This is a genomic window from Massilia horti, from assembly GCF_004614195.1.
In the GTDB taxonomy this organism is placed as follows: domain Bacteria; phylum Pseudomonadota; class Gammaproteobacteria; order Burkholderiales; family Burkholderiaceae_D; genus Telluria; species Telluria horti.
The window spans coordinates 1-56531 of record NZ_SPUM01000020.1; the positions used below are offsets into that span (position 1 = coordinate 1).

The 56531-nt window shown below is 64.7% G+C and carries 44 protein-coding genes and 1 pseudogene; 15 read left to right on the forward strand and 30 right to left on the reverse strand.

Annotated features, from left to right (window positions below; all coding sequences use genetic code 11):
• Positions 1 to 227: 227 nt before the first annotated feature.
• Both E4O92_RS02965 and E4O92_RS02970 read left to right on the forward strand, forming a co-directional pair.
• Positions 228 to 683: an SET domain-containing protein gene (locus tag E4O92_RS02965; protein WP_229482985.1), complete on the forward strand. Its 456-nt coding sequence runs from the start codon at positions 228 to 230 to the stop codon at positions 681 to 683.
• A gap of 162 nt (positions 684 to 845) precedes the next feature.
• The gene (locus E4O92_RS02970; protein ID WP_135188266.1) at positions 846 to 1286 is read left to right on the forward strand and encodes a DUF4019 domain-containing protein; all 441 of its coding nucleotides are present in this window, start codon (positions 846 to 848) and stop codon (positions 1284 to 1286) included.
• 54 nt (positions 1287 to 1340) lie between these two features.
• Here the strand turns inward: E4O92_RS02970 and E4O92_RS02975 are convergent, their stop codons facing one another.
• From E4O92_RS02975 to E4O92_RS03010, 8 genes are all read right to left on the reverse strand, one after another.
• Positions 1341 to 1652 carry a hypothetical protein gene (locus E4O92_RS02975; protein ID WP_135188267.1) on the reverse strand — a complete coding sequence of 104 codons (312 nt, stop codon included), beginning with the start codon at positions 1650 to 1652 and terminating at the stop codon, positions 1341 to 1343.
• 85 nt (positions 1653 to 1737) lie between these two features.
• Positions 1738 to 2901, reverse strand: a complete 1164-nt coding sequence (locus E4O92_RS02980) for a DNA topoisomerase IB (RefSeq protein ID WP_135188268.1) — start codon at positions 2899 to 2901, stop codon at positions 1738 to 1740.
• 248 nt (positions 2902 to 3149) lie between these two features.
• The gene (locus E4O92_RS02985; RefSeq protein ID WP_135188269.1) at positions 3150 to 4781 is read right to left on the reverse strand and encodes a Na+/H+ antiporter; all 1632 of its coding nucleotides are present in this window, start codon (positions 4779 to 4781) and stop codon (positions 3150 to 3152) included.
• A 200-nt stretch (positions 4782 to 4981) separates the two neighbouring features.
• Positions 4982 to 7291 carry a putative bifunctional diguanylate cyclase/phosphodiesterase gene (locus E4O92_RS02990; RefSeq protein WP_135188270.1) on the reverse strand — a complete coding sequence of 770 codons (2310 nt, stop codon included), beginning with the start codon at positions 7289 to 7291 and terminating at the stop codon, positions 4982 to 4984.
• A 2-nt stretch (positions 7292 to 7293) separates the two neighbouring features.
• The gene (locus tag E4O92_RS02995) at positions 7294 to 7929 is read right to left on the reverse strand and encodes a methylamine utilization protein (protein ID WP_135188271.1); all 636 of its coding nucleotides are present in this window, start codon (positions 7927 to 7929) and stop codon (positions 7294 to 7296) included.
• On the reverse strand, positions 7926 to 8381 hold the full coding sequence (locus E4O92_RS03000; RefSeq protein WP_135188272.1) for a nuclear transport factor 2 family protein: 456 nt from the start codon (positions 8379 to 8381) through the stop codon (positions 7926 to 7928). The genes E4O92_RS02995 and E4O92_RS03000 overlap by 4 nt, the downstream gene beginning before the upstream one ends.
• Before the next feature lie 216 nt (positions 8382 to 8597).
• On the reverse strand, positions 8598 to 10832 hold the full coding sequence (locus E4O92_RS03005) for a hybrid sensor histidine kinase/response regulator (protein WP_135188273.1): 2235 nt from the start codon (positions 10830 to 10832) through the stop codon (positions 8598 to 8600).
• On the reverse strand, positions 10829 to 11989 hold the full coding sequence (locus E4O92_RS03010; protein WP_135188274.1) for a pyridoxal phosphate-dependent aminotransferase: 1161 nt from the start codon (positions 11987 to 11989) through the stop codon (positions 10829 to 10831). The genes E4O92_RS03005 and E4O92_RS03010 overlap by 4 nt, the downstream gene beginning before the upstream one ends.
• Positions 11990 to 12176: 187 nt before the next feature.
• On the opposite strand from E4O92_RS03010, the gene E4O92_RS03015 reads away from it, so the two are divergent.
• The 5 genes from E4O92_RS03015 to E4O92_RS03035 are packed head-to-tail and all read left to right on the forward strand — an operon-like array spanning position 12177 to position 17485.
• A complete protein-coding gene (locus E4O92_RS03015) occupies positions 12177 to 14564 on the forward strand; it encodes a bifunctional salicylyl-CoA 5-hydroxylase/oxidoreductase (RefSeq protein ID WP_135188275.1) in 2388 nt (795 codons plus the stop codon).
• A gap of 24 nt (positions 14565 to 14588) precedes the next feature.
• Positions 14589 to 15443 carry an enoyl-CoA hydratase family protein gene (locus E4O92_RS03020; RefSeq protein WP_135188276.1) on the forward strand — a complete coding sequence of 285 codons (855 nt, stop codon included), beginning with the start codon at positions 14589 to 14591 and terminating at the stop codon, positions 15441 to 15443.
• 3 nt (positions 15444 to 15446) lie between these two features.
• A complete protein-coding gene (locus tag E4O92_RS03025; protein WP_135188277.1) occupies positions 15447 to 16625 on the forward strand; it encodes an acyl-CoA dehydrogenase family protein in 1179 nt (392 codons plus the stop codon).
• A 20-nt stretch (positions 16626 to 16645) separates the two neighbouring features.
• Positions 16646 to 17038, forward strand: coding sequence for a RidA family protein (locus tag E4O92_RS03030; RefSeq protein WP_135188278.1), 393 nt, complete (start codon positions 16646 to 16648; stop codon positions 17036 to 17038).
• A 57-nt stretch (positions 17039 to 17095) separates the two neighbouring features.
• On the forward strand, positions 17096 to 17485 hold the full coding sequence (locus E4O92_RS03035) for a hypothetical protein (RefSeq protein WP_135188279.1): 390 nt from the start codon (positions 17096 to 17098) through the stop codon (positions 17483 to 17485).
• A gap of 204 nt (positions 17486 to 17689) precedes the next feature.
• Here the strand turns inward: E4O92_RS03035 and E4O92_RS03040 are convergent, their stop codons facing one another.
• The 11 genes and pseudogenes from E4O92_RS03040 to E4O92_RS03090 form a co-directional block, all read right to left on the reverse strand.
• Positions 17690 to 19936, reverse strand: a complete 2247-nt coding sequence (locus tag E4O92_RS03040; RefSeq protein ID WP_135188280.1) for a xanthine dehydrogenase family protein molybdopterin-binding subunit — start codon at positions 19934 to 19936, stop codon at positions 17690 to 17692.
• Positions 19933 to 20445: pseudogene (locus E4O92_RS03045) on the reverse strand ((2Fe-2S)-binding protein); the annotation flags it as partial. The gene E4O92_RS03040 and the pseudogene E4O92_RS03045, both read right to left, overlap by 4 nt.
• 760 nt (positions 20446 to 21205) lie before the next feature.
• Entirely contained in the window at positions 21206 to 22546 is a 1341-nt protein-coding gene (locus tag E4O92_RS03050) for an erythromycin esterase family protein (RefSeq protein WP_135188282.1), read from the reverse strand.
• A 21-nt stretch (positions 22547 to 22567) separates the two neighbouring features.
• Positions 22568 to 23674: an SRPBCC family protein gene (locus E4O92_RS03055; protein ID WP_135188283.1), complete on the reverse strand. Its 1107-nt coding sequence runs from the start codon at positions 23672 to 23674 to the stop codon at positions 22568 to 22570.
• The gene (locus tag E4O92_RS03060; protein ID WP_135188284.1) at positions 23640 to 24377 is read right to left on the reverse strand and encodes a phosphoribosyltransferase; all 738 of its coding nucleotides are present in this window, start codon (positions 24375 to 24377) and stop codon (positions 23640 to 23642) included. Before E4O92_RS03060 ends, E4O92_RS03055 begins: the two co-directional genes overlap by 35 nt.
• 387 nt (positions 24378 to 24764) lie before the next feature.
• On the reverse strand, positions 24765 to 27164 hold the full coding sequence (lon, locus tag E4O92_RS03065; protein WP_135188285.1) for an endopeptidase La: 2400 nt from the start codon (positions 27162 to 27164) through the stop codon (positions 24765 to 24767).
• Positions 27161 to 27574 (reverse strand): Hsp20/alpha crystallin family protein, encoded by a 414-nt coding sequence (locus E4O92_RS03070; RefSeq protein ID WP_135188286.1) that lies wholly within the window; start codon positions 27572 to 27574, stop codon positions 27161 to 27163. Before E4O92_RS03070 ends, lon begins: the two co-directional genes overlap by 4 nt.
• Before the next feature lie 214 nt (positions 27575 to 27788).
• Positions 27789 to 28634, reverse strand: coding sequence for an S-formylglutathione hydrolase (fghA, locus tag E4O92_RS03075; RefSeq protein WP_135188287.1), 846 nt, complete (start codon positions 28632 to 28634; stop codon positions 27789 to 27791).
• A gap of 70 nt (positions 28635 to 28704) precedes the next feature.
• Positions 28705 to 29286 (reverse strand): chromate transporter, encoded by a 582-nt coding sequence (locus tag E4O92_RS03080; protein ID WP_135188288.1) that lies wholly within the window; start codon positions 29284 to 29286, stop codon positions 28705 to 28707.
• Complete coding sequence (locus E4O92_RS03085) at positions 29283 to 29897, reverse strand: chromate transporter (RefSeq protein WP_206076802.1); 615 nt, start codon at positions 29895 to 29897, stop codon at positions 29283 to 29285. The genes E4O92_RS03080 and E4O92_RS03085 overlap by 4 nt, the downstream gene beginning before the upstream one ends.
• 39 nt (positions 29898 to 29936) lie before the next feature.
• The gene (locus E4O92_RS03090; protein ID WP_135188289.1) at positions 29937 to 30116 is read right to left on the reverse strand and encodes a hypothetical protein; all 180 of its coding nucleotides are present in this window, start codon (positions 30114 to 30116) and stop codon (positions 29937 to 29939) included.
• 197 nt (positions 30117 to 30313) lie between these two features.
• Between E4O92_RS03090 and E4O92_RS03095 the strand changes: the two genes are divergently transcribed.
• Together E4O92_RS03095 and E4O92_RS03100 are read left to right on the forward strand one after the other, a co-directional pair.
• Complete coding sequence (locus E4O92_RS03095) at positions 30314 to 30535, forward strand: hypothetical protein (RefSeq protein WP_135188290.1); 222 nt, start codon at positions 30314 to 30316, stop codon at positions 30533 to 30535.
• 446 nt (positions 30536 to 30981) lie between these two features.
• Positions 30982 to 33057 (forward strand): ATP-dependent helicase, encoded by a 2076-nt coding sequence (locus E4O92_RS03100; RefSeq protein ID WP_135188291.1) that lies wholly within the window; start codon positions 30982 to 30984, stop codon positions 33055 to 33057.
• Positions 33058 to 33612: 555 nt separating this feature from the next.
• On the opposite strand, the gene E4O92_RS03105 is transcribed toward E4O92_RS03100, so the two are convergent.
• The 5 genes from E4O92_RS03105 to E4O92_RS03120 all read right to left on the reverse strand — a co-directional run bounded on the left by E4O92_RS03105 (position 33613) and on the right by E4O92_RS03120 (position 37126).
• Entirely contained in the window at positions 33613 to 34113 is a 501-nt protein-coding gene (locus E4O92_RS03105; protein WP_135188292.1) for a T6SS effector amidase Tae4 family protein, read from the reverse strand.
• Positions 34114 to 34122: 9 nt separating this feature from the next.
• Positions 34123 to 34482 carry a Rap1a/Tai family immunity protein gene (locus E4O92_RS25415; RefSeq protein WP_370659989.1) on the reverse strand — a complete coding sequence of 120 codons (360 nt, stop codon included), beginning with the start codon at positions 34480 to 34482 and terminating at the stop codon, positions 34123 to 34125.
• A 2-nt stretch (positions 34483 to 34484) separates the two neighbouring features.
• Entirely contained in the window at positions 34485 to 34976 is a 492-nt protein-coding gene (locus tag E4O92_RS03110; protein WP_135188293.1) for an Hcp family type VI secretion system effector, read from the reverse strand.
• Between the two features lie 491 nt (positions 34977 to 35467).
• Complete coding sequence (locus tag E4O92_RS03115) at positions 35468 to 36424, reverse strand: hypothetical protein (protein ID WP_135188294.1); 957 nt, start codon at positions 36422 to 36424, stop codon at positions 35468 to 35470.
• Between the two features lie 81 nt (positions 36425 to 36505).
• Positions 36506 to 37126 (reverse strand): phosphohydrolase, encoded by a 621-nt coding sequence (locus tag E4O92_RS03120; protein ID WP_135188305.1) that lies wholly within the window; start codon positions 37124 to 37126, stop codon positions 36506 to 36508.
• Between the two features lie 205 nt (positions 37127 to 37331).
• On the opposite strand from E4O92_RS03120, the gene E4O92_RS03125 reads away from it, so the two are divergent.
• Positions 37332 to 39404: an NAD(P)-binding protein gene (locus E4O92_RS03125; RefSeq protein ID WP_135188295.1), complete on the forward strand. Its 2073-nt coding sequence runs from the start codon at positions 37332 to 37334 to the stop codon at positions 39402 to 39404.
• Positions 39405 to 39407: 3 nt separating this feature from the next.
• Positions 39408 to 40943, forward strand: coding sequence for a glycerol-3-phosphate dehydrogenase (gene glpD / locus E4O92_RS03130; protein ID WP_135188296.1), 1536 nt, complete (start codon positions 39408 to 39410; stop codon positions 40941 to 40943).
• On the opposite strand, the gene E4O92_RS03135 is transcribed toward glpD, so the two are convergent.
• Both E4O92_RS03135 and E4O92_RS03140 read right to left on the reverse strand, forming a co-directional pair.
• Positions 40845 to 41615, reverse strand: a complete 771-nt coding sequence (locus E4O92_RS03135; RefSeq protein WP_135188297.1) for a YceI family protein — start codon at positions 41613 to 41615, stop codon at positions 40845 to 40847. The two genes, glpD and E4O92_RS03135, sit on opposite strands and share 99 nt — an antisense overlap.
• A 24-nt stretch (positions 41616 to 41639) precedes the next feature.
• Positions 41640 to 44294 (reverse strand): M1 family metallopeptidase, encoded by a 2655-nt coding sequence (locus E4O92_RS03140; RefSeq protein ID WP_135188298.1) that lies wholly within the window; start codon positions 44292 to 44294, stop codon positions 41640 to 41642.
• A 169-nt stretch (positions 44295 to 44463) separates the two neighbouring features.
• On the opposite strand from E4O92_RS03140, the gene E4O92_RS03145 reads away from it, so the two are divergent.
• A complete protein-coding gene (locus tag E4O92_RS03145; protein ID WP_135188299.1) occupies positions 44464 to 45165 on the forward strand; it encodes a glutathione S-transferase family protein in 702 nt (233 codons plus the stop codon).
• Positions 45166 to 45200: 35 nt separating this feature from the next.
• Positions 45201 to 45824, forward strand: coding sequence for a glutathione S-transferase family protein (locus E4O92_RS03150; protein WP_135188300.1), 624 nt, complete (start codon positions 45201 to 45203; stop codon positions 45822 to 45824).
• A gap of 130 nt (positions 45825 to 45954) precedes the next feature.
• Here E4O92_RS03150 and E4O92_RS03155 read toward each other — a convergent pair whose 3' ends face one another.
• Together E4O92_RS03155 and E4O92_RS03160 are read right to left on the reverse strand one after the other, a co-directional pair.
• Positions 45955 to 46806: a CheR family methyltransferase gene (locus tag E4O92_RS03155; protein WP_229482987.1), complete on the reverse strand. Its 852-nt coding sequence runs from the start codon at positions 46804 to 46806 to the stop codon at positions 45955 to 45957.
• Positions 46794 to 51698, reverse strand: coding sequence for a response regulator (locus E4O92_RS03160; protein ID WP_135188301.1), 4905 nt, complete (start codon positions 51696 to 51698; stop codon positions 46794 to 46796). Before E4O92_RS03160 ends, E4O92_RS03155 begins: the two co-directional genes overlap by 13 nt.
• Positions 51699 to 52037: 339 nt before the next feature.
• On the opposite strand from E4O92_RS03160, the gene E4O92_RS03165 reads away from it, so the two are divergent.
• Positions 52038 to 52769: a helix-turn-helix transcriptional regulator gene (locus E4O92_RS03165; RefSeq protein WP_135188302.1), complete on the forward strand. Its 732-nt coding sequence runs from the start codon at positions 52038 to 52040 to the stop codon at positions 52767 to 52769.
• On the opposite strand, the gene E4O92_RS03170 is transcribed toward E4O92_RS03165, so the two are convergent.
• Positions 52744 to 53061, reverse strand: a complete 318-nt coding sequence (locus E4O92_RS03170) for a helix-turn-helix domain-containing protein (RefSeq protein ID WP_307721734.1) — start codon at positions 53059 to 53061, stop codon at positions 52744 to 52746. The genes E4O92_RS03165 and E4O92_RS03170 overlap by 26 nt on opposite strands.
• A 291-nt stretch (positions 53062 to 53352) precedes the next feature.
• Positions 53353 to 53766 carry a hypothetical protein gene (locus E4O92_RS03175; protein ID WP_135188303.1) on the reverse strand — a complete coding sequence of 138 codons (414 nt, stop codon included), beginning with the start codon at positions 53764 to 53766 and terminating at the stop codon, positions 53353 to 53355.
• 163 nt (positions 53767 to 53929) lie between these two features.
• On the opposite strand from E4O92_RS03175, the gene E4O92_RS03180 reads away from it, so the two are divergent.
• A partial coding sequence (locus E4O92_RS03180) for a CHASE domain-containing hybrid sensor histidine kinase/response regulator family protein (protein ID WP_229482989.1) occupies positions 53930 to 56531 on the forward strand: 2602 nt, incomplete at its 3' end.

Sequence of the window (56531 nt, forward strand, 5' to 3'; positions counted from 1 at the left end):
AGCGCCAGTGGCGCTGTTCCCGCCAAGGGGGGCGCCGAGCCCGGGAACGACGTGCTATCTTTAGTCCCGTGAGCTGACTCGCGGCTGCTGTTTCAGGACGCTGCGTTTGCGAACCGCGTGCGCACGGGTGCGCACCCTACGCCATCTTCGCGGTCTGAGGCCATAATGAGGCATCGCTCTATTTCGACTGCCTCACCATGACAACCCCCGGCAAACAGAAAGCGTGCATGGTCCGCCCGTCACCGATCCACGGCAAAGGCGTGTTCGCGGCGCGCGCGATCGCGGCGGGCGAACGCATTATCGAATACCGCGGCGAACGCATCACGTGGGACGAGGCCACACGTCGCGCCGCGGAGCGCGGCGGCCCAATCAACCATACCTTCTACTTCAGCCTGAACGACGGGCGCGTGATCGATGGCGGCAGCCGCGGCAACGACGCGCGCTGGATCAACCATGCCTGCACGCCCAATTGCGAGGCGTACGAGGAGGACGGCCGGGTCTACATCCACGCGCTGCGCGACATCGAGGCGGGCGAGGAATTGAACTACAACTACGCGCTGATCTATGACGAGCGCCACACGCCTGCCTTGAAGCGCCTGTTCGCCTGCCGCTGCGGCACGCCGGGCTGCACCGGCACCATGCTCGCGCCCAAGCGCAGACAGAAAAAAGCCACTGCAGCCTGATTGCGCGGCAAGATAGCACGTCGTTCCCGGGCAGGCGGGAACAGCGCCACTGGCGCTTCACTGAACCGCCGGTCGCCGTGAGCCAGCAAGTCACCTCCCCCTGTTGACTTTGTTTCATGATCAGGCAAACTGTTCAACATTTGTCGACTCAGGAGGAAACGCATGAAGTGGGTTGCTCTTTCGCTGGCCGTCGCCCTGGCTGCCGCGCCAATGGTCCAGGCGCAGGAAGGCTTGAAGACCGACAACGCGAAGCAGGTTTCGATCGATGACGCCAAGCGGGTTGCCGACCAATGGCTGGCCAAGGCCGACGCCGGTGATGCGAACGCCACCTGGGATCAGTCGGCTTCCATGTTCCAGGCCGCGGTATCAAAGTCGCTCTGGGCCATCTCGTTGCCCGCGGCACGTGCATCACTCGGCAAGGTGATCGGGCGCCAGCTGCGCACGGCCACGTACACGCGTTCGCTCGCCGGGGCGCCCGATGGGGAGTATGTCGTGATCCAGTACGATACCAACGGCGAGAAGGGGCACGCCACCGAAACCGTCACCCCGATGCGCGAGAAGGACGGCAGCTGGAAGGTGTCGGGCTACTACGTCCTGCCTTGATTTTCTCCCGCTGACGCGTGTCATGGTTGAGGCAGCCGGCAGCCGCCACCATGCTCACGGGATCATTCCGCACTCGAACATCTTGTTGGCGATGGGCCCTGCGACCCTGTTGAGGAACTCGGTCCGCGCGGCAGGATCCTTGTGCAGTAGATTCACCAGCTTTTCTTTCTTCTGGGCCTCTTCGGGCGATGGCGGCTGCATTTTTTTGGCCATCAATTGCTCGCAGCTGGCGCCTTGATAATGGGCGATCACTTTATCCGCCACCTTGTCGATCATCCGATGATCGCCCTGGGCATTCGCAAAAGGTAACCCGACCGCCAGGATCAGCGCAGGAATCAACGCCAGTACGTAATACCGCTTGTTCATTTGAGCCTCCCCATGCCTGCCATGCCACCGGATTGTTCCGGATAGCGCGAGGGAGCGCAATTAGCCCAAGGCCCAATGGCAGGGTTCATCCCTGAGTAAGCTGTGGTGTCTTTCCAGTTTGCCGGGCAGCGACGTTGCGACGCGGACGGGATGGCTTGGGCTCAGGCGGCCGGGCATGTTGCAGGCGCTCCTCGAGCAGGGCCAGCACCGCCGCTTCCTCCGGCTGCAGCGCATGCAAGCCTTCGACCAGCTCGTTCCTGGTGCGCTCGCGCAGCACCTGCAAGACGGCGCCGTCCAGGTAGGATTCGATCACGGCGGGGTGCACATAGCATTTGCGGCAGATCGACGGCGTGTTGCCGAGCTTTTCGGCCACCGACTCGATCGCGCGCACGATGTTCTTCTTGGCCTGCGCCTGCGAGTCGAACCGTTCGAACTCCTGCAGCGCCAGCGCCGCCAGCACCGTGCCGGACCAGGTGCGAAAGTCCTTGGCCGTGTAGTCCTCGCCGGTCAGCGTGCGCAGGTTTTCGTTCACGTCATGCGAGCCGACGGCGCGGATGTGGCCATCGTCGTCGACGTACTCGAACAGGTCCTGCCCGGGCAGGTCGCGGCTGCGCTGGATGATGCGCGCCAGGCGCCGGTCGTGCACCTGGACCTGGTGCCAGACGCCGCTCTTGCCGCGAAAGCGGAATTCGACGTCGCTGCCATCGATCCGCACATGGCGGTTGCGCAGCGTGGTCAGGCCGAACGACTTGTTCTCCCGCGCGTACTCGTCATTGCCAATGCGCATCATCGTCGCTTCCAGCAGGTAGACGATGGTCGCCAGCACCTTCTCGCGCGGCAGGCCCGGCAGGCGCAGGGCGCGGTCGACTTCGCGCCGGATAGCGGGCAGCGCCTTGCCGAAGTTGATCATGCGCTCGTACTTGACTTCGTCGCGCACGTTGCGCCACTTCGGATGGTAGCGGTATTGTTTGCGGCCCCGGGCATCGCGCCCGGTCGCCTGCAAGTGGCCATTGGGAAGGGAGCAGATCCAGACATCGGTCCAGGCTGGCGGCACTGCAAGCGATTTGATGCGTGCGAGCGTATCTGCGTCAGCGACCAGGTCGCCGGCGGCATCGACGTAGCGGAACACCTCGCCCTGGCGTTCGCGCCGGATGCCGGGCTGATTGTCGTGCACGTAGCGCAGCCCAGCCGCCCTGGCCGCTGCCGGGGGATCGGCCAGGTTCAGCGCTTCATGGTCTTGACTCTTCATCGGGCTGCTTCCACAAGGGGTTCGTACCCGCCGGGGTCAGAGTCGAATTATCGGGAAACTTTGCAAATTGCCGATTAATTCGACTCTGACCCCACTTTCCAATAGGGGTCAGAGTCGAATTGTTGGGAAACATATGACAATTGCCGATTAATTCGACTCTGACCCCAATGCCGGCAGGTCCGTCCATCTTACGTCCGGCGTGCCGCGCGCACTGTTCGCGACGTCACGTAGCCGGCGCGGCGTTGCGCTCAGCGGTAACGCGCCTCGACCAGGTCGATCTGGCGCAGCAGCTTGCGCGCGGTGTCGTCCGAAATCTCGCCGCGCCGCGCGAGCTTGAGGATGGTATCGCGCTCGGCCTTGAGTGCGGTCAGGCGGAATTCCCGTTCCGTCTGGTCGGCGTAGCGCACCTTGGCCGGGTCCATGTGGGCCGCGCTGCCGCCCAGCCGGTGCTGGTACAGGCCCAGGACGTGCTCGGTCGCGCTGTTGACCAGTTCGGCCTCGTCGGCCGTTGCCATGCGCGCGTGGCTGGCCTTTTCGACCGCGGCAATCGCCGCCACCGCTGCATCGTGGCGCGCGCGTTCTTCTTCCGATTCGACCGAATGGTCCTCCGGCAGTTCGAGCCCGCGCAGCAGGCGCGGCAGCCCCACGCTGGCAAGCACCAGCGATACGATGATTACCGCCGAGGCCAGGAAGATCGCCAGGTGCCGGCCGGGGAAGGGGGCGCCGTCCGGCAGGGTCAAGGGAAGCGTCATGATGCCGGCCATGGTGATCGCGCCGCGCACGCCCGCCAGCGAGGTGGCGATCACCAGCCGGATGTTCGGCACGTACACCTGCTTGCCCTGCAGGCGCCGGTTCAGGATCGTCAGCCGCATCGACACCCAGACCCAGATAAAGCGCAGCAGCGCCAGCCCGAACGCGATCGCCAGCGCGACCCCGGCCAGCCACCACAGGTCGAGATGGCTGTCGGGGCTGGTGGCCTGCAGCGCGCCGCGCGCGATGTCGGGCAGTTGTTCGCCGAGCAGCACGAACATCATGCCATTGAGCGCGAACTGGGCCGTGTCCCACACCACCGCGCGCCGTACGCGGGTGGTGGCGTGCGCGCGCCCGGACAGTTCGACATAGCTCATCGTGATGCCCGCCGCGACGGCGGCCAGGATGCCCGACGCGTGCAGGCGCTCGGCCACCAGGTAGGCGCCGAAAGGGATGAGCAGGTTGACCAGGATCGGCGTCCCGGCTTCCTCGCCAAGCCGGCCCGTGAGCCAGCGCTGCCCGGCCGCGGCGGCGACCGTGATCACGATGCCCGACGCGACCCCGGCCAACGCCACCCAGACGAAAGTGAGCGAAGCGTCGGCGAGCGAAAAGTGCCCGGTCAGCGCGGCGGCCACCGCGAACCGGAAGCACACCAGGCCGGTGGCATCGTTGAGCAGGGCTTCGCCCTCGAGGATGTGCATCATGCGCCGCGGCGCCGGCACGCGCTGGGTGATCGCGGACACTGCCACCGGATCGGTCGGCGCCAGGATCGCAGCCAGCGCAAACGCGACCGCGATCGGCAGCGACGGGATCAGCCAGTGGATCAGGTAGCCGGCGCCGACCACGGTGAACACCACCAGGCCCAGCGCCAGTTCGAGGATGGTGTTCTTGTCGCGGAACAGGCCCACCTTCGGAATGCGCCAGCCGTCCAGGAACAGCAGGGGAGGGAGGAACAGCAGGAAGAAAATCTCGGGCTGGAGCGTCATGCCGTGCTCGAACACGCCTGCGATGAGCGCCCCCAGCGCGATCTGGGCCAGTGGCAGCGGGAGCGGAAACGGCAGCATGCGCACCAGGTAACCGCTGGCCACCACCGCCAGCAGCATCGCAAGCACGACTTCGACCGACTCCATTACGACTCCCTGGCAAAGTTAGGATGATAAGGCATTGCCGGGGCTGGCGCGTGACGGCTGTTGTAGGGTGCGCGGGGCCGCCGAGGACCTGTGCGCACGCGGACGTTAGCGCCGTGTTGGCGTTGACCGTGAGCCGAGCGAACCGCCAACTCAACTCAAACGTACCGCGTGCGCACAGGTCCTCGGCGGCCCCGCGCCCCCTACGAGGCTTCGAGCAATCGGAACGAGGCTATCCAGCCGGGCAATTGCTGCGCCGGCATCGGCCGCGCAATGAAGTACCCTTGCGCGACATCGCATCCGTGCTCGACCAGCCAGCGCATCTCGGCCTCGGTTTCCGCTCCCTCGGCGACCACGATCAGCCCCAGCGCATGGGCCAGCATGATCGTGGATTCGACAATCGCAGCGTTCCTCGGCGTTTTGTGAATGGCGGTGATAAAGCTGCGGTCGAGTTTCAACTCGTGTACAGGCAACATTTTCAGGTAGGCGAGCGATGCCTGGCCCACGCCATAATCGTCGATCGACAGCTTGATCCCCAGCGCGGCCAGGTCGGCCAGGTGCGCCAGCGCCACCGTCGGATCGGCCATGAGCGCGCTTTCCGTGATCTCCAGGCACAGCCGGCCGGGCGGCACCGCGTAGCGTTCCAGCAGTTCCCTGACTCGCACGCTCAGGCCTGGATCGAGCAGGTCCAGTGCGGACAGGTTGGCGGAGACGGTGATGTCGAGCCCGCTTTCGTGCCAGCTCGAAAGCTGCCGGACCACCGATTCCAGCAGCCAGGGCGTGATCTCGCGAATGAACCCGGTCTGCTCGGCGAACGGGATGAAGAGCGACGGCGCGATCATGCCGCGCTGCGGGTGGCGCCAGCGCAGCAGCGCTTCCGCTGCCACAATGCGCCCGGCTTGCAGCGCCTGCTTGGGCTGGTAGACCAGGTTAAAGTCCCCGTTCACCATCGCTTCGCGCATGTCGCCGATCAGCGAGAGTTGTTCGTGTGCCGGTTCGGTGCCGATCTCGCCCACAAACGCGATGCCGGCATGACGGCGCTTGGCCTCATCCATGGCCTGTTCCGCGCGGCGCAGCAGCGTGCTCGCGTCGGCGCCATCTTGTGGATAGAGCGCGATGCCGATGCACCCGCCGACATCAAGGCGCTGGCCATCGAGCGTGATCGGATCGCGCAGCGTGCAATGCACGGAGTTGGCAAACGATCTGGCCGCATCGCGGTCGGCATCCGGCAGCAGGAAGGCGAACTGGTCGCCCCACAGCCGGGCGAGCATGCCTGACTGTGGTACGAGATGACACAGCCGCTGGCCGATCGCGCGCAGCAGCCGATCGCCGACCGAATAGCCAAGCGCATTGTTAATCAGTGCGAAGCGGTCGAGATTGAGAATCGCCACCGCGCCCGCGCAATTGGCCGGCAGTTGTTCGAATGTCTCGAGAAACTTGGTGCGGTTGGGAAGGTCGGTCAGGTGATCGACGTATGCGAGCCGGATGATATGCTCTTCGCGGCTGGCGATGCCTTCGCGCATGTGCGCAAAACTCGTTGCCAGTTGGCCGATTTCATCGCCGCCCAGCCTGGGGAGCGGCTGTCCGTAATCGCCCATGGCAATCCGGCGTGCGGCAGCCGAGAGGTCGTTCAGCGGCCTGACGATTCTTCGTGCGAGCATGGTGCTGCCAATGGCAAAACCGATCGTCGCCACCGCGATCACCATCAGCAGCCTGGCCAAGAGCGTGTTGAGCGGAGCCTGCACCTGCGCCACCGGAAGCTGCAGCACTGCCTTGATGTCGCCGTCCAGGGGCAGGCGCGCGGTCTGGTACAGGGTAGCGTCCATCGGCTGCGAATCGCCACCCGCAAGCAGCGCCTGGGCGAAGTGCGAGCGTTGTGCCCCCTCGAACGAGCTTGCCAGCAGCGCAGGTTCGTTGTGGCCGGCGCGGACAATGTGCACGGCAAGCCCGGCCATCCCGGCAAAATCGCTGGCCCAGCGGTCGTCTACGCGGAACCCCATCGCCACCCAGGCGATGCGCCTGGGGGCCATGATGGGTACCAGCACGAGCTGATACAGCTGTCCATTGCGCATCTGCCGAAAGCCCGCGCTTTTGCCATCCGCCTCGGCGGCGTCGATCAAGTCCGGAAAGGGGAAGGGATCGCCCTGCGCGATTTCGCGCTGGGTGGAGGCTATCAAGCGGCCATCCGTGCTGGCCACCATCATCACTTGCGCATGGATGCGGCGCGCGTGGTTGCCGATCACCGAGCGCACGGTAGGCTGGTCTTGCGTGGCGATCGCTTCACGAAAGGCGAAATCGCCGGACAGCACGGTCGCTGCCGTTTCCAGCTGGCGCTGGTTCTGTTCGAGGAGCTGCTGGAACACCTTCGCGCCAAGCGCCAGTTCCCGCTTGGCTTCGCTGCTGACGATGCGCTCGCTGCTGGTGTGCACCAGCGCGAGGACCAGCCCCATGACGAGCACCAGCAAGCCGACAAAAGTGATGACGATGCGCCACCGAAGAGACGTCGATGCCATGACTAATAGTGGTCCGGATCCCCGTCCGTTCTTGGTTTGTGTTCGCGCGGCTTGACATCCAGCGCCAGTTTGAGACGGACAGGCGAGTTGCCCACCTCGATCTCGCTTGGCGCCTGCACGGCCTTCTGCAGCGGGTGCCACAGCTGCAACCGGTAGCGCCCGGCCGGCACATTGGCGATCACAGCCCGGCCGTCCGCTGTGGTTTTGGCGAAGTACGGCGTATCGACGACGAGAACATAGGCTTCCATCCAGTCATGAATGTTGCAGCCTATGACAACCTCGCCAGGCTTGTCGAAGACCACCGGCTGGCCGGGATTGCCCGCATACAGCTTGATCTCGAACTGTTTGCTCGGAGAGAAAGAGTAGACGTGGTGCTTGGTCGTATCGTTATTCGGAAAGTCGATTGCCGTGCCGGTCTGCACAATCGTCACGTAGGGGAGGAATTCCTTGCCGCGCTGCTCGATGGTCGCCGCTGGACGGTTTTTGGGTTGAAGCGGCGACAGTGGCATTAGTACCACGGCCGCGTCGGCGACCGGCAGGCGGCCGGGGTTCTGTACGAGCGCCTCGACGCTGGCGGCGCCGGCCTGGGCCGCCAGCCCGAACAACAACGCCAGGAACGTTGCCTGGCGGCGCCTCATTGATCGATCTGCAGGGCCGGTGCGATCTGCCAGAGTTCCGTGGTCAGCTCGCCTTCGCGATAGGTCAGCACATGCAAGACCTTCAGTGGCAGCGCACCGCCATATTCGGCTTTGGCTTGCAGTGACGTGCCACGGGGATTGGCAAAGGCGGATAGCTTGCCAACATTCGCGGGACGCGGCTTGCCGGCATTGGCGGCGATGAACTTCTCCCAGACTGCGCGGATGGCAGCCTTGCCGCGGTAACGCCCGTCGAGCGGGCCGCCGACCCATTCCATGTAGGCGTCGTCGGTGTAATCGCGCATCAGCGCATCCAGGTCGCCCGCCGCGACGGCGTTCAGGTGGGCTTGCGCCTTGGCTTCGTCCAGCGGTCCGGCGAAGGCGGGGTGGCCCAGGCAAAAGGACAACGCCGCCACCGCCAGGATCGAACCGTATTTCTTGAGAGCCCAGGTCATCGCACAGCCTCCTATCGTTCTTGTTTTAGAAGTGGAAACACTTTCGTCCGCATTGCGGGCGCGTCATTTTGGCCAGTATTCACCAATACCTATTGTTAATGATACACGGAAACACTGCGAATTATGCAGCCTAAATGGCACTATTTGTTGCCGGCAAGTATCGATCGCGCCACGGTCGCGCGGTGCGGCGCTTTGCCGCCGCACCGGCAACGCGTGTTATTGCTGCGCCGCCGCCACGCCGGACAGAATCTCCGACAGCCGCACCGTATTGACCGGCTTGACCAGGTATTGGTCGAAGCCGGCCGAAATCGCGGCCTCGCGATCCTGTTGGCGGCCGTAGCCGGTCATCGCGACCAGGGTCGCGTTGGCCGCATGCGGCGTGCGGCGCAGGCGCCGCGCCAGCTCGTTGCCGTCGAAGTCGGGCAGGCCGATGTCGAGCAGGCACACGTCCGGGCCGAACACCTTGGCCAGTTCGAACGCGTCGACCGCGCAGTACGCGATCTCGACCTGGTGGCCGGCCGCAGTCAGGAACAGCTGCAGCGTGTGGACGGCGTCCACGTTGTCGTCCACAACCAGCACGCGCAGCGGGCCGGCCGCGAGCGGCCCCGCTTCATTGCCGGGCAGGGCCGCCGGGGGGGAAACCTCGTGCAGGTAGCGCGGCAGGCGCACGGTGAAGGTGCTGCCCTTGCCCAGGCCGGCGCTGTAGGCGCTGACGCTGCCGCCATGCAGTTCGACCAGGCTTTTCGCCAGCGCCAGGCCCAGGCCCAGGCCGCCCTGCGAACGGTCGGGCGTGCGTTCGGCCTGCGTGAACAGCTCGAACACGAGCGACACCAGCCCCGCCTCCATGCCGATGCCGTCGTCGGTGATGGAGAGCACGTAGTCCGAGCCGTCCTCGACCAGCTTCAGTTCGATGCGGCCGCCCTCGGGCGTGTACTTGTTGGCGTTGTTGAGCAGGTTGGCGACCACCTGCACCAGGCGCTTGTGGTCGCCCTTCACGTGCGCCGGGTCAGGCGGCAGATCGAGCACGACCTTGTGGCGGCGGGTGGCGATCAGCGGCCGGATCTGCTCGGCCGCGTCGTCGATCACGCTCTTCAGGTCCAGCACTTGGGTCGACAGCGAGACCAGCCCGCGCGTGACGCGCGAGACGTCCAGCAGGTCGTCGACCAGGCTGGTCATGTGGTCGACCTGGCGCGCGATGATCGAGCAGGTCTGGATGATCTGCGCGTTGTCCGAATGAAGGAGCTTGAGCAGATGCGCGCCGGTGCTGATCGGCGCCAGGGGATTGCGCAGTTCGTGCGCCAGCATCGCCAGGAACTCGTCCTTGCGCTGGTCGGCCGCACGCAGTTCGCGCTCGGCCAGGCTGCGCGCCGCTTCCTTCTTTTGCAGCGTGGCGGCCATCTCGTCGAGCGCCTCGGCCAGCTTGCCGATCTCTTCGCGTCCGTACTCGATGCCGCTGCGCGCATCGAGGTTGCCGGCGGCGATGGCCCCGGCCGTGTCGCGCAGCTTGCGCACGCGCTGCACAATCAGGATGTCGCCCGCCAGCCAGGCCGCCAGCAGGGCCAGCGCCGTGGTCAGGCCAAGGCCGAGCAGCGACATCATCTGGTCGTGGCGCGCGGCAGCTATCACGGTCTCGGTCGGAATGCCGATCGTGACCGTGTAGTCGGTCAGCGCCGGCGGACCGACGCGGGTGAAGGCGTGCATGCGCTCGATGCCATCGTCGCCGCGGATCACCACCGCCCGCTGCCCGTGATGCGCCATCGCCTCCAGGGTGCTTGCGGAAAGCTTGGTGCCGAACCAGCGTTCCGGGTCGGGCCGGCGCGAGATGATCGTGCCGTGCGCGTCGACGGTGGCCAGCACGGAGCCCGGCGGCAGGCTGATATCGTTGATGAACGTGTCAAGGCCAGCCAGGTCCATCGCGGCGAACACCACCGCCGCCACCCGTCCGGAGCGGTCGATCACGGGGTAGGTCAGGTTGATGGTGTGCTTGCGGATCACGCGGCCGAACACGTAGTCGCCGGCGATGAAGCGGCGCTCCTCGATCGCGCGCCTGAAGTGGCTGCGGTCGCCCAGGTTCACCGGGTGCAGCATCGGCACCGCGCTGCAGGTCACGTCGCCGTTCAGCTGGATCAGGCCGAAGTTGACGTAGCCTTCGTTGCGGTCCAGGACGTCGGCCAGCAGGGCGTTGCACTTCGTGGTGTCGCCCATCAGGTCGGGCACGCTCGCCAGGTCGACCAGGATCTGGCGCGCGCCCTCGATCGACTGCGCCTCGTTGGCAGCGGCCAGGCCAGTCAGGCGGCGCAGGTTTTCCTCCGATGCCTGGATAGCCTGTTCGCGTTCGCGCACGCCATTAACGACGGTCATCACCGCGATCGGCGCGATCGCCAGTGCCACCAGCAGCATCAGCCGGCTGCGCAAAGAGTTTAGCCGGAAGCCGCGGAATCCCGATTTCATCGGTTTGCCACGCCTTTGTATGCGTTGCCGAACTCAATAATGCGGCGCACGCCATCCATCAGCGTGGCGACGTCGTCCGAGATGTAGCCGATGCGGATGAAGCCCGGCACGCCAAGCGCGTCGCCCGGCATCACCGCCACCTGGCTGGCGCCCAGCAGCTCTTCCGAGAAGTCGACCGAGTCCATGGTCAGCGCGCGGATGTCTCCCCACAGGTAGGGGCCCGATGCTGGACTGTGCATGATGATCCAGGGGACCTCGCTGAACGCCTGCACCACCAGGTCGCGCCGCATGCGGTAGTCGGCCATCATTTCGCCCGGGGTGCCGCAGGCGAAGGCCGCGACGGCGGCGAGCTGCGACATGTAGGGCGCGGCCGCGGTGATCGGGCCTTGCAGCGTCTGCATCGCGTTCACGATTTCCTTCGGCGCCAGCGCGAAGCCGACGCGCCAGCCCATCATGGCGTAGCTTTGCGAGGCCGAGAAGATGGTCACCACGCCGACCTTGCGCCAGTCGCACAGCGCGGCGAAGCTCACGTGTTCGCCTTCGAAGATCAGGTGTTCGTAGCTTTCGTCGACGATCACCTGCATGCCGGTGCGCTCGACCCAGGCCAGGATGTGCTCGAGCTCCTGGCGCGTGTACACCTTGCCGGTGGGGTTGTGCGGATTGTTGATGATCAGGACCTTGGCCGGTTCGATGGTGTCCAGGAAGGCCGGGGTGATCTCGTCAGGCAGGTCGACCAGGATCGGGGTCAGGCCCATCAACCGGGAGGTCGCCACATAAGCGGGCCAGTGGGGCTGGAACACGATCACCCGGTCGCCCGGGTCTGTCATTACATACAATGCCTCGTACAGCGCCTGCTTGGCGCCGTTGGTCACGATAATTTCGTCGGTGTCCGCGTCGATGTGGTTTTCAAGCCGCAGTTTGGCGCTCAGGTTTTCGCGCACTTTCAGCGCGCCGACCACGCTGGTGTAGGGCATGGTGCGCTGCTGGTCGATCGCGGTGGCGACCGCGTCGAGCACCGGCCCTGGCGCCGGGAAGTGAGAGATGGCAATCGAGAAGTCGATCACCGGCTCGCCCTGGTTGCGTAATGCTTCAACCCGCCCGTGCATGGCGGTGGTGGCGAGCGGTCGGGAAGAGGCGATCCTTGCTGAAATATTCATTATTGTTCAGAAAGTAAGTTATTGGAATCGATTGCCATCTGCCGTGGGCATGGGGCCTGCACGTTTCCTGATTGTACTAAATATTTACCGACGTGCCGCACGCGATTGGGACAACTGTTCCTGTGATTCGTTGACCCTTAAAATATTGATCCATGTAATATGAGTAAGTCTAGAACAGGGAGCGCCAATGAAAGTCGTTTGCGTGGGCGGAGGGCCGGCCGGCTTGTACTTCGCACTGCTGATGAAAAAACAGGATCCCGCGCACGAGATCACGGTAGTCGAGCGCAACCGGCCAGGCGACACCTTCGGCTGGGGCGTGGTGTTTTCCGACCAGACGCTGGGCAACCTGGCCGTCGCCGACGAGCCCAGCGCGCGCGCGATTCTGCGCTCCTTTAACCATTGGGACGACATCGAGGTCCATTTTAAGGGCCAGACCGTGCGCTCGGGCGGGCACGGCTTTTGCGGCATCGGCCGCAAGCGCCTGCTCGACATCCTGCACCGGCGCTGCGAGGAACTGGGCGTGCGGCTGGTGTTCGAGACCGAGGTGCAGGATGACGTGGCGCTCGCACGCCAGTACCAAGCCGACCTGGTGATCGCCGGCGACGGCATCCACAGCCGCATCCGCAGCCGCCATGCCGACACCTTCCAGCCTGATATCGACACCCGCCAATGCCGTTTCATCTGGCTGGGGACCAGGAAGAAGTTCGAGGCCTTCACGTTCGCATTCGAGGAGACGGAGCACGGCTGGTTCCAGGCGCACGCCTACCAGTACGACGGCGACACCTCGACCTTCATCGTCGAAACTCCGGACGAGGTCTGGCGCGCGGCCGGGCTCGATGCGATGGACCAGCAGCAGGCGGTGGCCTTTTGCGAAAAGCTGTTCGCGCGCTATCTCGACGGGCATGGTTTGATGACGAACGCGCCGCACCTCTCTGGCCCGGCAATGTGGATTCGCTTCCCGCGCATCATGTGCCGCGAGTGGGTCCACTGGAACACGATCGAAGGCCGCCAGGTACCGGTGGTCCTGATGGGCGACGCCGCCCACAGCGCCCACTTTTCGATCGGCTCGGGCACCAAGCTCGCGCTGGAGGACGCGATTGACCTGGCCCGTTCATTAAATCCGCGTCCCACGCACTTGGGGGAGGCGCTTGCGCAATACGTGCGCACCCGCTCCACCGAAGTGCTCAAGCTCCAAAGCGCCGCCCGCAATTCGATGGAATGGTTCGAGAACGTGCGGCGCTACACCGCCATGCAGGCGGAGCAATTTGCCTATTCGCTGCTCACGCGCAGCCAGCGGCTGTCGCACGAGAACCTGCGCGTGCGCGACCCGGCCTACGTGGAGCGGCTGGAAAACTGGCTTGCCGCGCGCGCTTTCGAATCCGCCGGTTTGCCGCTGCCGCAAACGCGCCGCAGCATTCCGCCGATGCTTACTCCGTTCAAGGTGCGCGGCACCGTGCTCAAGAACCGCATCGTGGTCTCGCCAATGGCCCAGTATTCGGCAGAGGACGGGCTGGTGGGCGACTTCCACCTGATGCACCTGGGTGCCCGGGCGATGGGTGGCGCCGCGCTGGTGATGGCGGAGATGACGTGCGTTTCGGCCGACGCGCGCATCACGCCCGGCTGCCCGGGCATGTACGCTCCCGAGCACACGGCGGCATGGACGCGTATCGTGCAGTTCGTGCATGCCAACAGCGACGCCAAGATCGGCATCCAGTTCGGGCACGCCGGCGCCAAGGGCTCGACGCGCCCCATGTGGGAAGGCACCGACCAGCCGCTGGACGACGGCAACTGGCCGCTGCTTTCCGCGTCGCCGCAGCAGTATCTGGAAGGCGTGTCGCAGCTCGCGCGCGAGGCCACGATTGATGACCTGGAGCGCATCAAGGCCGATTTCGTGCGCGCCACGCTTTGTTCCGCCGAGGCGGGGTTCGACTGGATCGAGCTGCATTGCGCGCACGGCTACCTGCTGTCGAGCTTTATCTCGCCGCTGACCAATCGCCGCCAGGACGCCTACGGCGGCTCGTTAGAGAACCGCTGCCGCTATCCGCTCGAAGTGTTCGCGGCGATGCGCGCCGCGTGGCCGGCGCACCTGCCGATGAGCGTGCGCATCTCGGCGCACGACTGGGTGGAGGGCGGCATCACGCCGGATGATGCGGTGCAGGTGGCGCGCCTGTTCAAGGAGATTGGTGCCGACATGATCGACTGCTCGTCCGGACAGGTGAGCAAGCAAGAGCGGCCAGTGTACGGCCGCATGTTCCAGACGCCGTTCGCGGACCGCATCCGCAACGAGGCCGGCATTGCGACCATTGCCGTGGGCTCGATTTACGAGGCGGACCATGCGAACGGCATCATCGCCTCCGGCCGTGCCGACCTGTGCGCGGTGGCACGGCCGCACCTGGCCAATCCTGCATGGACCCTGACCGAGGCCGCCAAGATCGGCTTTACCGAACTGCCATGGCCGCGCCAGTACCGCATGGCCAAGCTGCAGCTTGAACGCAACCTCGAACGCGAACGGCAAATCGCCGCGAGCAGCGGCCTGACGCCGCAGCAGATCGCGGCCCGCCTGCTCGAGGGCTGAGAAAACAAACCAAAGGAGCCAAGCATGCGATATCTCCCGGGCCAAGCGCAGCAGCTGCCGGGCAACCGGACCAGCGCCGCGCACTACCGCGCCCAGCACTTTTTGTTCGAGGTCCAGGACGGCGTCGCCACGCTGACACTGAACCGGCCCGAGCGCAAGAACCCGCTCACCTTCGACTCGTACGCCGAGCTGCGCGACCTGTTTCGCGCACTGGCCTATGCGGACGATGTGCATGCCGTGGTGCTGGCTGGCGCTGACGGCAATTTCTGTTCAGGCGGGGACGTACATGACATCATCGGCCCGCTGACCCAGCTCGACATGCCGGGACTGCTGGCGTTCACCCGCATGACGGGCGACCTCGTCAAGGCGATTCGCGCTTGCCCGCAGCCGATTGTGGCGAGCATCGACGGTGTCTGCGCTGGGGCGGGTGCGATGCTGGCGCTGGCGTCCGACATCCGGTTCGGCACCGCGCGCAGCAAGACCGCCTTCCTGTTCACCCGCGTTGGCCTGGCCGGCTGCGACATGGGCGCCTGTGCGCTGCTGCCGCGCGTGATCGGGCAGGGGCGCACCGCCGAGCTGCTCTATACCGGGCGCAGCATGTCGGGCGAGGAGGGCGAGCGCTGGGGCTTTTTCAATCGCCTGTGTGAACCTGAAAGCGTGTTGGCCGAGGCGCGGATTTTCGCTACCCAACTGGCGCAAGGCCCGACTTTTGCGCATGGGATGACCAAGAAGATGCTGCAGCAGGAATGGAACATGGGCGTGGACGAGGCGATCGAAGCGGAGGCGCAGGCGCAGGCCATCTGCATGGCGACCAACGACTTTCATCGCGCGTATCACGCGTTCGTGGCAAAGCAGAAGCCCCAATTCGAAGGCGACTAGGCGATGGCGGATTTCGACTATTTGAGCTGGCCCTTTTTTGAAGAGCGCCACGCCGCGCTGGCGCGCGAGCTCGATGCCTGGGCCAGCGCCAACCTGACGCATGAACACGGGCGCAACGTCGATGATGCATGCCGCGCGCTGGTCGCACAACTGGGCCAGGACGGTTGGCTGCGCCACGCCGTGGGCGGGGTCGACTATGGCGGCCAGGGAGAGACGATCGACACCCGGGCCATCTGCCTGATCCGCGAGACGCTGGCTTGCCATGATGGGCTGGCCGACTTTGCGTTTGCAATGCAGGGTCTTGGCAGCGGGGCGATCACGCTGTTCGGCAGCGAGGAGCAGAAACGCGCCTACCTGCCGCGTGTGGCGGCCGGCGACGCGATCGCGGCCTTTGCGCTGTCCGAGCCGGATGCGGGATCGGATGTGGCGGCGATGCAGTGCGCGGCCGTGCGCGACGGCGATGACTACCTCATCAACGGCGAAAAGACCTGGATCTCGAACGGCGGCATCGCCGACTTTTACGTGCTGTTCGCACGTACCGGCGAGGCGCCGGGCGCTCGCGGGATCTCGGCCTTCATCGTCGATGCCGGCACGCCCGGGTTCACGATCGCGGAGCGAATCGACGTGATCGCGCCACACCCGCTGGCGCGGCTGCGTTTCGAAGACTGCCGGATTCCGGCGTCGAACCGCATCGGCGAGGCGGGGCAGGGCTTCAAGGTGGCGATGGCCACGCTCGACGTGTTCCGCACCTCGGTCGCGGCGGCGGCGCTGGGCTTTGCGCGGCGCGCGCTGGACGAGGCGGTGGCGCGCGCGACCAACCGCAAGATGTTCGGCAAGACGCTGGCGGACTTCCAGCTCACGCAGGCCAAACTGGCCCAGATGGCGATGGGGATCGATGCGGCCGCCTTGCTGACTTATCGCGCCGCATGGCAGCGTGACCAGGGAAGGCGCGTGACCAAGGAGGCGGCGATGGCCAAGCTCTGCGCGACCGAAACCGCGCAGCAGGTGATCGACTCGGCGCTGCAGATGTTTGGCGGGCTGGGCGTGGTCAGCGGGCAGGCGGTCGAGGGCCTGTACCGGGAGATTCGCGCACTGCGCATCTACGAGGGCGCGAGCGAGGTGCAGCAACTGATCATCGCCCGCGAACTGCTGGGCGAGCGCGGCGTCAAGCCGCTGGCATGAACAACGAGAGAGGGCGACAGATGGAATTTTTGAATCCACCAGCGTGGCCGCGTCCGCGGGGCTATTCGAACGGCGTGGCGGCCAGAGGCCGGATCGTGTCCGTGAGCGGCATGGTCGGCTGGGACGCGTCGGGGCGCTTCGTGACCGATGATTTTGTGGGCCAGGCGCGTCAGGCGCTGGAGAACATCGTGGCCGTGCTGCGCGAGGGCGGCGCCGGGCCCGAGCACATCGTGCGCATGACATGGTACGTGCTCGACAAGCGCGAGTACCTCGATGCGGCGAGTAGCCTGGGCGCGGCCTATCGCGAAGTCATCGGCCGCCATTACCCGGCGATGAGCGCGGTGCAGGTGGCGGGGCTGATGGAGGACCAGGCGCGGGTCGAGATCGAGGCGACCGCGGTCATCCCGGAGTGAGCGCCGCGCCGCTACTGAATCTGTTAGGGTTGGATTGGCAGATCGAGGAGAGCGGCCATGGAAAACACACTCATCTACGTCTTTGACGATTGCGGCCTCGCCGAGCGGGTGCGCGAAGAGCTGATCGCCCTCGAGTTCCGGCACGAGCACGTGGTGCTGACGGTGGGCGACGACGAGGCCGGGCCGGTCGCGGGCAACTTCTCAGTGGGCAACGATCCGTCGGTGACGGGTGGCACGGACTACCAGGAGGCCTATGCCAACCCCAAGGAGCGGGGGACTTGCACGCTGACGATCACGCCGCTCGATGCGACCCAAAGTGAAACCGCGATCAGGCTGCTGGCGCACTACGGGATAATCGAACAGTCGCAGGAGCTTGGGGCGGAGAGGGCTGCCAGGATTGAGCAGGGGGCAGCAGCGGAGCGTGCTGAGCGTGAGCGGCGTACGTAGGGTGCGACAACAAGAGTTAGCCCCAACGATCGTCGTCCCCGCGCAGGCGGGGACCCATAGACTGCGTGAAATGACGCTCACCATGGGTCCCCGCCTGCGCGGGGACGACGATTTTGGTTTGCGTCCGCGTGCGCACAGGTGCGCACCCTACGATCCTTCGCGACCACCAGGATATCGTTCAACGCATACGAACGTCGCCCTGACTTAACTCCAGCTCAGATCCGTCTTGCTCAACGGTAGCTGTCGCACCCGTTTGCCAATCGCCGCAAAAATCGCGTTGCACACGGCCGGCGCCAGCGGCGGCAAGGCCGGTTCTCCCAAGCCCGTTACCGGGTAGTCGCTCTTGAGGAAGTGCACCTCGATCTTGGGCGGCGTGTCCGGCATGCGCAGCAGCTGGTATTCGTGGAAGTTGCTCTGCACCACGCGGCCCTTTTCGATGTCGAGCTCCGGATACATCAATGTCGACAGGCCATCGATCACCGACCCCTGCACCTGGTTTTCCGCGCCGGACAGGTTGACGATCTGCGCGCCAATATCGGTCACGACCACGACCCGGTCGACCTTCAACTTGCCGTCGCGCGACACCGTCACTTCGGCCACCTCCGCAATGTAGCCGCGGTGGCTGAAATGGAAGGCGATGCCCTGGCCCTGGCCGCGCGGGAACTTGCGCTTGCCCCAGCCGGACTTGTCGGCGACTTCGCGCAGCACTGCCTTCATGCGCGCGACGTTGTACGGCACGCCGCGTTCGCCTGTGCCTGATACCAGATCCTTGTCCCCCAGCAGCTCAAGGCGGAATGCGAGTGGATCGCGCCCGGCGGCGTGCGCCAGTTCGTCGATGAAACTGTGGAATACCCAGGCGAACACGTTGCTGCCCGGCGCGCGCCACGGTCCCATCGGGATGCTGCATTCGAGCGCGGTCTGTTCGAGCAGGCAGTTGGCGAGCCAGCGGCCGGGAAATTCGTCGCCGGACAGGCTGCCGCCGCTGCCCGGCTGCAGCACGGTGGTGCCGTCGCGCCCGATGCGGTTGGCGAAGGTCACGAAATGGTTGTGCCAGGCGACCAGCTTGCCGGCGCTGTCGACGCCGCCGCGCAGGAAGTGGAAGCCGCCGGCACGGAAGTGGTCGTGCTGCAAGTCGTCCTCGCGCGTCCAGGTCAGCTTGACCGGGGCCGTGACCTGTCGTGCAATCGCAACCGCTTCGACGATGAAGTCGGAGGACAGGCGGCGTCCGAAGCCGCCGCCGCTGCGCGTGATGTGGAGACTGATCTTTTCTTTGGGAATGCTGAAGGTCGACGCGACCAGGGCCTGGCCCGCGCCCGGGTTCTGGGTCGGCGCCCACAGCTCGACCGTCCCTTGCTCCGGCTTGACCCACGCGGTGCAGTTCTGCGGTTCCATGCTCGCGTGCGAGATGAACGGGTAGCTGTAGGCTGCCTCGACGGTCTTGGTGGCGCGGGCCAGCGCCGCGGTCACGTCGCCGTCGTTGCGCAGGGTGGTCGTGCCGGGCTTGCCAGCCGCAGCTTGCGCCTGTGCCGTGAAATCAGCCCAGCTGTGGCTGGCGCCGGGACCTTCGTCCCATTCGACCTTGAGCGCGCGCCGCGCGCGGAACGCGGCCCAGGTCGAGGTGGCGACGATCGCCACGCCCGGGCGCAGGCCGTTCAGGTTGGGCGTGCCGGGGACGATGAATGCGTCCTTTACGCCCGGCATTGCCTTGATCTCGGCCTCGTTGAACGAGACTGGCTTGCCGCCGAATACAGGACATTTTGCGTAGACGGCGTACAGCATGCCCGGCAATTGCACGTCGATGCCGAACAAAGGCTTGCCGGCGACGATCGCCGCATTGTCGACGCCGCCGATGCGCTTGCCCAGCAGTTTGAAGTTGGACGGGTCCTTGCGCACCACGTCCTTGGGGTCGGGCACCGCCAGCTTTGCCGCGCTGGCCGCAAGTTGGCCATAGCCGAGCTTGCGCTTGCCGTCGGGATGGACGACCGCACCGGCAGCGGTGGCGCACTGCGCCGCCGGCACGTTCCAGGTCTGGGCCGCAGCCGTGACCAGCATGGCGCGCGCCGTTGCGCCCAGGCGGCGGAATTCCTCGTAGTTGGTCGGCGTGGAGGTCGAGCCGCCTGCGCCCTGGCTGCCGTAGATCGGGTCCAGGTCGGCCTGGATCACGCGCACGTCTTGCCAGTCGACATCCAGTTCCTCGGCGAGCACCATCGGCAACGAGGTCTTGATGCCCTGGCCGATTTCGGGTTGCTTGGAAACGAGGGTGACGACGCCGTCGCTGCCGATGCGGATAAACGCGTTGGGAGCGAAGGCCGCGTCAGTGCTTGAAGCGGGCTTGGTGATGGCGGCCAGCGCATCGTTGGCATTGATGCCGAGCACCAGCGCGCCGGTGCCGATGGCGCTTTGGCGCAGGAAGTGGCGGCGGCCGGGGGAGGGGGGAGCGGCGCGCGTCATTTCTTGCCCTTTCCATTCGAGGCGATTTCGGCGGCGCGATGGATGCCGGCGCGAATCCGGGTGTAGGTCGCGCAACGGCACAGGTTGCCTGCCATCGCGTCGTCGATCTGCGCGTCGGTCGGGTGCGGATGCTCCTTGAGCAGCGCGCAGGCGGTCATGATTTGTCCGGCTTGGCAATAGCCGCACTGCGGCACGTCGAGTTCCTGCCATGCCTGTTGCAGCGGGTGCAGCGCGCGCGGGGCCAGTCCTTCGATGGTGGTGATCTTCTTGTTGCCGACGCTGGCGACCGGGGTGAGGCAGGAGCGCGCGGGGGCGCCGTCGATGTGTACGGTGCAAGCGCCGCAAGCGCCGACGCCGCAGCCGTACTTGGTGCCGACCAAGCCGAGCGTGTCGCGTAGCGCCCACAGCAGGGGCGTGTCGGATTCGACGTCGACGGATTGTTGTTTGCCGTTGATGTTCAGGGTGTATTTACTCATGGCTGGGTCTGCCTGACGATAACGCGCACATCGTAGGCGAAATCAGGCGGCGAGACCAACCATTTTTTTCAATTGAAATGGACAGCGGGAATGTGGTGAGCGTGAAGTGTGCGGTCGGGGCAGGTGGGGGACGCTTGTACCGCCGGCATGCACAGTCCGCGCCGCCTGCGCACAGATCTTCGCCGGCCGGGCGCCGCCTACGTTTGCTACGGCTACCGGCTTCGAAATTCGTAGGGTGCGCACCTGTGCGCACGCGGTCACGGCATGCTGACTTGCGGCTCCTGTGTCAATGGGTTCGTGAACAGTGGAAGGAAGCGGTGACGTTGAGTTGGGACCAGCGGGGTACGCATGTACCGCCGTTACGCACAGTCCGCAGCGCGTGCGCACAGGTGCGCACCCTACGGGGATATGGCCGGTTATCGCTGAACTCGACGAACGCCCACGTTTCAACGAACACGGAACCTGTTCGGATATGGCCGGTCGTGTTTGAACGCGTGGGCGTTCGGCCGGCCACTGGCCAGCCTCACCCTGCCCACCCTAACGGGCATTGCAAAGCGACGTGCCGCCCCGTAGGATGAATCACGCAAAACGCAGCGCAATTCACGGTTAGAGGCGCCAGCGGTGGCGCTTGGCCAACATTGCATCGCGTTTTGCGTTTCTTTATCGCATGTTTCGGCGAGGCATAGTCACGCCTTCGACATGCGGTTGATTCACGTTACGCTGAGCCGCCGGAGAAAGAAGTAGAACGGGGCGTAACGATGCAGCATCCGCAAGTCAGTAAGCGATTTGTCCGCTATATCCCTTCGGGGTAAGTTTCTGGCGGCTCGCCCGTGTGCCAGCCGCTGGTCGCGTCCAGCGGTTGCACGGCCGTGGTGCGGTCGATGTAGATCACGCCGTCGAACTGGCGTGGCATCTGGCAGTAGAAGTAGTGGCTCTGGCGCTCGGTGTGCGGCACGTAGATCACGCCAATCGCACGCTCGAGCCGCCGCTCCATCAGCGCGTCGCGCGCGGCGCTGTCGTTCCTGATCGGCAGGAAAAAGCGTGGCACGCCGACTTCGTGCAGCAGTTGCTCGTAGCTGCCCGGCAGGCCGGGGCGCACCCGCTTGCGTTCGGCCGGGCCGTCCCATTCCGATGCGGCCGTCACCCAGCCGTCGTAGGTGGAAAAGCCGATCAGCCGGGTGTCCTCTTCGCCGTAGGCCTTGCGCGTGAGTTCGCCCACGTTCCATTCGCCCAGCTTGCCCACTTCCGTGGCGCGGGCGTCGCCGATGTGCGAGTTGTGTTCCCACACCACGATCTTGGCCGGCTGGCCGTCGCGCGACAGGTGGCGGTTGAGCGCGTCGAGCGTCTCGGCCATGTGGCTGTCGCGCAGGTTCCATGACGAGACGCGGCCATGGAACATGGTGCGGTAGTATTGTTCGGCGTTCTTGACCAGGCGCGCGTTCTGCTGGGCGTAGAAGAAGGCATCCTCGGCGTTGATGCCGTCGGAGCGCATGTAGTCGAAGGCGCGTTCCTGCATGTGCCGCAGTTGTTCGATCACGCCTTGCTCGCACGATTCGGACAGGCCGATCGCGGCCGCGTAGCCGTAGTGCTGGCTGTCTTCGTTGAAGTGCTCGAAGCAGTTGTAGCGTTTGCGCGCTTCCTGCGCCGCGTTCGGATCGACCTTGTCGAGATAGTGCAGCACTTCGCCCATGGAGGTGAACAGGCTGTACAGGTCGAGCCCGTAGAAGCCGACCTTGGCGGCGGGGTGGGTGTCGTTGTGCTCGCGCAGCCAGCCGACGAACGCTTCCACCGAGGTGTTACGCCACATCCAGGCCGGGAAGCGTTCAAAGCCGGACAGCGCGGCCACCGCATCCGTGTCCTGCCCTTCGCCGCGCACGTACCGGTTGATCCGGTAGGCGTCCGGCCAGTCCGCCTCCACCGCCACCGCCGTGAATCCCTTCTCCTGGATCAGGCGAGCGGTGATGCGGGCGCGCTCCTGGTAGAACTCCTGGGTGCCGTGAGACGCCTCGCCCAGCAGGACGAAGCGGGCGTTGCCGACCAGGTCGAGCAGCGCGTCGTAGTCGTTTGCCGCCCCTGTCAGCGGCCGGGCCTCTTGCGCGAGTGCGGTAAGGCTTGGATGGGTGACCGTAACCATGATACCTCGATGCCTAAACGGTTAATGCAGGAAGCGCCCGGCCGCACGCTGCTGCTGGGCCGCTTCGGGCGGCGCGATGCCGCGTTCGATGAATGCCTTCATGCGCGCCAGGTCGTCGTCCATCTGGCGTTTCGGGTCGGTGCCCAGCAGCGTGGCCAGGCCGTGGCCGACGGCGCCGGCCGGTGGGGTGTACGACATGCGCACCGTGACCCGGGTGCCGCCCCGGTACGGTTCGAACTGGACCGAACCGGCGTTCGGGATTTCCGCGCCCGGTTCGCTGCGCCATGCCAGCCGGTGCGGGCGCGATTGTTCGGTCAGCACCGAGTCCCATTCGAACCGGCTGCCGGCCGGCCCCGTGACCACCCAGTGCGAGCGGCGGTGCCCCAGGTCGCGCACTTCGACCACATGCGACATGAAGCGCGGGAAGTTCTCGTAGTTGGACCAGATGTCATAGACCTCGTCGGGCGAGGCGTCGATGCGGATCGATTTGTCCAGGTCGATGGTCCGGCCCATGGTCCGCCCGCTCCACATGCTGCGCAGCGGCTGGTTGGACACGCCGCGCACCAGGAGCGCAATACCGGCCAGGCCAGCCGCCAGCGCGACCGGTGAGCGGCGCAACAGGCCGTACAGCCCGAGCAGGCCGCCGCCGACCACGGCTGAACCGCGTACCGCAGGGACCCAGGTGTCGCCCTGTCCGCTCATCGCGTGCCGCATGCGGCCGGCGGCCTGGCTCGCGGCCGCGCTCACCTGGTCCGCCGTGTCGGAGACTGTGTCGCTCACGGCGCGGGCCATGCCGGAAACCGACTCGCCCACCGTGCCCGCCACGCTGTCCGCTTTGCTTGACCCCACCATCTCGCGCGCGCTGCCGGCCATGCGGCTGGCCGCGTCGGACGCCTGGTCGGCCAGGTCGCCGGCGGTGCGCGAGACGCTGCTGCTCACGCGCTCCCAGGCGTCGGACATGGTAGCGCCGGCTTGCCTGCCCAGGTCCGTGATCTTGTCGCTGGCCTGGGCGCGCCGCGCGCTGCCGCGGTCAGGATCGAGCATGTACATCAGCAGGGCGCCCGCGGCGGCCCCGGCCAACCATTTGCCAAGCTCAAGTCCGGTGTCGCTCATCTGTTGTCGGTCCATGTTTTGTCCTTTCCTGTGGTTGGGTCGTGATGTCCGGCCGGCCCGCGCCCTGGTCGTGCCAGGCCTGCGCCAGCAAATCCTGTACTTCTTCGTCGCTCGTCTGGTCGAAGTGCTCGTACCATTGGCTCACGGCGCGGAAGAATGGCGGCGCCTCCAGGCACACCATGTCGTCGGCCTGGTCGCTCAGCCTGTCGATCGTGTCCGGCGGCGCCACCGGCACCGCGACCACGACCCTGGCTGCGCCGGCCTTGCGCGCCACCCTGATCGCCGCTTCCATCGTGGCGCCGGTGGCAATGCCGTCGTCGACCAGGAGCACGGTGCGGCCCTGCATGTGCACGTGCGGCCGGGCGTCGCGGTACAGCCGTTCGCGGCGCGTGATCTCGGCCTGCTCGCGCGCGGTGATGGCGTCCACCTGTTCCTGCGTCACGCCCATCAGCCCGGGCACGCCCGGCTGCAGCACGCGCACGCCGCCGCTGCCGATCGCGCCGATCGCGTATTCCTCGTGGAAGGGCATGCCGAGTTTGCGCACGATGAGCAGGTCGAGTTCGGCCCCGAGCGCGTGCGCGACCGTGTAGGCCACCGGCACGCCGCCGCGCGGCAGGGCCAGTACCAGCACGTCGTCCCGGTGTGCGTAGGCGGCAAGGCGCTGGGCGAGCAGCTTGCCGGCTTCGATCCGGTCCCTGAAGCGTTGGCCTTGAATCATCTGCTTGGCTCCGAAAAATGGATAACCTGACTTAGACCGGTGCCCGCAATCCCTGGTTGCATGCGGCAGGCGCGCGAGCGCGGTCCTGACCGTATGGCCCGGCGTTGTTATTGGTTGGTCAGCCGGCGTGCCAGCGACAGGGTGCCTGTGCAATCAGGGTTTACGTAGTCGCGGCCGCTTCGCGCGAACTTTCGTGCCGTGATCCCAGAATACACACGTTCTCGCCATTACGACGCTCGTTTGCCGGGTGGAATTGGGATGGAATTGGCGGTTGTAGGGTGCGCACCTGTGCGCACGCGGTTCGCGAACGCGGCGTATCGAAGCGGTAGCCGCAAGTCTGGATACGGTGACCGCGTGCGCACAGGTGCGCACCCTACGAGGGCAAGTTCAGGCCGCCTCGGCAGCGGCCGGACTCTTGGCCGGGGCGCCGATCGCGTGCAGGACCGCGTCATCCACCGTTTGCAGAAACACGAACTTTAGCTGGTCGCGTGCATCCGCCGGCACGTCTTCGAGGTCTTTCTCGTTGCGCGCGGGCAGCAGGACAGTCGTGATGCCGGCTTGCTGCGCGGCCAGTACTTTTTCCTTGATGCCACCGACCGGCAACACCAGCCCGCGCAGGCTGATTTCGCCGGTCATGGCCACGTCGTTGCGCACGGGCGTGCCCATCGCGAGCGAGGTCAGCGAGACAAACATCGCGACGCCCGCGCTCGGCCCGTCCTTCGGGATGGCGCCGGCTGGCACGTGGATGTGCACGTCGTTGCGGCGAAATACGTCCGGACCGAGCCCGAGCGAGGCGCCGTGCGCCTTCACCAGCGTCAGCGCGGCCTGCGCGCTTTCCTTCATGACCTCGCCCAGCTGGCCGGTCAGGATCAGCCGCCCGGTGCCGGCCACCCGGCTCGCTTCGACGAACAGGATGTCGCCGCCGACCGGGGTCCAGGCCAGGCCCGTCGCCACCCCAGGCAAGGTGGTGCGCATCTTGACCTCGCTTTCGTACTTCTTCGGGCCGAGGATCTTGGCCAGGTCGGGCACATCAATGGTCACCCGCTCGACCTTGCCCTCGGCGATCTGCACCGCGGCGAAGCGCAGTGCCGCGCCGATCTCGCGTTCAAGGTTGCGCACGCCCGCTTCGCGCGTGTAGTCGTGGATCAGCGAGCGGATCGCCTCCACGGTAACGCTCACCTGTTCGGGCTTGAGGCCGTTGGCTTCGTACTGGCGCTGCACCAGGTAGCGCAGCGCGATCTGTTCCTTTTCCTGCTCCGTGTAGCCGGGCAGGGAGATGATCTCGAGCCGGTCGCGCAGCGGCCCGGGCATGGTGTCGAGCATGTTGGCGGTGCAGATGAACAGCACCTGCGACAGGTCGTACGGCACGCCGAGGTAGTTGTCGCGGAAGGTGGAGTTCTGTTCCGGATCGAGCACTTCGAGCAGCGCCGCGTTGGGGTCGCCGTGGAAGCTGGCGGCCATCTTGTCGACTTCATCCAGCATCATCACGCAGTTGCGGGTGCCGGCCTTGCGGATGCTTTGGATGATGTTGCCGGGCAGGGCGCCGACATAGGTGCGGCGGTGGCCCCGGATCTCGGCCTCGTCGTGCACCCCGCCGAGCGAGACGCGCACGAACTTGCGGCCGGTGGCGCGCGCAATGCTCTGGCCGAGCGAGGTCTTGCCGACGCCGGGCGGCCCGACGAAGCACAGGATCGGGCTCTTGCCGTGCGGGTTGAGCTTGCGCACGGCCAGGTATTCGAGGATGCGGCGCTTGATGCGTTCCAGTCCGAAGTGGTCGTGGTCGAGGATGCTGCGCGCCTGCCCGAGGTCGATCGGTTCCTGCGGCTGGTTGTCCCACGGCAGTTCGGTCATCCATTCGAGGTAGGTGCGCAGCATCGAGTACTCGACGGAGGCTTCGGACATCTTTTCGAGCCGGCGCATCTCCTTCAGCGCGTGCGCTTTGGTGTCGTCAAGCATGTCGGCCCGGGTGAGCGCCTGGCGCAGGTCGGCGAGCTCGGTATCGTTATTTTCTTCCTCGCCCAGCTCGGACTGGATCGTCTTGAGCTGCTCGCGCAGCATGAACTCGCGATTGCGCTGGTCCATGCGCTCCTTGGTCTGCTGGTTGATCTGCCTGGACAGGCGCAGCACCTCGATCCGGTTCACCAGGTGGTCGAGCACCTTCTGCAGGCGTTTTTCAAGGTCGATGGTCTCGAGGACATCCTGCTTTTCCTCGCTCGTGATATCCATCAGGCCGGCCACGAAGTCGGCGAAGGCGGCGGCCGGGCCGATCGACTGCACTGCGCGCGCCAGGTCGGACGGCACCTGCGGCAGCAGGTCCATGATTTCGTTGGCGCGCTCCCTGAGCTGCATCAGCAGGGCCTGGATCGCCGGCCGGTTTTCATCTTCCTCCTCCAGCAAGCGCACGCGGGCCGCGTTGAACGGATAGCCGGACAGGTGTTCGATCACGTGAAAGCGCTGCACGCCCTGGCAGACGATGTGATGGGCATTCTCCGGCCCGGTTACGTAGCGCACGATGTTGGCCACCGTACCGACCGGGTGGAGCTGGTCGGGCGCGGGGCTGTCGACCGCCGCGTCGCGTTGCAGCAGGATGCCGATCGGCAGTTCGCGGCGCGTGGCTTCCTGGGCGGCGGCGATCGAGCGCGCACGCCCGATGCTGATTGGCGTGACCATGCCCGGGAACAGCACCATGTTGCGTACCGGGACGATGATCAGGCCGTCCGGAGGCAGCACGAAGCGCTCCCCGGACGGGGCCGGTGCGCCGGATGGGGGCTGGCGCTCGTCGCTCATGGCACCCCCAATTTGTTCAGCTCGAGCGTCAGGCAACCGTCCTCGAGGCGGCGCGCGCCCAGTTGCAGTTGCTGTCCGGGAAGCTCGATGCGGCGTTCGAAGTTCCCGTAGGGGAGTTCCAGGCGGCGGATGTCGCAGTTGGCGCAAAAGGCGGGCAGACGGCGCTGGCCGCGCACCACGATCGCGCCCAGTTCGACATCGACCGCCACAGCGTCCGCCGTGACGCCGGGCAGCGCGACCATGACGATGAGCTGGCTTGCAGTCTCGAAAATATCGAGCGGCGGTTCCCAGGTGGGGCTGGCCCGGCCGGCGCCGCTTAACTGGAAGAATTGGCGGTGCAGGCGGTCGGCCCGTTCCAGCATGTCCAGCGCCTCGCCCCACATCCAGATCGTCGGGTCGCGCACTTTCATGATTCCTCCGGTCCGCCGAGAAAACTGCTTTGACCGGTATGGTGACGGTTCGTTCTTAGGCCAGGCTACGGCTGACAACGCGAGTTTTGTCGTACGGTTTATCGGAGGCGTCGTAGGGTGCGCACCCCGTGCGCACGCGGATGCAAACTCTGCTCAACCGTACAGCGTGCGCACAGGCCCTCGGCGGTCCCGCGCCCCCTACGGAAAACACCTCTCAGCGTAATCGCTTGGCGTGAAAGCGCAAATGGTCTTCGATGAAGCTTGAGATGAAGAAGTAGCCGTGGTCGTAGCCCTGGTGGCGGCGCAGCTCGAGCGGCTGGCCGGCCGCGCGGCACGCCTCTTCGAACGCCTCGGGGTGGAGCTGTTCGCCAAGGAATTTGTCGGCCAGGCCCTGGTCGATCAAGATGCCTTCGGGGAAGGGCGCGCGCATGCCGGAAATCAGCTCGGTTGCGTCATACGCCCGCCATTCGGTCTGGTTGGCGCCGAGGTAGCCCTCGAACGCCTTCTTCCCCCATGGACAGTGGGTCGGGTTGGCGATAGGCGCGAACGCGGAGACCGAGCGGAACAGGTCGGGTCGGCGCAGGGCCGTCACCAGCGCCCCGTGCCCGCCCATCGAGTGGCCGAAGATGCCGACCCGGCTGGCGTCGGCCGGGAATTCGGCCAGCACCAGCTCGCGCAGCTCCAGAAGATAGCTGTGCATTTTGTAGTGGCGCGACCACGGCTCTTGCGTGGCGTCGAGGTAGAAGCCGGCGCCGACGCCGAAGTCCCAGCTGTTGGTCTCGCCCGCAATGTTGGCGCCGCGCGGGCTGGTGTCCGGCGCGATCAGGATCATGCCCAGTTCGGCGGCCACGCGCTGGGCGCCGGCCTTGATCATGAAGGTCTCTTCGGTGCAGGTCAGGCCGGCGAGGTAAAAGAGGGCCGGGCAGTTCCAATCTCCGGAGGCCGCTTGCGGCGGCAGGTAGATCGAAAAGCGCATCGGCAGGCCGATTGCGTGCGAGTCGTGTTGGTAGAAGCAGAGGCGGCCGCCGAAGCAGCCATGTTCGTTGAGCAGTTCAAGCATGGGATGTTCCAAAACGCGATTGGCCCAAGTATGCCTGTTCGCGGCGCTCCGTGCCAACCGGGCGCGTGCCTTATACCAGTTGCAGGGCTCCGAGCAAGGCGCCGGCGCCGAGCAGCCACAGGATGTGCAGTTTGGTGCGCCAGATCAGTAGCCCGGCCACCAGCGAGAGCAGCCACAGCCGCCAAGCCTGGCTGCCGGCGGCGGAACTGCCGAGGATCCAGGCTGTGGCCATCACCAGCGCCACCACGATCGGCGCCATGCCCTGCTTGAAGGCGCGCACCGGGCGCAGGTCGCGGTTGCGATGCCCCCATTGCGCCGCGAAATACGTGACGACGGTGGACGGGATCATGATGCCCACCATGGTGGTTGCCGCCCCGAGCAGGGCGAGTGGTGTGCCGCCGGCGTTCAGACCCACGTGCCAGCCCATCAGCGCTACGAACAGCACGTTCGGGCCCGGCGCGGCCTGGGCCAGCGCGATGGAATCGTTGAACTGTTCCTGGGTCAGCCAGTGGTGATTTTCGACCAGGAAGCGGTGCATTTCCGAGGTGGTGGAAATGGCGCCGCCGAGCGACATGAGCGACATCAGCAGGAAGTGGGCGAACAGGCTCAGCCAGTCGGACAGGCCCAGGCTCAGGTGCAGCGGTGCGTTCATACCTTCAGCCGCAGGTAGGTCAGCACGCAGCCGAGCCCGCCGAAGGCCAGCAGCACGTAGAACAGCGGCCACTTGAACAGCGCGACCAGCACGAACCCGAGCACCATGATCGGCACGCTCCATGCCAGGGGCAGCGGGTGCCTGGCGAGAGCGGCTGACATCTTCACCGCCGTCGCGCCAATCAGCCCGGCGGCCACGGCCGCCATGCCACGCAGTGCGCCGGCTACCGCGGCATCATCGGGAAAGCGGTCGTGCACCATCACCAGCAGCAGCACCAGCACCAGCGGCAGCGCGAGCAGGCCGGCCAGCGCGCTCATCGCCCCGGCAAAACCGAAGTGGCGCCCGCCGATCATGATCGACAGGTTGACGACGTTCGGCCCCGGCATGATCTGCGCCACCGACCAATCCTCGAGAAATTCTTCCTGCGTCAGCCATTGTTTGCGGTCGACCAGCTCGCGCTGGACGATCGCAAGCACGCCGCCAAAGCCCTGCAGCCCCATCAGCGTGAATGTCACGAACAGGTCGGTCAGGGACTGGGGGCTGCGCGGGGCCGCAGGGGCCGGGCGTGGTTCATCGGGAGGAGTGGCGGGGGCAGCAGGCAGCGATGACATCCTTGAATTATCGCGCCCGAGCCGCCGCCTGTCCATCAGCTAGCCGCCGCCGAGCTCCTCGCAGATGCGGCCGGTGCCGCCGCAGTTGGGGCAGGGCGAGCCGTCGGCCAGCTTGCCGGTGCCGTGGCAAACCGGGCAGATGTCTTCGCCCGAGCCTGGGGTGCCCGGTGCGGCTTCGTCGCCGGGATTCAGGTCCGGCGGCTCTGGGTGAATAGTCATGGAATCCTCGCTCGGGAAGTAGAAATCGGGCAGCGTGGGGCAAGCTGGTAGGGCGGACGCCCCGCGGCTCTTGTCCGGCCATTTTATTTCGAAATTTAACCTTTTCGATGCATTCGTGACATTGACATTCCCAGCCATTGATGAATACTCGTTAGGCGGCAACTCGTCTACCACAGTTTACATGGTAAGGAATCGCGATGAATCAACACCGACCTCAGTGCCCCGGCGATCTCGCGATTGCCACCGCGGACGACGCGCGCCTGAACTACCATTGGCGCGATATCGTCGAACACGCCATCCAGATGCAGGCGGCCAGCAACACGATGTCCGCCTTCGAATACCTTCGCACGCGTGACGTCGATCCGCGCGTCATCGAGCGCGTCCTGCTCGAACCAGGGCGCCGGCGCAGCAGCGCCTGACCCGACCTGTTGCTTTTTCGATCACTAAATCGATATAAAAAAGACATTATTGTGCCGCCGACATGGCCTCGCGCAAGGCCGGGTTATGCACAATTGTTCCTTTTTTTATTATCCTTGTTTGCCGTGTCCGCCCAGTCACGCCGCGTGCAAGTCTTTGATTTTATGTGAGGCGCAAAGTGCCCGCGCAATGGGCAGTTTGTTGAAAGCCGCATCAGTACGCCGTTTGGGGCTGTCAAGAGGCGCTTTTCCACACAGTTATTCACAAACTTTGTGGATATTCGGAAAAACACTTTAAAACCAGCCGCTTAGCGCACCAGGCTCATCAGGTAATAGTGATCGTATGAAACGATTCGACCACGGCTTGCGTGTCTGAGCTGGCCGAATGTGCTTGCGCATCATCACTGGACAAATGTACAGTTACATTACGCACACTTTCCAACTGACTGATGCCCGACGCCGCCGCTCCAACCGCAACCAGCGATCCCTTCGCCAGCCTCAATCCGGCGCAGCGCGCCGCCGTCGAGCACGATATCGGGGCGGCAGCGGCGCGTCCGCTGCTGGTGGTCGCCGGCGCCGGGTCCGGCAAGACCAACACGCTCGCGCACCGCGTGGCGCGCCTGATCCAAAGCGGCGCCGACCCGCAGCGCATCCTGCTGCTGACATTCTCGCGTCGCGCGGCGGGCGAGATGACCCAGCGCGCCGGCGGCGTGCTGGGGCGGATCATGGGCACGAGCGCACAGGCGAGCCTGCCGTGGGCCGGCACCTTCCACAGCATCGGCGCCCGCCTGCTGCGCGAATACGCGGGCCGCATCGGCCTTGCCGATTCATTCACCATCCACGACCGCGGCGATTCGGAGGACCTGATGGGACTGGTGCGGCACGAGATCGGGCTTGGGCAGACGGCCAAGCGCTTTCCGCTGAAGGGCACCTGCCTGTCGATTTACTCGCGCGTCGTCAACACGCGCGCGCCGCTCGGCGATGTGCTGCAATCGGCCTTTCCGTGGTGCGGCGAATGGGAGGCCCAGCTCAAGACCCTGTTCGGCGCCTACGTGGACGCCAAGCAGGAACAGAACGTGCTCGATTACGACGACCTGCTGCTGTTCTGGGCCGAGATGGCGGCGGACGCCGAACTGGGACCGGAGCTGGGCGCGCTGTTCGATCACGTGCTGGTCGACGAGTATCAGGACACCAACCGGCTACAGGCCGCGATCATCAACGGCATGAAGCCGGACGGGCGCGGCGTGATGGTGGTGGGCGACGACGCCCAATCGATCTACTCGTTTCGCGGCGCGACGGTGCGCAACATCCTCGACTTTCCGCAGCAATTCAGCCAGCCGGCCGAGGTGATCACCCTCGATCGAAACTACCGCTCGACCCAGCCGATCCTGGACGCTTCCAATGCGGTGATCGCAGCGTCGGTCGAGCGCCATGCGAAGGACCTGTGGACCGACAAGGTATCGACCATCAAGCCGCAGCTGGTCCTGATTCCGGACGAAGCCGAGCAGGCGCGCTGGGTCTGCAACCGCGTCCTTGAGCAGCGAGAGGCCGGCATCAAGCTCAAGTCGCAGGCGGTGCTGTTTCGCACCGCCAGCCACAGCGCCGCGCTCGAACTGGAGCTGGTACGACGCAATATCCCGTTCGTGAAGTTCGGCGGCCTCAAGTTCCTCGAGGCCTCGCATATCAAGGACGTGCTGGCGGTGCTGCGCTTTGCCCAGAATCCGGGCGGGCGCATGGCTGGCTTTCGGGTCGCGCAGCTCATTCCCGGCATCGGCCCGGCCACCGCCGGCCGCCTGCTCGACGCGGTCGGCACGGCAGCCGAGCCGGCGCTGGCGGTGCAGCAGTTCGAACCGCCTGCCAGATGCGCGGGCGACTGGCGCCAGTTCGCTGACCTGTACCGCACGCTGCGCGAGCCCGGCCTGCGCTGGCCGGCCGACATCGAACTGGTGAAGAACTGGTACCTGCCGCACCTGGAGCGCATGCACGACGACGCCCAGGTGCGCGCCACCGACGTCGAGCAGCTGGCGCAGCTGGCTTCGGGTTACGGCACGCGCGAGTCGTTCCTGGCCGAGATTACGCTCGATCCGCCGGAAGCGACGAGCGACCGCTCCGGGCCGCCGCTGCTGGACGAGGATTACCTGATCCTGTCGACGATCCATTCGTCCAAAGGGCAGGAGTGGAAGTCGGTCCATGTGCTGAACGTGGTCGACGGCTGCATCCCGTCCGACATGGCGACCGGCAGCATGGAAGACATCGAGGAAGAGCGGCGGCTGCTGTACGTGGCGATGACCCGCGCCAAGGAGCACCTGCACCTGATAGTGCCGAATAAGTTCTTCATCAAGCAGCAGGCGCAGATGGGGGATCGCCATGTGTATGCGCAGCGCACCCGCTTTGTGAGTCCAGCCATGCTCAAGCACTTCGAACAGACCGTCTGGTTCAACGCCGACACGGCCAGGAGCAACAAGCCAATGCCCGACAGCGTGCGCCTGCTGGTGCGCGAACGGGCCAGGAACGCCTGGAAGTGAAGTGTGATTTTTGAACAGAATTGACGACTTATCCCCTGTTGTAGGAATTTGTAGGAATTTTCCGCATTGTCGTATCAGACTTGAAACTGCGACCTTTGCAAGGCTTTGATTTTTAAGGACAAAATTTTTGCCTCCAGAATGGGCATTTTGTTGAAACCCGCATCAATACTGCCGTTCCGGGCTGTCAAGAGGGGCTTTTCCACATAGTTATCCACATTTCTTGTGGATATCGATGTTTATCCTATGAAATCAATGGTTTAGAACGCTTGACGGGTGTGTTGGAAGGTGCGGTTCGTTAAGTGACGAGGGCTCGTCGGTCAGGGTGTGAGCGGCTTGATAATGTCCGCGCAGGCTAGGTTCTGCTGAGGAAGTTGTCTCTGCAATAACATTTAATACCAGATAGGCTCGACATGTCAGAACAGAAGAAGATGCTTTATGCGGCAACTACGATGCTCGTTTACATTGTTGCTGGCTTCGGCTTGTTTGCCTTAATCGAATTGATTGCAAGGTCTCCGTTGTGGAGTAGCCAAGGTGCAGCGTGGGTTCAGGCTGGCGCTAATGGAGCGGCCAAAACCAGACTTCTGCGGCCGTCCAATGACAGGCCGTGCCACAACGGTTCTCTGTTCCCTGATTCATTCGCTGAAAATCCGGCGATACGATGTCGATATGTCCGCCCTCGTACAAGCCGGGAATCAGATGAAAAAACGACACAATGCCGCGACGCTCACCAATTTTACCCAACGCTTGGCGCTGATCGTTTTTATACTTTTCTGGCGCACCAAGCATGGTGTTGCGCGCGAGGATATGCGAGAGCTTGACCTGTCCGGGCTCAATCCGATGGTTTTTGAACGGCCCCCTCCGAATTGACATTCGCGCATCGGGAATGATAATGCCCGACTTGATGAGAGCGAGACTAACCCTTGTGGCGCACGTGTTTTCGTACTTTGGGTCTTTTATCAAGTCGTCCCAACCGATTTCGCGGAACAGATCGGCAGTTGGCACGAAAGAGCGGCGAGGATAATTGGCCGCGAGCACATTGAACTGGAGACTCAGCATGGCGAACTCCTATTGACACGGAAAGCGAGCGACGTAAGCGTCGACGAGCGCTTTGGCCGCGTTGCTATTCGTTGGCGATTTCTCCACCGTGGTAATCACGCGATCGTCACGCTCACCGGGTTCCATTCGCGCAGGTGAGCACCATTTGCTACCTTGGGTCAAATCCACCACGGCGGCCAGATAACCCTCTGCGTAAGCCTGCTCCCCCTGCACTTTTGGCGGCCACTCCGCCGGGAATCCAGGAGCGCCTCGCCATTGCCGGACAAAATCGGTGCTGGACAGGTGTGGAGGGAATAGGATTGTCGTGCCAGCGCCGGCCGCATACCCGCCGACAACCAGCAAACAAAAGATCAAGATTCGGCACCGCATAGTTATGCCGCCACCTTGTTGGAGGCGAGATCCCAGCCGCCCATCGTGTTGCCGCCCGCGCCGCCACCGATCTTCTGCTGGGCGTACAACTCCACAATCTTCGAGTAGTGCAGCGTGAACTGCTCTACCAAGAGGCCCGATCCGGCAAAGCTTTTTTTGTTCGACGACACAAGCACGTTGTACAACGTCAGCTCATAATATTTGATCCGGCTGGCACCGTCGGCGCGCATGAATTGCAGGGTGGCCTTCGGGATCGTCTTGCCCTGAGCCACCAGTTCCATCAACTTTGGCGAGGCAAGATCAATCAGTTTGGTGAAGTGTACTGGGTCGAATGATGCCCTCCCGATTGTGTGCCCGCCTGAGGTGGAGACCGGTCCGGCTGTTGGCTGCTCGTTACCCCACGTCACCGACATGACCTCAATCGAGCCCTTGAACTTCTCATCGAGGGATTCTCCCTTGACCCCTTCAATTTGCAGATAAACGTCGCTTGCCATGATTCCTCCTGATGTGTGAGCTGTATGGCAATTGTTGCTGATGAAGCATCAGAGTCTGTTGGCGGGCGTCAAGAACAGGAGCGGGCTCAATCAAGAAAAGAGCGCAAGATGGCTAGGGGAAAGCCAGTTTTTGACGCCGTGGTTGGTGCAAAAAGTTGCACAAATCAGGGCAAAACTATTCAGTGCGCTACAACGGCCTAATGAAGGGAAGGACGAACTGGTTGACACTTCGTTGACGGCAGAAAGAAAAAGGGGCTAGGTTTTTATGTAACCCCTTAATTCATTGGTAGGCCCGTCGGGGTCGAACCGGGCACCAACGGATTACGAGTCCGAGCAATGCGGTATTCCTTAGCGTTGACACGCATTCCACCACAACCGCAAGTCTTTGAATTTAGAGAAAAGTCTGCGTGGAAGTTGACTTTAAGTTAAGAGTATGATGAATATGAATCTCGCATTCCCGGCGCTTTTCGTCATGGACTTGCTTTCAGCCTTTAGCCATACCCGCCCATACTCCTGACGAATCGGCTTTGGACAGGAATCCGCTTGCCCAATTCGTGCAGGTCGATTTTGCTGATCCACCATGCCTTGTCGCGAAATGTCAGTTCGAGGGCATCGAGCCTCACAACATTGCCGTCGATAGCCTGCGCGGAATCGACTCTTGGATAGAACGTACTGAGATCAGTCTGCGTATCGAAGTCGCCTTTGTAATAGGCCCGATGCAAATGGTCGATCGCTTGCCGCAGCTTGTCATCGCCCTTGTGTACGGCCTGGCAATCGCCGTCCGCGCCGCAGATCTGGACCGGGAAAGCGACGTATCGTTCGGCGCGCGCGAGCATGTCCTTGTCCCTCAGGTAGATAAAGATCCAGCTGACCACGTCGAAAACGTCGCGAGCTTCCGCCAACACGCGCGCGCTCTCCTGGTTGATTTTGTGCCGCATCGATTCCGTTTCGCGAAAGCCGGCGTCGGTTCCGAAAAATACCTCGTCAACGCGCCAGCCGCCGGGTTCTTTCACGAGCACGTAGCGTAGTAGACGGCCATAGTGCGCCCCTTTGCCCGGCCAAACGGTGAAAGATACGTCCACCGTGTCTGTGCCGGATGGGATGGCCTTGAATCTCGATTTCTCGAAGTCGAGATCCGGAGCGATTTCCTGGGCGTTCAGGAAGATATCGCCGTCGGCGCCGTAGCGGCAGATATCGTCGCTCCGTGACAGGGTGGTGCAAAGCTGCCGATGCATGGCAATAAGCATCTCCGCGCCCCGTGAATAAAAAGACTCGGGCACAAAATCCAGGCTGACAGACGGTGGCCGCGACAGGTAGGTTTTATAGAAGTCGACCACGAATCGGACCTGCTGGTTGGCGTCTGATTGCGCGCGGTTGGCGGCAATCAGCACGCATGCAGGGAGGCAGAGGACCAGTGCGGGAAGAAGATACCGGATTTTCAGTTTCATGACGGGTGCGGGGCGCAGCGATAGACGCTGAACGGTAGCACCTGCCATCCACCCCGCTGTTGAGGTGCAGCAGTTGAGCCGTCAGCGAGCCTGCGCGAGCACCGAATCAGTCCGCACCGCGGACGAGAGACGCGCCAACTCGGCCAGGAAGCGCTCCCGGGCCAGACCGGGGGGCCAGGGTTCCCAGGGGCGGCAGCCATACTCCCCGGCCAGCGGGTCGTCGGCCAGCACCGCGGCGCGGATCTTGAGTGTGCGGCGCACCTCTTCGCGTGACCAGCCGGCCACGTGCACCGCCTCGCTGGCGGCCGCCAGCCGGTCGGCGCGCTTGTGCGCCGCGTGCTCGGTCGCACTCCACGACGGCAGGCCGTAGCGCAGGAACACCGCCTGTTCCAGCCGCTTGGTCAAGGCCCGGAAGCCATCGCCGAGGAAGGGCTTGATGACGGAGATGGCGTCAAAGCCCAGCAGGCCTTCCTCCGCGTCGTGCAGCAGTTCGCGCAGTTCGAGCAGCGGATGTAATGGCGTTCTTGCGGCCGCGCGGCGCAGCAGCATGACGGTGATGGAGTGCTGGGCCACCGACAGCGGCAGCGGCCAGGCCGAATGGCCACCCCAGCGATAGGTCCGCGCCAGCCCAAGCGCGAGATCGGCATCGTCCCAATCGAAGGGCGTGGGGTTGAGCAGGTCGAGCCGTTTCCCGGAAGGCATGCGCACCCAGGCGCGCGCGTCCTGCACCATCAGATAAATCCTGTCGTTGTAGTCATCCTGTAATTCTACACGTCGTGCGCGCACCGGATTTCCGGTTCCCCGTGTCATTCGCAGCGTTCCGGACTGCAAGATTGATCTAGGCGAACACGTCTGTAGTACATCAAAAATACACTGGATCAGTTGCGTCATCGACGAAAGGCACATCATGGCCCAGTTACAGAAGATCGCGATCCTTGGCGGTGGCGCCGGTTCCCTGGCCGCCGCGTTCTACCTGACCGCGCAGATTGGCTGGCGCGAGCGCTACGAGATCACGGTCTACCAGCAGGGCTGGCGCCTCGGCGGCAAGGGGGCGAGCGGGCGCAACGCGGCGCTCGGCCAGCGCATTGAGGAGCACGGTCTGCACATCTGGGGCGGCTTTTACGCCAACGCGTTCAAGATGATCCGCGCGGTGTACGACGAACTGGGGCGAGCGCCCGGCACGCCGCTGGCCAGTTGGGACCAGGCGTTCCGCCCGCACGACTACATGGTGCTGGCCGAGCTGGTGGGCACCGAATGGCGGCCGTGGCAGCTGGTGCTGCCGCGCCGCCCCGGTGAGCCGGGCATCGGCAGCGACCCGGTCACGCCATGGCAGATGGCGATCGAGGCGATCACCTGGCTGCGGCGCTGGCACAGCGACGTGCGCGCAGCGGCGCCGTACCTGCGTGCCCCGGAAGTCGGCGCACCGTTCGACGCGCTGCTGGCGCTGGCGCATGCGCTCCCCGGCGACGCGCGCGACCATACCGACAGCGACCGCGAACTGCTGGCGCGCGCGCTGCTGCGCGTCGAGCGGCGGATCCGCGAACCCGTGTACGCGGCGGTGATCCAGGACGACCAGACGCGGCGCGCACTCATCGGCCTGAACATCGGCATTACTGTAGTCAAAGGCATGCTGGCCGATGGCGTGTTCACGCGTGGCTTTGACGTCATCAACGACGAGGACTTTCGCGGCTGGCTGACGCGCCATGGCGGCAGCCTCGAGCTGTGCGTGAATTCGGCGATAGTGCACGGGATGTACTCGCAGCTGTTCGCGTTCGAGGACGGTGATCCGGGCCGTCCGAACCTGGAGGCCGGCACCGCGCTGCGCTGGCTGATGCGTATGTCGTTCGCGTATCACGGCGCCGTGATATACCGGATGGAGGCCGGCATGGGCGACGCCGTGTTCGCGCCGATGTACGAAGTGCTGGCCAGGCGCGGCGTGCGCTTCGAATTCTTCCACCGGGTCGAGGAAATCGCGCCAGACGAAGACTTCGTTGGCAGTGTGCGAATGACCGTTCAGGCTGCGGTTCCGGCTGGCGCTTACCAACCCCTGGTGAGCATCAAGGGCCTGCCGTGCTGGCCCAACGTGCCGAATTACGGCCAGCTTGAGCCGGAGCAGGCGGCGCTGATGCAGGAGCACGGTGTGGACCTGGAGTCGTACTGGAGCGACTGGCCGGCCCTGTACCGGCAGGCGTTCGGCAAGCCGCTGCCGGAGCGTACCTTGCTGCGCGGGCGTGACTTCGACCAGGTGGTGCTTGGGCTGCCGATTGCAACGCTGCCGCTCCTGGCGCCTGGCTTGCTTGTCGCGAGCCCGCCATTGCAGGCCGCAGCGTCGCGCTTGCGCACAGTGGTGACACAAGCCTGCCAGGTGTGGCTGGACCGCGAAACGCGCGACCTGGGCTGGACCTATGAGCCGAACGGGGAAGAGCCCATCCTGACCAACTTCAGCATCCCCTATGACACCTGGGCCCCCATGAGCCAGGTGCTCCCCAGCGAAGCCTGGCCGGGCCCCAACGCGCCGCGCAGCATCCAGTACTTCTGCGGGGCGATGACGCTGGCCGAATTTCCTCCACAGTCGGACACTGGGTTTCCGGCGCGTGCCGCGGCACTTGCCAAGGCCAACGCGGTCGAACTGCTGCAGCACCGGATCGGTGCGCTGTGGCCCGCCGCGCGCGCAGGCATTCCATGGCAATGGCTGGTCGATCCCTTTGACGCCAGCGGCGCGGCGCGCTTCGATCGCCAATACTGGCGCGCGAATATCGATCCGTCCGAGCGTTACGTGCTGTCGCTGACAGGCAGCAGCGCGTATCGCCCGGTGAGTACCGGATCTGGTCTTAAGAACCTGTTCCTGGCGGGCGACTGGCTGCGCACCGGGCTCGACTCCGGCTGCGTGGAGGCGGCGGTCATGAGTGGCATGCAGGCTTCGCGAGCGCTGACTGGGTATCCGGAATCGATCCCCGGCGACAGCGATTTGGGGGACTGAGGCGTGGGCGCCAACGTCGGCACCATCGAATGCGACGTGCTGGTGGTAGGAGGCGGCATCAACGGTGCTGCGATCGCAAGGGACGCGGCCGGGCGCGGCCTTTCGGTGGTGCTGTGCGAGAAGGATGACCTGGGCCAGCACACATCGTCCGCGTCCAGCAAGCTGCTGCACGGCGGGCTGCGCTACCTCGAACACTGGCAATTCGGCCTGGTGCGCAAGGCACTGGCTGAACGCGAGGTACTGCTGGCGAGCGCGCCGCACATCGCGCGGCCACTGCGTTTCGTGCTGCCGCACGCGCCTGGCCTGCGGCCCGCATGGCTGCTGCGCGCCGGCCTGTTTTTATACGACCATCTGGCGCCGCGCCAGATCCTGCCCGCTTCGCAAGCCGTGGACCTGATGGCGCACCGGGCCGGCGGCGCGCTCAAGCCCGAATATACACGGGCCTTCGTCTATTCGGACGGCTGGGTCGACGATGCGCGCCTGGTGATCCTGAACGCGATGGACGCGCGTGAGCGGGGCGCGGTGGTGATGCCGCGAACGCTATGCCAGGCGCCGGACCGCACGGCGCGGCACTGGAGCGCGACGCTGGCGCGCGAGGACGGGCATACGCTGGTGCAGGCGCGCTGCCTCGTCAACGCAGCGGGACCGTGGGCGGCCCAGTTTCTGCAAAACGGGCAAGGCAAGCAGCAGTGCCGGCTGCGGCTGGTCAAGGGCAGCCATATCGTGGTGCCCAGGCAGTTCATGCACGCCTGCGCCTACGTGTTCCAGCATCCGGATGGCCGGGCTGTGTTCGCCCAGCCGTATGAGGAAGCGTTCACCCTGATCGGCACCACCGATGTCGGTTACCAGGGCGCCCCGGACGCGGTCGCGATAAGTGCGGACGAAATCGCCTATCTGTGCGAAGTCGCGAATCGCTACTTCCGGCGCCAACTCAGTCCCGAGGACGTGGTCTGGAGCTTTTCCGGTGTGCGGCCGCTGCTGGAGGACGGGGCATCCAGCGCCACCACCGCGAGCCGCGACTATCGGCTGGTGTTTGACACCGGCGGGGCCCCGCTGCTCGGCGTCCTGGGCGGCAAGCTGACCACCAGCCGCAAGCTGGCCGAGCAGGCGGTCGACTGGATCGTGTCCCTTCTCGGCACCGGCGGCGCGGCATGGACCGCGAACGCATGCCTGCCGGGTGGTGACCTGTACGGCGACAAGCCGTCCGGCCGCGGGGTGCTCGAGTTCGACCGCTGGCTGAAGAAGCAGGAGCGGTCCTATCCGTGGCTGCCGCCGGACCTGTTGGCACGTTATGGGCGGGCATACGGCACCCGGATGGAACGGCTGCTGGAAAACTGTCGGTCGCTGGAGGACCTGGGCAAGCAGGTCGCGCCTAGCCTGTATGCCGTCGAGATCGATTACCTGATGACGCACGAATGGGCCACCAGCGCCGAAGACCTGTTATGGCGCCGCTCCAAGCTCGGGCTGCATGTGGCGCCGGGATTGGCGCGCAAGCTCGACGAGTGGATCCGCCAGCGCGAGGCGCTGGCTGCGCACTGAGGCCTGTCCTGGCGCCTGCCAACGGCGCGCGATGATCTTGAAGTCCACCTCGATCTCGTCTCGTACCGAGAGCAGTCCCGCACCCACTGAAAACGGCGTGATCCCGAAGTCGGTTTGCTTCAGGCGTGTCGATCCGCTGGCCGTCACCATGGCTGGGTCGACATGGACCGTGGCCGGCAGCTCGATCCAGCGCGTGACGCCGTGCAGTGTGATCGCGACCCGCAGCGGACCGGCGCCGGTCCGTTCGGCGTGCAGCCGAATCTCCGGATAGCGATCGGCATCGAGCACGTGAGCGAGCATGTTGGCTCGCGTGCCCTCGATCGCCTGAGGTGACGGCTGCGTGCCCAGGCCCGCTTCGCGGTGCAGCTCCGGCTCGTCGACGGTCAGCTGGTCGGCGCGGAATACGACGTCGGCGCGGCCGGCATCGGGTGCGGCATAGCCGGTCAGGTTGCGGCTGGCGATCACGTGGTCGTGGCCGAGCCGCGCCAGCGGGCCAGCGCTGCCCACCTTGACGGCCACCAGCGACGCAGCCGGACCGACCGCGTACACGGGCGTGCCGGAAGCTGCCGCCATGCGGTACCAGTCGAGGCTCTTGGCCGGGCCAGCCTGCTGCGGCGCGAGTTGGGCGGTGCATGCGGCGAGCAGCACAAGCAGGGGAAGAAGGCGCTTCATGGCGGTGCACGTGAATTCGGTTGTTCAGCTGCCATACCTGGCCAGCCAGGCATCGATCTCCGGCAGGCGCAAGGTTCGAATCCTGACCCGGTCCCGAACGCCGGCAATCGCGGCGTCGGCGTCGCGCCGCGCGCCCGGCGCCAGGTTGGCCCTGGCATAGGCCTCGATCTTGCCGATCATCGCGGGATCGGACGAGGTGCTGGCCAGGCGCGGGAAGTAGCGGGCGCGCGACGTTGTGTCGAGGCGCTCGTTGATTTTGTCGATGTTCGCGATCGCGAAGTCGAACGCCGTGTCGGGGTAGGTCCGCGCCACGCGCGCGATCATGGCGGCGCTGTTGGTCACGCCGGGCTCGTCGGTGAGCGCAAGCTCCAGTGCGCGCCGCGCCAGCTTCTTGTCGCTGCTGGTGGCCAGCAGCTGGTACAGAAAGTCCTTGATCATCGGCGAGCGCTCGGCCTTGGCTTGGGCGCGCAGCGCGTCCCAAGTGGCGGAATCGGCGTGCCGCGCGATCACGCCCAGGATGGTCTTGCGCAGCGCCGCGGGGACGGCTTGCGGGTTCTTCGCCATCGCCGCGTAGCGCCGCCGCGCCTCATCGATCGTGGCGGGGTCGTTCAGTTCGCTCAAGGCGTCGATCAGTTGGGTGCGCAGGTTCGTGACCGTCACCGGTTCGCCAGGGGCGGGGGCCCAGCCGACTTGCTCCATCACCGGCGCCAGGCGCGTGGACGCAAAGCTGTCGAAGCGCTTGCGGCGCACGCTGTCGCCAGCGTACAAGAAGTGGATCTGGACGAAGTCCTGCGCAATCCGGCTCCAGATTTTAGGATCCGCCGCCAGCGGTGTGACCTTGGCGAAGTCGAGGAAGATCGACGCCGGCTGCAGTCCGGCCATGCCGAGCGCAAAGCTGTCCGACAGCAGGCCGAGTTGGTCGATCGGCGCCACCGTGGCAAAATTGGCGGCCAGCGCAACCAGCTGGCCCGGCGGGTACAGGGTGCGGTAGTAGCCACTTTGGCCGGCGTTGACGATCAGCGGGCCGCAGCCCGGCGCCTGCAGCTGGCCCGAGCCGCCGATGATGAGGGTGTTCACCGGGTTGGTCGAGCCTAGCGTCTGCGCGATCACCGGCACGCGCCAGCGCAGCGGCTTCTTGTTTGGCTGGTCGCGCGAAAATTCGCCTTGGGTGAGGCGGGTATTGGTGCTGCCGTTGGTGCAGACTGTTTCGCCGACGCGGATCAGGGGCACCCCCGGCTGCAGGGTGAAGTCGTGCGCGATCGCGGTGACCGGCTTGCCTCCCGCGGTTTCGACAGCCGCCCACAGGTCGTCCGACACCGTATTGCCGTAGGCGTGAGTCTTGATGTAGACGCGTACGCCGTCCCTCCAGCCGGTTGCGCCGACGTAGCCCTCGAGCATGCGGATCACCGCTTCGCCTTTCGCGTAGGTGATGTTGTCGAACGCCTGGCTGGCCTGTTCGACCGTTTCGACGTGCTGCACTACCGGGTGCGTGGTCGAGAGCGAGTCCTGCTGCATTGCGTGGTCGCGCACGTCGATCGCGTTGAGCGCGGTGTTCCATTCCGGGTGCAGGCGTTCGGTCATGCGGCCTTCCATCCATGACGCGAAACCTTCGTTGAGCCACAGGTCGTCCCACCATGCCATCGTGACCAGGTTGCCGAACCATTGGTGCGCCATCTCATGTGCGAGCACGGCGAAGATGGTCTGGCGGTCTGCCTGGGTCGAGATCGCCGGGTCGAACAGCAGCGCGTATTCGAACGTGAAGATCGCGCCCCAGTTTTCCATCGCGCCGAAGAACTGGCTGCGGCCGGGGCCGGCCACGTTGTCGAGCTTGGGCAGCGGGTAGGGCACGCCGAAGTAGTCGTTGTACTCGGGCAGCAGCGCCTTGGCCGAGTCGAGCGCGAACTGGCCCTGATTTGATACGCCCTTGCGCGTGACCACGCCAAGGTCGGTCCCTTCCGCCTCCAGGTGCGCGCGTTCCAAGTCGCCCAGCCCGAAGAACAGCAGGTAGGTCGACATTCTCGGCGTCTGGGCGAACTGAACGCGGGTCAGCCCGCCTCGCAGTTTTTCGCTGTGCGCGATTGGCATGTTACCAACCGCCATCAGGCCAGTCGGGACGACGGCTTCGAGCGCGAAGGTGGCCTTGTAGGCCGGCTCGTCCCAACAAGGGATCACGCGGCGCGCGTCCGAATTTTCGAACTGGGTGAACAGCGCGCGCTGCTTGCCCTTGGGGGTGTCGTAGTCGAGCGCGAACAGCCCAACCGCTTGCGTGCCGATCACCCCAGTGTAGTCGAGCGCGAGCGTGTACCGGCCACTGGCCAGCGGGCGATCGAACATAAAGGTGGCAGTCTGCGCGGCCGGGTTGACGGTGATCGTGGGCGTGACAGCGGCCCCCCCAGCGAACGGTGTCAGGCGCGCGCCGAGGAACTTGAGGTCGGTGGCGTTGAGCGTGATGCTGCGCGTCGGCTGCTGCACGGTGAGGGCGATCGTCGCTTTTGCGGCAAAGGTAAGGGCCTTGGCATTGGGCGTGATCGAGATGTCGTAATGATCGGGGATGACGCCGCGCGGCAGCTGGGTGGTGATCGGCGCTCTTGGGGCGGGGGCAGGCGCAGTGGTTGGCTGCGCGGCGCCGAGCAAGGGAAGAAGCAGGAGAAGGGCGGCATAGCTCAGGCTGCGGCGCATGGATACCTTCCTTCCGTGTATAGATGTGAGCAATGCTGCGGCGGGCGCAGCGCACGGACAATCTAGGACGAAGCCGGGGGCGAGTCAAATGACCGAGTCCGAGCAGCCGGAATGCGAATCGGGCTATCATCGTATGTGTGTCATGTTCACCAATGTTGGAAGGAATGCCATGATCGACCTGTACTCTGCGGCCACGCCGAACGGCCACAAGATATCGATCGCGCTCGAAGAGATGGGCCTGCCGTACACGCTGCACCCGATCGACCTGAAGCGCAATGAACAGAAGGAACCATGGTTCCTGGCGATTAACCCGAATGGACGGATTCCCGCCATTGTCGATCGTGCCGAGGATAATTTCGCTGTATTCGAATCGGGCGCGATCCTGCTCTACCTGGCTGAGAAGACCGGCCAGTTTATGCCGCGCGACGTGAAGGGCCGCTCGTGCGTGGTCCAGTGGCTGATGTTCCAGATGGGCGGCATCGGCCCGATGATGGGGCAGGCCAACGTCTTTTACCGCTACTTCCCTGAAAAGATCCAGCCAGCGATCGACCGCTACCAGGGCGAGGGGCGGCGCCTGTTCACGGTGCTCGACGGACGACTACGCGACCATGAGTACCTGGCAGGCGACTATTCGATTGCCGACATCGCCAACTGGGCGTGGGTGCGCACCCATGGCTGGTCGGGCGTGTCGGTGGAAGGACTGCCGCACCTGCAACGCTGGATCGAGGCGATCCGTCAGCGCCCGGCCGTGCAGCGCGGCCTGTTGATGCCGCCGTCAGAACGCGACCTGGCGGCGGACGATCAAGCCAATGCCGAAAAATTCGCGGCCGAGGTACGCAACATGCTGGAGACCGGACAGTCGCGCCATTAGTCCCTCATCTTGATAACGACAACCTGGAGAGATACATGAAAGTGTACGTCAGCAGATACGCCCCTAACCCGCGCCGGGTGCAGATGTTCATTGCCGAGAAAGCCATCGCCGGCATCGAGGAAGTGATGATCGACCTGATGAAAAGCGAGCATCGCAGCGATGCCTACCTGGCCAAGAACCCGTTCGGCCGCACGCCCGCACTGGAGCTGGACGACGGGCGGGTGCTGACCGAGACGCGCGCGATCTGCACGTACCTGGAAGGGCTGTATCCGCAGCCGAACCTGATGGGCGAAGGTTTCGAGGAGCGCGCTTTCATCGAGATGGCGGACCGGCGCGCCGAGCTGATGCTGTTCCAGCAAATTGCCAACAGCGTGCGCCATACCCATCCGGCGCTGGCGGTGCTGGAGCAGCCGCAGTTTGCCGAGTACGGCGCATCGCAGGGCGAGAAGATGCTCGAGACCGCGCGCTGGTTCGACAGCTTGTTGGCTGGCCAGCCGTACATCGCGGGCGAGCGCTTTACGATCGCGGACATCACCGCGTTCTGCGGCCTGGAGTTTGCGCGCGGGATGATGAAGTTCGTGCCGGGCCAGGTGGGGATGGAGAACCTGCAGGCGTGGCGTGACCGGATTGCGGCAAGGCCGAGTGTCGGACGACCGTAACGCCGCAGTATCGTACAGCGGCGTAGGGTGCGCACCTGTGCGCACGCGGTACGTTTGAATGCCGTTGGCGCCGGGCTGCACACGTACCGCGTGCGCACAGGTGCGCACCCTACGAGAGCTATCGACGGGCTTACCCGATCCGTTTATACCACGGCAGGTTCGGAAAGATCGGCTGGTAGTTTTCGGCCAACGAATCGCTCGCCGGAAGTTCGCAATCGAGGCCGAGCACGCCGAAGCGCGCGAGGCTGTCGTGGAACAGCCTTAGCGCCCGCTGGCGCAGCACCGGTCCGAAGTCAAGCAGGGCCCGGCGGCAGATGATGGCGTTAAATTCGTTGAACGACGCGTCGGTCACGAGGTTGTACTCCGACCAGGTGATGCGGCTCTTTAAACGCGGCAGCAGCGAGGCCTGCCCGTTATTGACCTCGAAGTATTCGGTCAGGTTGCCGTTGCCGCCGCTTTGCGCATAGTTCTCCTGGAGAGCGGCCAATTCGTCGTACGGCAGGCTTGCCTCGCGCATCTCGGCCACCAGTTCGTCGTTGGCCAGCGTCGCATGGATTTCGGTGCGCGCGTACAGATCTTCTTCCGCCAGCACGATCGCCAGCGTCCACGCCTGGCCGATGCCGGCGCATTCGGGCAGCCATACCTTGGGCAGGGGAGAGGCACGCAGCGAGGTGCCAAGCACGTTGCGCAGCAGCCGCGTGTGCTCGGGATCGTCGAACAGCGCGCTTGGTGCTACCGACAGCGCACGCAGCAGGCGCGACGCCGCGCCCGGCTCGTGCAGCACCCGTTCCTGCAGCGTCGAGACGGTGGCCAGTTCGCTGGCAGCCATCACGGCGTGCAGTTTGTGCCGTACGGCCGCACGCTCGTAGTCGCGAAAGTCGAAACCGTAGCGCTGGAACACCGCTTCCAGCAGCAGCTCGATTTCCAGTTCCTCGACCGCCAGCTCCACGGCCAGACCCTCCCTGGCGTTCAATGCAGCCACACGCGCATCAGGGACAGCAACTGCGCCACATCCACCGGCTTGGTGATGTAGTCAGATGCGCCGGCCGCGATGCACTTGTCGCGGTCGCCCTTCATTGCCTTCGCGGTGAGCGTGATGATCGGCAGTGACTTGAACTTGGGTATGCGGCGGATCGCGCGCATCGTGTCGTAGCCGTCCATCTCCGGCATCATGATGTCCATCAGGACGATTTCGATGCTCGGGTCCTTTTCCAGCACTTCGATGCCGTCGCGGCCGTTTTCGGCGAACAGCACCTGCATCTGCTGGCGCTCGAGCAGCGACGACAGCGCGAAGATGTTGCGCAGGTCGTCGTCCACGATCAGCACCTTGCGGCCGGCCAGGGCGCCTTCCGCGGCGTGGATTTCTTCCAGCATCCGGCGCTGCAGTTCGGGCAGGCTGGCGTGCGAGCGGTGCAGGAACAGCGCGGTCTCGTCGAGCAGGCGCTCGGGCGAGCGCGCGTCCTTGATAACGATGGTCTTGGCGTAGCGCTTGAGTTTGGTTACCTCCTTGCGCGTCAAATCCTGTGCGGTGTAGATCACGATCGGCAGGTCGCGCAGCCTGGCGTTCTTGCCGATCTTGTCGAGCAGGTCGAAGCCGGAGATGTCGGGCAGCGTCAGGTCCAGCACCATGCAGTCGAAGTGGGCACGTTCCAGCTCATCGAGCGCTGCCTTGCCGTCGCCCACGGTCACGATGTGCAGGTCGGCGTCCCCGATCAGCGAGACGATCCCGTCGCGCTGGGCCTTGTCATCCTCCACCACCAGCAGGCTGCGCTTGCCGCCCATCAGGAACTTCTGGATGCGGGTGAATTCGTCATGCAGCTGCTCGCGGCTGACCGGCTTGTTGATGTACGAGATCGCGCCCTGGCGCAGCGCGCGCTCGCGTTCGCGCAGCGACGACATCACGTGCACGGGAATGTGGCGCGTGCCGGGGTCGCGCTTCAAGCGCTCGAGCACCGTGAAGCCGTCGATGTCGGGCAGGTCGATGTCGAGCAGGATTGCCGCCGGCAGGTAGTCGCGCGCCAGCGACAGCGCCGAATCCCCGCGCTGGGTGATGATGCCCTTGAAATTCCTTTCGCGCGCATGTTCGAGCACCGTCTTGGCGAAGGCGGCGTCGTCCTCGACGATCAGCACCGACGGGTCGCCCGGGGAGACCAGGGCGCGGTCGTCGAGCATCGAGGCGGCTTCGACCAGCGTCGCGCTGCCAGACGGAGCGTCGAGCACGGCCGCCTCGGTGTCCGATTGCGCCGCGGACGGGCTGGAAGCCAGCGCCGCTTGCGCCGGCGGGGCCAGGCGTGCCGGCTGCGGCTGGCGCGTCAGTTCGTAGTTGATGAAACCGGCGCGGTTGTAGGGCAGGTAGAGCGTAAAGCCCGAGCCGAGGTTGACGGTCGATTCGACGCGGATCTCGCCGCCCAAAAGGCGCGCCAGCTCGCGCGAGATCGACAGGCCCAGGCCCGTGCCGCCGTACTTGCGCGCGGTCGAGCCGTCGGCCTGCTGGAACGCTTCGAAAATCAGCTGCAGCTTGTCGGCCGGGATGCCCACGCCAGTGTCCCGGACGGTGAACGCAAGCACCGCGTCGGCACGCAGCAGGTTGGGGTGGTCGGCGGTCCAGCCGCTGGAGACCATGCTGATGGTGAGCGATACCTGGCCGTGATGGGTGAACTTGAACGCGTTCGACAGCAGGTTCTTGAGCACCTGCTGCAGGCGCGTCACGTCGGTCATCAGTGCGGTGGGCAGGTTGTCGGCCAGCTCCACCTTGAAGCCCAGGTGCTTGGCTTCCGCCATGTGGCGGAACGTGCGGTCCACGTAGTTGCGCAGGTTGGCGAAACGGCATTCCGACACGTCCAGGGTGACGGTGCCGGACTCGATCTTGGACAGGTCGAGGATGTCGTTAATCAGGGTCAGCAGGTCGGAACCCGAGCCGTGGATGGTCTTCGCAAATTCCACCTGCTTGAGCGTCAGGTTGCCTTCCGGGTTGTCGGAGAGCTGCTGCGCGAGGATGAGCAGCGAGTTAAGCGGGGTGCGCAGCTCGTGCGACATGTTGGCCAGGAACTCGGACTTGTACTTGGACGAGAGCGCGAGCTGGGTCGCCTTTTCTTCCAGTGCCAGCTTGGCCTGCTCCACCTCGCGGTTCTTGCGTTCCACCTCGATGTTCTGTTCCGACAGCAGGCGCGCCTTCTCGGCCAGCTCCTGGTTGGTCTGCTGCAGTTCCTGCGCCAGCGACTGCGACTGGGTCAGCAGCGATTCGGTACGGCTGTTCGCCTCGATCGTGTTGAGCACCACGCCGATCGACTCCATCAGCTGGTCGAGGAAGGACAGGTGGGTTTCGGTAAACCGGTCGAGCGAGGCGATCTCGATCACCGCCTTGACCTGCTGCTCGAACAGGATCGGCAGCACCACGATGTTGTTTGGCGGCGCCGAGCCGAGGCCCGACGATACCTGGATGTAGTCGCGCGGTACGTCGGTGAGCCAGATGCGGGTCTTCTCCAGCGCGCACTGGCCGACCAGGCCTTCGCCCGGCAGGAACGAGGTCGGCAGCTTGCGGCTGGAGCGGTAGCCGTAGGAGGCGATCATGCGCAAGCGCGAGTCGTTGCCCTCCGAGGCCATCATATAGAAGACGCCGTGGTGGGCCGAGACCAGCGGCGCCAGCTCGGAGAGGATCAGCTTGGTCACGGCCTGCAGGTCGCGCTGGCCCTGCAGCAGGCGGGTGAAGCGCGCCAGGTTGGTCTTGAGCCAGTCCTGCTGCGCGTTCTTCTGCGTGGTCTCCTTCAGGTTACGGATCATCTCGTTGATGTTGTCCTTCAGGTAGGACACCTCGCCGCGCGCTTCCACCTGGATCGAACGCGACAGGTCGCCCCGCGTCACCGCGGTTGCCACCTCGCCGATCGCGCGCATCTGGTTGGTCAGGTTTGCGGCCAGCTGGTTCACGTTTTCGGTCAGGTCCTTCCAGGTGCCGGCCACGCCGGACACGTTGGCCTGGCCACCCAGCTTGCCCTCGGTGCCGACCTCGCGCGCCACCCGCGTCACTTCCGATGCGAACGACGAGAGCTGGTCCACCATCACGTTGATGGTGTCCTTGAGCTCGAGGATCTCGCCCTTCACGTCCACCGTGATCTTCTTGGACAGGTCGCCGCGCGCCACCGCAGTGGTCACCGCCGCGATGTTACGCACCTGGCCGGTGAGGTTGGACGCCATGAAGTTCACGTTGTCGGTCAGGTCCTTCCAGGTGCCGCCCACGCCCGGCACGTAAGCCTGGCCGCCCAGCTTGCCCTCGGTACCCACCTCGCGCGCCACCCGCGTCACCTCGGATGCGAACGACGAGAGCTGGTCCACCATCACGTTGATGGTGTCCTTCAGCTCCAGGATTTCGCCTTTCACGTCCACCGTGATTTTCTTGGACAGGTCGCCGTTCGCCACCGCGGTCGTCACGTCCGCGATGTTACGCACCTGGCCCGTGAGGTTACCCGCCATCGAGTTCACGCCGTCGGTCAGGTCCTTCCAGGTACCGGCCACGCCCGGCACGTTCGCCTGGCCGCCCAGCTTGCCCTCGGTGCCCACCTCGCGCGCCACCCGGGTCACCTCGGACGCGAACGAGTTGAGCTGGTCCACCATCACGTTGATGGTGTTTTTCAGCTCCAGGATCTCGCCCTTCACGTCCACCGTAATCTTCTTGGACAGGTCGCCGTTCGCCACCGCGGTGGTCACTTCAGCGATGTTGCGCACCTGCGAAGTCAGGTTGCCCGCCATCGAGTTCACCGAGTCGGTCAGGTCCTTCCAGGTGCCGGCCACGCCCTTCACCTGCGCCTGGCCGCCCAGCTTGCCCTCGGTGCCGACCTCGCGCGCCACCCGCGTCACCTCGGAAGCGAACGATGAGAGCTGGTCCACCATCACGTTGATGGTGTTCTTCAGTTCGAGGATCTCGCCTTTCACGTCCACCGTGATCTTCTTGGACAGGTCGCCGTTCGCCACCGCCGTGGTCACCGCCGCGATGTTACGCACCTGGCCGGTGAGGTTGGACGCCATGAAGTTCACGTTGTCGGTCAGGTCTTTCCAGGTACCGCCCACGCCCGGCACGTAAGCCTGGCCGCCCAGCTTGCCCTCGGTGCCCACCTCGCGCGCCACCCGCGTCACTTCCGCCGCGAAGGAGCGCAACTGGTCCACCATCACGTTGATGGTGTCCTTGAGCTGAAGGATCTCGCCGCGCACGTCGACCGTGATTTTCTTGGACAGGTCGCCGTTCGCCACCGCGGTGGTCACTTCCGCGATGTTGCGCACCTGCGAAGTGAGGTTACCCGCCATCGAGTTCACCGAGTCGGTCAGGTCCTTCCAGGTGCCGGCCACGCCTTTCACCTGCGCCTGGCCGCCCAGCTTGCCCTCGGTGCCCACCTCGCGCGCCACGCGCGTGACCTCGGACGAGAACGAAGAGAGCTGTTCGACCATCGTGTTCGCAGTGGTCGCGGCCCGCAGGTATTGTCCCTTGAGCGGGCGCCCGTCCACTTCCAGCGCCATGGTCTGCGACAGGTCGCCCTTGGCCACCGCGCCGATCACGCGCGCCATTTCCTCGGTCGGGCGCACCAGGTCATCGATCAGGGTGTTGACCGAGTTGATCATCGCGGCCCAGCCGCCACCCACGCCGGAGACCTGCGCGCGCTGGGTCAGGTGGCCCTCGCGGCCGACCACGCGCGACACTTCGGTCACGGCCTCGACGATTGCCTGCTTGGTTTCGATGATCTCATTGAGGGTGTCGGCGATTTTGCCTGACACGCCGGTCCAGTCGGACGGCATACGTGCAGTGAAGTCGCCTTTTTTCAGGGCCATCAGGGTCGCGAGCAGGAGTTTGGCGTCCAGCTGCTCAGCCATGTCAGTCATGTTGTTCATCGACTTGATTCCTAGTCTGGAAAGCAGGGAGTTGTGGCGTCCCTCAAATTGTTACTTAAGGAGAATTTGAACGATACACCTGTCCGATTTCAAGTCAAGTAAGAGTGAATGTCTAGCAACATTGTGTCGTGGAGATATTGCCGAATTGAAAAAAATTCATGAGAGTCGGCGGAGGGTAGCGCGAAATTAATTATGGCGACGCACGATTGCATCATGCTGCGTTGCACACAAGCCACGTATTGACGATTTATGCAAAAAAAATGACCTTCTTGATGTCTTTTTGCTACGAATAAACTAGCATAAGTAGTAGTACGACAATAACTAAGACTCGGGGATTTCATGGCTGACATTGCGCGCCTGATCCGGTTGCTAGACAGTGAGGATGCGGATGCATGGAGCCGCACACTGGTATCGCTCGCTCGCGAGCAAGGATTCGACCAGGTGCTGTATGGCGCGGTCAGTTCGCGCCATGCGAAACTGGAAAATGCCTTCGTACGGAGCAATTACGCCCCATCCTGGCGCGCGCAGTACGACGCCGAGCGGCTGGCCTATGTGGACCCGACGGTCATTCATTGCATGACAAGCAGTCTGCCGATCGTCTGGAGCCCGCAGGTGTTTCGCACCCCCGCCCAGCGCCGGCTGTACGAAAGCGCATGCGCGTTTGGCATTCGTGCCGGCGTGACCTTGCCGGTGCACGGGCCGAACGGGGAGTTCGGCGTGCTCAGTTTTGCCAGCGACGTGCGGCCGGACGAGAGTTTTATGCGGAAGGTGAACGACCGCATCGCGGACCTGTCGCTGATCCGCGACTATGTGTTCACTTCGGCCCAGCGCTTCTGCGGCGAGGTGCAGGAACTGGCGCCGCGGTTGACACGGCGCGAGCTGGAAGTGCTGAACTGGGTTATGGCTGGCAAGTCCTCGTGGGAAATTTCAAGGATCACCAGCTGTTCTGAAGCCACCATCAACTTCCACATGGCCAACGTGCGTCAGAAATTCAATGTCAACACACGACAACAGGCCGTGGTCAAGGCGATTTCCCTTGGGCTGATCATCCCTGAAGATCACCATCGCTGAGCTTTCCGCTGGCATAGAGCTTGAGCAAGATCGCCACCGGAGCCGGAATCGACAGCCCAGTCTCGAAGCGGCTGCCGCTCGACTGCGTCACGCCAAAGCGGCCCCAAAACTTCTCCTGGCTTTCGCGGCGATTGAGGCGGAACTGGCGCAGGTCGCCGATGCCGCTCACGCCCACAGCCATACCAGCACCGTTTGCCGCGCCTGTTCGCAAGCCGGGCGCCGGGGTGCTCGCCGCCGCGATGCGTGCCACCGGCTCCTGCAACCGTGCGCCGGAAAGGAAGTCGTTCGCCATGGTGGAACCTCCAATAAGTTATGCGAAACGCAAGTATTTCATTCGAAATGCCGAAGGCCCAACTAGCAATGCTGCTAGTTCACATCTCTGCCAGGTTGCATGAGTCTTTTATGCACTTTGAATGAAACTTGAGATTTACTACATTTATTGGAGGTTTTCATGGCCTTGCCGATCCGATTACGGTCGGGGTCTAGACGGCGGTGGCGCTGTATGTAAAGGTGCAGGCAACCTGTGCCGCGCTGTTCGACACGCGGCTGGCTTCGTGATCAGGGGCGCAGGCCGCACGGCCAGCTAATGAACATTGCGGGCCACGAAGTAGACGGCACTCATCATCATCGCCATCGTGCCGGTCATCCATGCAATGAAGCGCCAGGTTTGAAGATTCATGGCTTCATACAGCCGGGCTTCCGTTTTCGCGAGGTCTTCCTTTGTGGCGCCATTGGCGCGGATATTCGCGATGTCTGCTTTCACCACCGCCAGATCTTCCTTCGTGGCGCCGTTGGCGTGGAGATTCGCGATGTCTGCCTTCACCACCGCAAGGTCTTCCTTGGTGGCGCAATTGGCGCGGATATTCGAAACGTCAGCTTTCACCGTCGCGAGATCCGTTTCGATTTTGGTGAGCCGGTCTTCCATGAGCCGATGATCGGCAGCGTGCCGGCCATTGTCAAGGCCAGCACTGGTGGATTGAGGTTCCGGATATGCCATGGTGGTTCCTCGGTTAGTCGGGATATTTACAGTATCGGCTGCTGGCCGAAATGATGGGTGAGAGGGCTCAATCGTATTCGTCCGCTCGCAGGTAGAACCATCTGTACCGGCGCCGGTTATACTTTCGAATGTTGTTAAGAACTTATCTCACACCAAGGGCTACATGACGAATTCGATTACCCGCAGCTTGGGAATGACGGTTGGCGCCAGCGGCCCAATCCGCATTGCATTATGGGCGGCGGGCCTGTGGCTATCCCTGCTGGTGGGCGCGCTGCTGTTCATTACCGCTTCGCGCGCGGTTGAGGAAGACGCGGCGCGGCGTTTCGGCACGATTGCGCAGGGTGCGCAGGAGCGGCTGGGCACGGCCATCAAGTCGTACACCGAATTACTGCGCGCCTTGTCGGCCTTATTCCAGTCCAGCCCGCAGCCGGTCACGCGCGAGCAGTTCCACCGTTATGTCGAGACGCTAAGGATGGCCGAGCATTTTCCGGCCATCGAGAACGTGAATTACGCTGTTTTTGTGCCCGATGCCGAGCGCGAAGCTTTTGTGGCCAGCGTGCGCGGCGACCGCAGCCGTGATCCGGACGGCTACCCGGAGTTCACGATCAAGCCGCCCGGACGGCGCCCTAATTACACGGTGCTGACCTACCTTGAGCCGCTGGCCGGATATGCCGAAAAATTCGGCGTCGACCTGACGGCCTCCGAGGGCGGCAGGCTGGCGATGGAGGAGGCGCGCGACAGGGGGCAGATCATGGCCAGCGGCAACATGGTGCGGCTGTCGAACCCGGCCCCGCACATTGGCATGTCGATGCGCTTGCCGGTGTACCGCGGCGGCATCGTGCCACCGGATGTGGCGGGGCGCCGCGCCGCCTACGCCGGCTCGGTCAGCGTCGGCTTTTCGGTGCCGGCGCTGGTGCGCAGGGGACTGGGCAGGGGCGACGGAGGGCCGGTCCGGCTCACGCTGTACGCGGCCGGCAGCAAACCTGCGACCTCGTTGGACGCATTGCGCATCCTTCCCGACGACCGCCTGCTGTTCCAGGACCCGCGCGCGGGCGACGCGCGGGCACACGCAGCCGGTGAGGGCGGGCGCGACGCGTGGTTCGAGGTGGTCCTGCCGGTCGACTACAACGGCAGGCTCTGGAAAGCGCACTTCGCGGCGCGCAAGGCCGACCTGTACTATGGCCTGGACCGCTATTTTCCGTGGATCTCGCTGGCCGCCGGCTTTGGCGGCACGCTGCTGATCTATTCGCTGTTCCTGAAGTTGTACTGGTCGCGGCGCGGCGCGATCGAGCAGCGCACCCTGCTCGACACGGTGCTCGACAACGTGGACGTGCTGGTCTACATGAAGGACCGCGACCGCCGCTACCGCTATGTCAACGCCCGCACCGCCGCCATGCTGGGCTGCCCGGCCGAGTCAATCGTCGGGCGGCGCGACTACGAGTTCATGGCGCGCACACAAGCCGACAAGTTCTGGGAGCGCGACCGGCAAGTGCTGGCCGATGGCGAGCGGATCGCCGACCAGATCGAGTTCGTCGGACCCGACGGCACAGTGCACCAGATGTGGACCGTGAAGGTGCCGGTCGCGACCGACGGCGAGGTGACGTCCGTGCTGTGCGTCTCGACCGACGTGACCGAACTGCACCAGCTCAAGGCGCAGGCCGACGCGGCCAACAAGGCCAAGAGCGACTTTTTGTCGAACATGAGCCACGAGATCCGCACCCCGATGAACAGCATCATCGGGATGACCCATCTTGCGCTCAAGTCGGTCACCGATCCGCGCCAGCGCGACTACCTCGAGAAGATCTACCACTCGGGCCAGCACCTGCTGGGCATCATCAACCACATTCTCGACTTCTCAAAGATCGAGGCTGGGCGGCTCGACCTCGAAACGCTCGACTTCACGTTGGCGAGCCTGATGCGCAACGTGTCGCACCAGCTGGGCGAGGCGGCGGCGGCCAAGGGCCTGAAGCTCGAATTCGACATCGCGCCCTCGCTCGAGTGCCCGCTGCGCGGCGACCCGCTGCGCCTGGAGCAGGTGCTGCTGAACTTTACCAGCAATGCGATCAAGTTTTCGGAGCATGGCACCATACTCATACGCGCCCGCCCCCTGGAACCGGGCATGGTGCGGTTCGAGGTGCAGGACAGCGGCATCGGGATCGACGCCGCCGAGCTGCCGCACCTGTTCACGTCGTTCCATCAGGCGGACCCGTCGACCACCCGCCGCTACGGCGGCACCGGCCTGGGCCTGGTGATCAGCAAACAGCTGGCCGAGCTGATGGGCGGGCAGGCCGGTGTCGAAAGCACACCGGGCCGGGGCAGCACGTTCTGGTTCACCGCGCGCCTGGCGCAGGGCGGCCCGGCGCGCAGCAGCAGCGTGCCGGTCGTCCAGCACGCCGCTTCGCTGATCGGCGTGAACGCGCTGCTGGTCGAGGACAATGTGTTTAGCCAGCAGGTCGGGCGCGAACTGCTGGAAGCGGCCGGCGCCAACGTGGTGGTCGCGGGTAACGGCAGCGAGGCGCTGGAGCACATGCACCGGCAGCGCTTTGACTGCGTGCTGATGGACGTGCAGATGCCGGTGATGGACGGCTACGAGGCGACGCGCCGCATCCGCAGCGACCCGGAACTGCGCGACGTGCTGGTGATCGCGATGACAGCCAACGCGGGCGTCGACGACCGCGCACGGTGCCTGGCCGCCGGGATGAACGAATTCGTGACCAAGCCGATCGCCCCCGAGCTGCTGTACGCGACGCTGGCCCGCTGCCTGG

Excerpts from the sequence above, each read along its gene's own strand:
- E4O92_RS02965 (WP_229482985.1), top strand. The coding sequence starts at position 228 with ATGGTCCGCCCGTCACCGATCCACGGCAAAGGCGTGTTCGCGGCGCGC.
- E4O92_RS02970 (WP_135188266.1), top strand. The coding sequence starts at position 846 with ATGAAGTGGGTTGCTCTTTCGCTGGCCGTCGCCCTGGCTGCCGCGCCA.
- E4O92_RS02975 (WP_135188267.1), bottom strand. The coding sequence starts at position 1,652 with ATGAACAAGCGGTATTACGTACTGGCGTTGATTCCTGCGCTGATCCTG.
- E4O92_RS02980 (WP_135188268.1), bottom strand. The coding sequence starts at position 2,901 with ATGAAGAGTCAAGACCATGAAGCGCTGAACCTGGCCGATCCCCCGGCA.
- E4O92_RS02985 (WP_135188269.1), bottom strand. The coding sequence starts at position 4,781 with ATGGAGTCGGTCGAAGTCGTGCTTGCGATGCTGCTGGCGGTGGTGGCC.
- E4O92_RS02990 (WP_135188270.1), bottom strand. The coding sequence starts at position 7,291 with ATGGCATCGACGTCTCTTCGGTGGCGCATCGTCATCACTTTTGTCGGC.
- E4O92_RS02995 (WP_135188271.1), bottom strand. The coding sequence starts at position 7,929 with ATGAGGCGCCGCCAGGCAACGTTCCTGGCGTTGTTGTTCGGGCTGGCG.
- E4O92_RS03000 (WP_135188272.1), bottom strand. The coding sequence starts at position 8,381 with ATGACCTGGGCTCTCAAGAAATACGGTTCGATCCTGGCGGTGGCGGCG.
- E4O92_RS03005 (WP_135188273.1), bottom strand. The coding sequence starts at position 10,832 with ATGAAATCGGGATTCCGCGGCTTCCGGCTAAACTCTTTGCGCAGCCGG.
- E4O92_RS03010 (WP_135188274.1), bottom strand. The coding sequence starts at position 11,989 with ATGAATATTTCAGCAAGGATCGCCTCTTCCCGACCGCTCGCCACCACC.
- E4O92_RS03015 (WP_135188275.1), top strand. The coding sequence starts at position 12,177 with ATGAAAGTCGTTTGCGTGGGCGGAGGGCCGGCCGGCTTGTACTTCGCA.
- E4O92_RS03020 (WP_135188276.1), top strand. The coding sequence starts at position 14,589 with ATGCGATATCTCCCGGGCCAAGCGCAGCAGCTGCCGGGCAACCGGACC.
- E4O92_RS03025 (WP_135188277.1), top strand. The coding sequence starts at position 15,447 with ATGGCGGATTTCGACTATTTGAGCTGGCCCTTTTTTGAAGAGCGCCAC.
- E4O92_RS03030 (WP_135188278.1), top strand. The coding sequence starts at position 16,646 with ATGGAATTTTTGAATCCACCAGCGTGGCCGCGTCCGCGGGGCTATTCG.
- E4O92_RS03035 (WP_135188279.1), top strand. The coding sequence starts at position 17,096 with ATGGAAAACACACTCATCTACGTCTTTGACGATTGCGGCCTCGCCGAG.
- E4O92_RS03040 (WP_135188280.1), bottom strand. The coding sequence starts at position 19,936 with ATGACGCGCGCCGCTCCCCCCTCCCCCGGCCGCCGCCACTTCCTGCGC.
- E4O92_RS03050 (WP_135188282.1), bottom strand. The coding sequence starts at position 22,546 with ATGGTTACGGTCACCCATCCAAGCCTTACCGCACTCGCGCAAGAGGCC.
- E4O92_RS03055 (WP_135188283.1), bottom strand. The coding sequence starts at position 23,674 with ATGGACCGACAACAGATGAGCGACACCGGACTTGAGCTTGGCAAATGG.
- E4O92_RS03060 (WP_135188284.1), bottom strand. The coding sequence starts at position 24,377 with ATGATTCAAGGCCAACGCTTCAGGGACCGGATCGAAGCCGGCAAGCTG.
- lon (WP_135188285.1), bottom strand. The coding sequence starts at position 27,164 with ATGAGCGACGAGCGCCAGCCCCCATCCGGCGCACCGGCCCCGTCCGGG.
- E4O92_RS03070 (WP_135188286.1), bottom strand. The coding sequence starts at position 27,574 with ATGAAAGTGCGCGACCCGACGATCTGGATGTGGGGCGAGGCGCTGGAC.
- fghA (WP_135188287.1), bottom strand. The coding sequence starts at position 28,634 with ATGCTTGAACTGCTCAACGAACATGGCTGCTTCGGCGGCCGCCTCTGC.
- E4O92_RS03080 (WP_135188288.1), bottom strand. The coding sequence starts at position 29,286 with ATGAACGCACCGCTGCACCTGAGCCTGGGCCTGTCCGACTGGCTGAGC.
- E4O92_RS03085 (WP_206076802.1), bottom strand. The coding sequence starts at position 29,897 with ATGTCATCGCTGCCTGCTGCCCCCGCCACTCCTCCCGATGAACCACGC.
- E4O92_RS03090 (WP_135188289.1), bottom strand. The coding sequence starts at position 30,116 with ATGACTATTCACCCAGAGCCGCCGGACCTGAATCCCGGCGACGAAGCC.
- E4O92_RS03095 (WP_135188290.1), top strand. The coding sequence starts at position 30,314 with ATGAATCAACACCGACCTCAGTGCCCCGGCGATCTCGCGATTGCCACC.
- E4O92_RS03100 (WP_135188291.1), top strand. The coding sequence starts at position 30,982 with ATGCCCGACGCCGCCGCTCCAACCGCAACCAGCGATCCCTTCGCCAGC.
- E4O92_RS03105 (WP_135188292.1), bottom strand. The coding sequence starts at position 34,113 with ATGCTGAGTCTCCAGTTCAATGTGCTCGCGGCCAATTATCCTCGCCGC.
- E4O92_RS25415 (WP_370659989.1), bottom strand. The coding sequence starts at position 34,482 with ATGCGGTGCCGAATCTTGATCTTTTGTTTGCTGGTTGTCGGCGGGTAT.
- E4O92_RS03110 (WP_135188293.1), bottom strand. The coding sequence starts at position 34,976 with ATGGCAAGCGACGTTTATCTGCAAATTGAAGGGGTCAAGGGAGAATCC.
- E4O92_RS03115 (WP_135188294.1), bottom strand. The coding sequence starts at position 36,424 with ATGAAACTGAAAATCCGGTATCTTCTTCCCGCACTGGTCCTCTGCCTC.
- E4O92_RS03120 (WP_135188305.1), bottom strand. The coding sequence starts at position 37,126 with ATGCCTTCCGGGAAACGGCTCGACCTGCTCAACCCCACGCCCTTCGAT.
- E4O92_RS03125 (WP_135188295.1), top strand. The coding sequence starts at position 37,332 with ATGGCCCAGTTACAGAAGATCGCGATCCTTGGCGGTGGCGCCGGTTCC.
- E4O92_RS03135 (WP_135188297.1), bottom strand. The coding sequence starts at position 41,615 with ATGAAGCGCCTTCTTCCCCTGCTTGTGCTGCTCGCCGCATGCACCGCC.
- E4O92_RS03140 (WP_135188298.1), bottom strand. The coding sequence starts at position 44,294 with ATGCGCCGCAGCCTGAGCTATGCCGCCCTTCTCCTGCTTCTTCCCTTG.
- E4O92_RS03145 (WP_135188299.1), top strand. The coding sequence starts at position 44,464 with ATGATCGACCTGTACTCTGCGGCCACGCCGAACGGCCACAAGATATCG.
- E4O92_RS03150 (WP_135188300.1), top strand. The coding sequence starts at position 45,201 with ATGAAAGTGTACGTCAGCAGATACGCCCCTAACCCGCGCCGGGTGCAG.
- E4O92_RS03160 (WP_135188301.1), bottom strand. The coding sequence starts at position 51,698 with ATGAACAACATGACTGACATGGCTGAGCAGCTGGACGCCAAACTCCTG.
- E4O92_RS03165 (WP_135188302.1), top strand. The coding sequence starts at position 52,038 with ATGGCTGACATTGCGCGCCTGATCCGGTTGCTAGACAGTGAGGATGCG.
- E4O92_RS03170 (WP_307721734.1), bottom strand. The coding sequence starts at position 53,061 with ATGGCGAACGACTTCCTTTCCGGCGCACGGTTGCAGGAGCCGGTGGCA.
- E4O92_RS03175 (WP_135188303.1), bottom strand. The coding sequence starts at position 53,766 with ATGGCATATCCGGAACCTCAATCCACCAGTGCTGGCCTTGACAATGGC.